Origin of the sequence: Curtobacterium sp. ER1/6, from assembly GCF_001742745.1 — a bacterium.
Taxonomy (GTDB): domain Bacteria; phylum Actinomycetota; class Actinomycetes; order Actinomycetales; family Microbacteriaceae; genus Curtobacterium; species Curtobacterium citri.
On the sequence record NZ_MJAK01000002.1, the window covers coordinates 342831 to 400501 of the forward strand.

A 57671-nucleotide genomic window follows, 5' to 3' on the forward strand; every position below is an offset into this window, starting at 1 on the left:
ACCGACCGCCGGCCGATCAACCGCGCCTCGTCGAGGACGGCGCAGTCCGGGACCACGGCGTCGAGCTCGACGAAGAGCACGCCCCACGGTCGACGCACCCGCGTGACGGTGGCGACGGTCACGCAGACGTCCGCGGGCACCCAGTCGCGCGGGCGGTACCGCGGCGGCGCCTGCTCGGCCGTGTGCACGCACGGCGTCCCGGCGACGGCGGCCAGGCGCTGCATCGACACGGCGCGGACGCGGACGTCGTCGATCGTGGCCTCGGTGCGCGCGGGCCAGAGCGTCGGGTCGAGGGGGTCGGGCAGCGAGGCGCGGAGTGACGGCAGGATCGACGTGAGGGTCATGACGGGAGCATCACGCGCCTCCCGGCCGGCGACACCGCCGCGAACGGAACCCTGACGGTCGGACGCGCGCTCCGTGCGGACCGCTGACGGGACGGCCGTGCCGTCAGTGCTCGAGCAGCTCCGGGCGGAAGCCGACCTCGTGCAGGCGCTGGATGACCTCCTGCGCGTGCTCCGGGCCGCGGGCCTCGATCGACAGGTCGAGGGCGACCTCGTTGATGACGAGCCCCTGCCCGTGCCGGGTGTGGAGCACCTCGACGACGTTCGCACCGGCGTCCGAGATCACCTGGGCGACGCGGGCGAGCTGCCCCGGGCGGTCCGGCAGCATGATGCGGATGCCGATGTAGCGCGAGGCGGCGACGAGACCGCGGGTGATGACGCGCTCCATCATGAGCGGGTCGATGTTGCCCCCGCTCAGCAGGACGACGGTGCGCCCGGTGTCGCGCACGGCACCCGACATGATCGCCGCGACACCGACGGCGCCGGCCGCCTCGACGACGAGCTTCGCGCGCTCGAGGAGCACCAGGAGCGCCCGTGCGGTGTCGTCGTCGGACACGGTCACGATCTCGTCGACGTGGTCGCGGATGATCGGGAAGTTCAGCTCGCCGGGGCGGGCGACCGCGATGCCGTCCGAGATCGTCGGCTTCGTCGTGATCGTGACGGGCTGGCCGGCACGGATGGACGACGGGTAGGCGGCGGCGTTCTCGGCCTGGACGCCGACGACCCGGATCTGGCGGCCCTGGCGCTCGGCGATGCCCTTGACCGCGAGCGCGATGCCCGCGATGACGCCGCCGCCGCCGATCGGCACGACGACCGTGTCGACGTCGGGGACCTGGTCGACGATCTCGAGACCGAGCGTGCCCTGGCCGGCGATCACCGCGGGGTGGTCGAACGGCGGGATGAACACCGCACCCGTGCGGGCGGCGAAGTCCTTCGCGGCGCTCAGGGCCTCCTCCACGGAGTGCCCGCGGAGCACGACGTCGGCGCCGTAGTGCCGCGTCGCCTGCAGCTTCGGCAGGGCGACGCCCACCGGCGTGAAGATCGTGGCGGGGATGCCGAGCTCCCGGGCGGCGAGTGCGACGCCCTGCGCGTGGTTGCCCGCGCTCGCGGCGACGACGCCGGCGGCGCGCTGCTCCGGGCTCAGCGCCGCCAGGCGGTTGTAGGCCCCGCGGACCTTGTAGGCGCCGGTGCGCTGCAGGTTCTCGCACTTCAGGTGCACCGGTGAGCCGAGCAGCTCGCCGAGGAACTGCGACGTCTCCATCGGCGTGACCCGCGCCACCCCCGCGATCGTCTCCCGCGCCGCCTCGATGTCCGCGAACGTCGGGAACGCCACGGTCTGCTGCTGGGGCACGGAGGTGTCGGTCACGCCACCCATCATCGTCGCTCGCGGCCGTCACGGCGAACCCGTGACGTCAGTTCGTGCTGGCGGTTCCCTCAGCAGCCGTCGGCTGCCGGTCCGCCCCGGGCGGCGGCACGTCGTCGCCGACCTGGTGCCGACGTCGGCGCATGAGCTGGATGCGGCCGTGCTGCCCGCGCTTCGGCGTCGCCTCGAGCACGTGGTCGGAGTCGAGCCCGCGCCACCGCCCGCTCGAGATCGTGGTGACCATCGCGTTCAGCGTCGCGATGAGCGGCACGGCGAAGAACGCGCCGGCGATCCCCGCCAGGCCCGACGCCGCGGTCACGCCGAGCACCACCGCGAGCGGGTGCACCTTGACCGCGTTGCCCATCACGAGCGGCTGCAGGATGTGCCCCTCGATCTGCTGCACGAGCAGGACGACGCCGAGGACGAGCACCGCGGCGAGCGGACCGTTGAAGATGAGGGCGACGAACACCGCGAGGAACCCGGTGACGATGGCGCCGACGACCGGGATGAACGCACCGAGGAAGACGAACGCGGCGATCGGGATCACGAGCGGCATCCCGCCGAAGAACAGGCCGACGATGTACGCGCCGAGGCCGATGCCGACGGCGTCGACGAACGCCACGAAGATCTGCACGCGGATGAAGCTCGTGAGCGTGATCCAGCCCGCGACCCCGGCGCCGTCGACCGCGGCCCGGGCCTTGCGCGGGAACAGCCGGACCGTCCAGCGCCAGACGTTCTTGCCGTCGACGAGCAGGAAGATCGTGGTGAACAGGATGATGAAGAGCGCCTCGAAGACGTGCGTCGCACTCGAGCCGGCACTCGCGACGCCGGAGAGGATCTGCCCGGAGTTCTCCTGCACCCACCTCGTGCCGTCGTTCAACCACCCGTTGACGTCGCCCTGGGTGATCCCGAGGCCGGAGTTGAGCACGAGGTCGCGGATGTTCGCGTACTGCTCGACCGTCCGGTCACGCAGTGACGGGTAGGACGCGATGATCTGGTCGATGACGAGCCAGATCAGGCCGCCGAGCGCCGCGAGCCCGCCGAGCAGGCTCATGACGACCGCCAACCACTTCGGCACGTGGTGCCGCTGCAGCCAGTTCGAGATGGGGACCAGCAGCGCGGACACGACGATGCCGAGGAGGAACGGGATGAGGATCTGGCTGAACACCGTCATCAGCCAGATGAAGACCGCGATGACGCCGACCACGACGAGCACGCGCCACGACCACGCCCCCGCGATCCGCATGCCCGTGGGGACCGAGTCCTCGACCACCGGATCGGGATGCGTCGGCGGCTGCGTCGGTGTCTGCGCCTGCGCCTGCTTCTTGCCCCATGCCATCCCGCCACTGTAGCGACGGGGTCCTGGCCGCGCTCCGGGCCGCGCACACGCCCGCGAGCACCGTGTCGGCAGGCATGGGTAGCGTCGGTCCCATGGTCAGGTCCACGCTCTCCGCCGCCGAGGCCCGCCGTGTCACGCTGGCCGCGCAGGGGTTCGGGGCCGCGCCCGCCGACGCCGTCGCCACCAGGACGCTGACGAGCACGATCGGACGCCTCGGCCTGCTGCAGATCGACTCCGTCAACGTGTTCGAGCGGAGCCACTACCTGCCCCCTGTTCGCGCGGCTCGGCGGCTACGACCGCGCCGTCCTCGACCGGTTGACCCTGGCCCGCCGCGGCCCGTACGCCGAGTACTGGGCGCACGAGGCCGCGTTCGTCGCGCGGACCGACCTGCCGCTCTTCCGCTGGCGCATGGACGCGTACCGCGAGCGGGACGCACGGCCGAACCGGGTCGCCGGGGTCGAGCGCACGGCCGGCGTCCGGCGCGAGCTCCGGGCCCTGCTCGCCGCCGAGGGACCGATGCCCGCAAGCGCCGTCGAGCACGAGGCGAACGTCCGACGCGGTCCCTGGTGGGGGTGGAGCGACGTCAAGACCGGGCTGGAGCAGATGTTCCGCTGGGGCGAGGTCGTCAGCGCCGGCCGCTCGGGCTTCGAGCGCGTGTACGCCCTGCCCGACCAGGTGCTGCCGGTCGGTGCGCTCGAGACCGCTCCCGATCGCCACACCGCGATCACCGAACTCGTGCGCCGCGCGGCGCGGGCGATCGGCGTGGGCACCCGCGCCGACCTCGCCGACCACTTCCGGCTCCGGTCGGACGACACCGCCGCAGCGATCACCGAGCTCGTCGACCGCGGCGAGCTGCTGCCGGTCCGCGTCGAGGGCTGGCGCGAGCAGGCGTGGCTGCACGCCGGTGCGCGGGTCCCCCGCCACGTCACCGTCGACGCGGTGCTCAGCCCGTTCGACCCCGTCGTCTGGTTCCGTCGTCGCGCGGAACGCATGTTCGGCTTCCACTACCGGATCGAGATCTACACGCCGGCCCCGAAGCGCGTCTTCGGCTACTACGTGCTGCCCGTGCTGCAGGACGACCGGCTGACCGGACGCGTCGACCTGAAGAGTGACCGGCAGCGTGGCGTGCTCCGGGTCCGGACGGCCTGGCAGGAGCCCGGCGAGCACCTGGACGCCGAGCGGCTCGCCGTCACGCTGCGTCGGGCGGCCGCGTGGCAGGGTCTCGACGGGATCGAGGTCACCGATCAGGGCACCGCCGCCGCCGCGGTCGCGGGAGCGCTCGGGGTCGCGCTGGTCCCGCACGAGGCCGCCGACGATCCAGCGGCAGCCGACGCGGACGCCGACGACGTCGCCACCTGACGTCGGCCTGGAGGCCCGTGCCGGCCCCGTCAGACGCCCTCCGGTCCGCCGGACGCCCTCCGCCCACCGACACGCCGCGGCATCCGACGGCGGCTCGCGGCCACCTGGGCGTCTCGCTGGGACGAGGGCGTTCCGGGCCGCGGTCAGAAGCGGTCGAGGCTGTTCCGCAGGCGCGTGATCCGGTCCGGCAGCGGCGGGTGCGTCGAGAAGAGCCGGTCCATCACGCCCGGGCGCATCGGGTCGGCGATCCACAGGTGCGCCATCGAGGAGTTCTGCGTCCGGGTCGGCCGTCCGTACGCGCCGAGCTTCTCGAGCGCGCTCGCCAGGCCCTCCGGGTACCGCGTCGTCATCGCACCCGTCGCGTCGGCGAGGTACTCGCGCTGGCGTGAGACCGCGGCCTGGACCGCCGCGGCCGCGACCGGGGCCACGAGCACGGCGACGAGTCCGGCGACGATGAGCACCGGGTTGTTGCTGCCCGAGTCGTTGTTCCGGCCACGTCCGGCCAGCCCGCCGAACACCGAGATCCGCAGCAGCACGTCCGCGATGAACCCGACGGCGACCACCAGCCCGAACACCATGGTCGAGACCCGGATGTCGTGGTTCCGGACGTGCCCGAGCTCGTGCGCCATGACGCCCTCGAGCTCCCGGTCGTCCATCAGTGCCAGGAGTCCGGTGGTCGCCGCGACGATGGCGTGCTCCGGGTCGCGCCCGGTCGCGAACGCGTTCGGAGCCGGGTCGTCGACCACGAAGACCCGCGGCATCGGCGTCCCGGTCGTGATGGCCAGGTTCTCGACGGTCCGCCAGAGTCGTGGTTCGGTGGTCCGGTCGACCTCGACGCCGCCCGCGATCGCGGTCGCCTGTCGCGCCGCCGTGAAGTACTGCAGCGCCGCGTAGCCGATCGCCACGACGAGCACGACGACGCCGATCGAGACGTTGCCCGCGAGGTACCCGCCCAGGAACCCGAGGGCCCCGATCACGAGCAGGAACACCAGGACGATGAGGACGGTGTTGCGCTTGTTCCGCGCGATGGCGCTGTACACGGGTCAGCCCGACGCCGCTGGGGTCAGAACTGCACGCGTGGCGGTTCGGCGATCGCCGCCGGTTCGGCGGACTCGAAGAACGTCGCCTCGGTGAACCCCTTGCTCTTGGCGAAGGTCGAGTTCGGGAAGACGCGGATCTTCGTGTTCAGCTCGCGCACCCCACCGTTGTAGAAGCGTCGGGCCGCCTGGATCTTGTCCTCGGTGTCGACGAGCTCTGACTGCAGCTGCAGGAAGTTCTGGCTGGACTGCAGCTGCGGGTAGCCCTCGGCCACCGCGAACACGCTCTTCAACGCCTTCTGCATGTGCCCCTCGGCGGCGGACGCGCTGCCGGCGTCGCCCGCGGTCAGGGTCTCGGACCGGGCCTTCGTCACGTCGTCGAAGACGGACTTCTCGTGCGTCGCGTAGCCCTTCACGGTGTCGACGATCGTCGGGATGAGGTCGGCACGGCGCTTGAGCTGCACCGAGATGTCGCTCCAGGCCTCGTCCACGCGCACCTTCAGCGTGACGAGCGAGTTGTAGGTCACCCAGAGGTAGATCCCGACCACGACGAGCAGGACCACCACCACTCCGACGACGATCAGCGTCGTGACGAGTCCGGTGTCCATCGGGGCGTTCTCCTTCGCGCGTCGGGTCCGACGCGGGAGGACCGCAGCCGGTGCGTGGCCGTCGGACGGCCGGGCACGATCCTACCGAGGCCGACCGGGTCGTCCCTGCCGTGGGCGGGGGTTCACGGGTGATTCCCGAGTGATGCCCACCGCTCGTCCGGTCGCCGCCCGGCCACGTCGGTCTGCGGACACATCATCCGTGTGGTGGATTGACCATCGCGGCGAGATCGCGTGGGATGGAGCCGGTGAACACGCTCGGGGACAACGTGGACGAGGGGGCCGTCGCGGACGGTCCCGTCCGGCGACCCTGGACGTCGACGCGTCGGTCGGTCCGCGGTGCCGGTGCCCAGGCCGTTGCCCTGGCCGCCGTGCTGCCCGTGGTCCTCACCGTCCTGCTCGGCGCACCGAGCGCATCCGCTGCCGACGCGACGCCGACGCCGGTCCCGTCGCCGACGACGTTCCCGCAGTTCGGCACCCTGCCGCCCGGCACGGGGACCCCGACGCCGCTGCCCTCCGACCGTCCCGCCGTCCGACCAACCATCGCTGACCCCGGCGACGTCACGACCGCGACGGTGCGCCTGCACGGTCGCGGAACCCCCGGCCACCGCGTCCGCGTCGCCGGGCCGGCGGCGACCGGATCGACCGGGTGCACCGCGACCGTGCCGGCCTCCGGCGCGTGGTCGTGCATCGCGACCGTCCGCTCCGGTCCGCAGCAGGTCTTCACCGTGACGGACGGCACCGACCCGGCACTCGGCTCGTCGAGCGCTCCCGCCTCGGACGTCGTCGTGCCACCGTCGGTCACGACGGACCGTCCGACGATCGGGCCGGTCACCGGCACCGGCTTCCCGGGCGCCTCGGTCTCCGTGTCGGTGGCGGGGAGCGCCGGCGACCGCACGACGACGGTCGGCCCGGACGGTCGGTGGACGGTCGCGATCACGGGCCGCGACGGTCGGCACACGGTCTCCGCGGTGCAGACCGCCAGCACGGCCGACGGGTTCCGCTCGGACCTCCGCAGTGCGGCGTCGGCACCCCGGACCGTGCTCCTCGACCGCACGGCCCCGGCTGCTCCGGTCGTCACCGCACCGGGAAGGGGCGAACGGGTGCCGTCGCAGCCCTTCGTGGTGCGGGGCACCGGCGAGCCGGGCGCGGTGCTCACCGCCTCCCTCGACCGGGCACCGGTGTGCCGGAGCGACGTCGGCCCGGACGGCCGCTGGGCCTGCACGACCACCGGGTCGACCGTGGCCGCGGGCACCCACACCGTGACCGCCGTCCAGCAGGACGCTGCAGGCAACGCCTCCCGGTCCTCGACGGGTGTCCGCGTCCTGCTGCCGGGGCGGAGCGCCCAGCCGACGGACGGACCGTCCGCGACGCCCGGCGGCAGCGGCGGCAGCGGCGTCCCGACCCCGTCGGCCCCCGGGACGACCCCGGGCGTCGGCCCCGGCGACACCGACGGCAGCGCGGGCGCCACCCCGGGCGACGGCGCGAGCGGCACCGGCGGCGGCACCGCGCACGGCGGCGGCACCACGGGCGGCGGCACCACCGGCGGCGCCACGGGCGACGGGCAGCGCGGTACTCCCGACTGGTCCGGACCCGCGGGCGACTGGACGGCCTCGACGGCGTACGACCGCGGCGTCCCCACGATCCAGGCGTCCTTCTCGTGGGGCACGGTCCTCCTCGCCACCGGCGTCGCCGCGGCCTTCCTCCTCCTCGTCGCCGCACCGCTCGCCCTCGTCGGGGCGTCCGTGCGCGGTCGGCTCCGCAACCCGCTCGCCGGGCTCCTCGGGCGCAACCGGTCCCGCGCCGAGCGACGGCTCGGCGACGACGTGCTGCCCACCTGGGCCGCCGTCGCGATCGGGGTCGGCGTCGTCGGGGTGACGACGCTCCTCGCGGTCGGCGCCTCGTTCGAGGCCCGGTACGTCCGCCTGGCGGTCGCCGTGCTCCTCGGCGCGGCGGTCACGACCGCGGTCGTCGTGCTCGCCACGCGGTGGGCGGCGGGTACCGACCGCGCGTCGGTCGGCTTCCGGGTCTCGCCGTGGCTCGTCGTCGCGGCCCTGGTCGCGTGCGGCGTGACCCGGCTCGGTGACCTCTCCCCCGCCCTCGTGGTCGGGGCGGTCCTCGTCCCCGTCGGCCGACCGGGAGCGGACACGGGCGCGCTCCGCCTCGGGTCGACCCTCGCGTCCGGCGTCCGGACCGCCACGGCCCGGTCGGTCGGCCTGCTCGTGGTCGCGGCGCTCGGCTGGGTGCTGCACTCGGTGCCGTCCGGCTCGGGGTTCTGGTCGGCCCTCGTCGCGGAGTTCGCGACCACCCTCTGCGTCGGCGCCGTCGGCGCGCTCGTCGCCACCCTGCTCCCGGTACCGCGTTCGGCGGGCGCCGTCCTCGCCGCGGGCGCCCGCGCCCGCTACGTCGGCCTGACCGTGGCCGCGGTCGCACTCGCCGCGGTCGTCGCCGGTCCCGCCCCCGTCGCGCCCTCGCCGACGGAGGTCGCCGTGGCCGCCGCGCTCTGCGCGGCAGGGGGCGCCCTCTGCTGGGCCTGGCTCCGCCGGGGCCGGCCGACGACCTCCCGCCACTGACCACACGGACGGGAGGCGCGTGTCGGGGTCGCCACGCGCCTCCCGTCCGTCAGGTGGTCACCCGGCGGCGTGCGCCTGCGTCCGGTGCGGCACGCCCCGTCGGAACAGGCCCGGCAGCAGCCCGCCGATCTTCGTGCCGATGCACAGGCTGACGAAGGTCGCGAGCGGTGTCCCGAGCGCGACCGGGTCGAAGGTGGCCACCGCGACCAGCCCGACGGTGCCGGGCACGAGCAGCAGGAACGCGGGGAAGAACGACACCGTCGCGGGGACCACCGGCACGAGCCGTTCGAGGAGCCGGGTCGCGACGAAGAGCAGGGCCGCCGCCGCGCCGGTCGCCACGACGCTGCCCCAGAGCGGCGTCGTCCCGCTCACGACCGCGTAGGCGCTGACCATCACCGCGACGGACACGAGCGTGAGCCGCCAGCCGGAGCGGAAGACCAGGCCGAGACCCACCGCCAGGCCGACCACGGCCACCCACGACACCCAGTAGGACGGCACGGCCTCCCACCCGCCGCGCAGCGTGCCGACACCGGCGACCTCGCCGACGAGCGCCGCCGAGGACGGGTCGACCCGGAGACCGGTCAGCGCGCTCCCGGCGGCGATGCCCGCGGCCATGAAGCCGAGCATGATGAGGCCCTGCACGAGACGGGACGCCCCGGTGACGATGTCGGCGGCGGTGAGCTCGAGCAGGGCGTTCGTGATGAGCGCACCCGGCACGAACACCGCCACGGGAGCGCAGACGGCGAAGAGCGGGACGTGGTCGAACCCGGTGCCGGCGGCGACCAGACCGACGACCGTCGTCGACATGAAGGCCGCGAGGAACGGGATGATGGCGACGGCCTCGCGGAAGCGGCGGAGCAGCAGGCTGAGCACGCCGACGAGCGCGCCGACGACGAGCGCGAGGACGATCGCCCACCAGGGGCAGCGGAAGACGACGGCGAGTCCGACCGAGGTCAGGGCGTTCCCGGTGATCCACGGCAGGGCCGGCGGGGGCACGGTGCCGGCGCGGATCGCCCGGACGCGCGCGGGGATCTCGGCGAGGGCGATCGACCCGCGTTCCAGGCCGAGCACCAGGCGGTTCGCGCGGGCCGCCTGGCGCGACGAGAGCTCGACGCCCTCGGCGTTCACGATCGTCGCGGCCCCGGTCGCGACCTCGCTCACCATGACGAGCGCGGGGAGCACGCCCACGGCGAGCGTGGGGCCGACCCCGGCGGCGTCGCGGGCCTTCTCGAGCGCGGACCGCACGTCGGTGACGGAGCTGCCGGCGTCGAGCAGCAGGGCGCCGAGGGTGCCGAGCAGCATGCCGACGGGGACCGTCTCGCCGTCGACGACCTCGACGTGCGCCTCGGGACGGTTGAGCGCGTTGCGCAGGTTCGCGAGGGCGCTACCGAGTCCGACCACGAGAGTCGATGGTACGCAGCCGGACACGCCGCCCCGGCGGGCTGGTCCCGAGACTCGGGCTGCGCGACAGGACTTGCGGGTTGCGGCCCGAGGACGGTCGCTCAGGCCGAGTCTCGCGGCCGCGGACCTGAGACTCGCGGTACCCCCGGTGGGACTCGAACCCACAACTCGGCGATTTTAAGTCGCATGCCTCTACCGGTTGGGCCACGGGGGCGGGCCGCAACAGCCTACCGACGCGACGACGGCCGCCGACCCACGCGGGGGCGACGGCCGTCGTGTCGGCTGTGTGGTGCTGCCGGGTCCTACTCGGCGTTCGCCGGGGCCGCGACCGGTGCGGCGTCCTTCGAGACGTCCTCGGCCGGGGTGGCGTAGGCGGGGCCGGCGGCGTCGGCCGGCTGGCCCTCGGCCGGAGCCTGGGCAGCGGCGGGCGCCGGCGCCTCGACGGCGGCCTTCGGACGCGACGCGAACGTCTCGAACGCGGCACGGGGGGTCTCGCGGTCGTCGAGCGACGCGATGTCGCGGCCGAGGAAGAACCCGCCCACCCAGTCGCCGATGACGCGCCACTTGCGCTCCCACGACGGCATGGCCAGGCCGTGGTAGCCGCGGTGGGCGCCCCAGGCGAGGAAGCCCTTCATCGCGAACTTGCCGGACTGGAACACACCGGTGCCGAGGCCGAGGCCCGCGACGGCGCCGAGGTTCTCGTGCTTGTAGTCGTTCGTCGCCTCGCCGCGGATCACCGCGGTGAGGTTCTTCGCGAGCTGCTTCGCCTGGCGCACCGCGTGCTGGGCGTTCGGCACGCAGAAGCCGCCGACCCCGCCGCCGGTCAGGTCCGGCACGGCTGCGACGTCGCCGCAGGCCCACGCGTCGGCGACCACGCCGTTGTCGTCGACCACGCGGAGGTCCGGCTGCACGCGGATGCGGCCACGCTGCTCGAGCGGGAGGTCCGTGCCCTTGACCATCGGGTTCGCCATGACCCCGGCGGTCCAGATGATGAGGTCGGACTCGATGGTCTCGATCGAGTCGTCCTTGGCCTTGAGCTGGCAGACGCCGCCCTCGGCCGAGGCGAGCTGCGTGTCGAGGTGCACGACGGCACCGCGCGACGCGAGGTTCTCGAGCACCCAGTGCGAGGTCTCGAGCGACACCTCGGGCATGATGCGCCCCATCGCCTCGACCAGGTGGAAGTGCGTGTCGTCGAAGGACAGCTCGGGGTAGCTCTTCAGCAGGTCCGAGGCGAACGAGCGGAGCTCGGCGAACACCTCGATGCCGGCGAAGCCGCCGCCGACCACGACGACGGTGAGCAGGCGGTCACGCTCGGGACCGGCCGGCAGGTTCGCCGCCTTGTGGAAGTTCGTGAGGATCTTGTCGCGGATCGCCGCGGCCTCCTCGATGGTCTTCAGGCCGATGGCCTCGTCCGCGACGCCCGGGATCGGGAAGGTGCGCGAGACGGCGCCGGCGGTCATGACGATCTGGTCGTAGGACTCCTCCCACGCCTCGCCCTCGGCCGGGGTGATCGTCGCGGTCTTCGTGGCGTGGTCGACCTTCGTGACCTTGGCCGTGACGACACGCGTCTTCTTGAGGTGACGACGGTGCGAGACGACCGCGTGCCGGGGCTCGATCGACCCCGCGGCCACCTCGGGCAGGAACGGCTGGTACGTCATGTAGGGCAGCGGGTCGACCATGGTGACCTCGGCTTCGCCCTCACGGAGGTGCTTCTCGAGCTTCCAGGCGGTGTAGAAACCGGCGTAACCGCCGCCGACGACGAGGATCTTGGGCACGGGGGATGATCTCCTTGGAGTGGGGTGGTTGCCGGGAGGCTGGTCAGAGTTCGCCGCCACCCGCCCCGACTCCGGCGTCTGCGATGCCATCATACGCCCGGCACTCACACCGGGAGGGCGACCAGGACGCGCGCTCGAGCGCGAGGTCGCCGATGGGGTTGACGCCGGGGCCGGCTGCGAGGGCGTGGCCGACGAGGGCGTGCAGGCACTTCACGCGGGTGGGCATGCCACCGGCGCTGATGCCGTCGATCTCGTCGACGTGCTCGATCGACTCGCGGTCCGCCAGGTAGGACTCGTGTGCCGCGCGGTACTGCGCCGCGACGGTCTCGTCCTCGAGCAGTGCCGCGAGTTCGGGCATGACGTGGTTCGCCTCGAGGGTGCTCACGGCCGCGGTGGCGGCGGGGTGGCACAGGTAGTAGAACGTCGGGAACGGGGTGCCGCTCTCGAGTCGGGGCTTCGTGGAGACGACGGTGGGGTTGCCACAGACGCACCGTGCCGCGATCCCGACGACGTCGCGTGCCGGTCGACCGAGCTGGGCCGACACGACCTGGACGTCACGGTCGGACGGCGGGTCGAAGGGAGGGGTGGTCACGGGCACGTGAGCCTACCGGAGACCCGGGCGCGGGCCTACTTCGTGTCGCTGGTGGCCGCGCCGGTGGGATCGCCCGTGCCGGAGACGTCCGGCGCGACGAGCTCCTCGGTGGTCTTGTCGGTCAGCCCGGACTGCAGGACGCTCGAGAGCATCGCCTGCACCCAGTCGACCTCGGGCGTCTGCACGGTCGAGCTCACCGGGCTGCCCGAGTCGGTCCGGGCACGGTCGGACCCCTTCGCCTCCTCGGCACCCATCACGAGGTAGCTCTCCTCGCCCGGGTACACGTAGAGCAGTCGGTCGCGTGCCTGCGCCTCGATGTAGGCGGGGTCGTCCCAGCGGGCGACGTCCTGCTTCTTCTGCGTGACGTCGGCCTTCTGCGCCGCGACCTCGCGCTGCTGCTGTGCGATCTGCTCCTGCTGCTGCACGAGCGTCCGCAGCGACGGGGCGAGCACGACCACGAAGAGCACGATGATCGCCAGCATGAGCAGGCTGAAGCCCGAGAACCGGATGGACCGGTACCAGGGCTGCTCGTGCGCGCCGGTCTCCGGCACGGCCACGGGGACGCGGCGGACACGGGGCTTCTGGCTGGGCACGGTCCAACGGTAACCCGGCCCGGGTGCGACGCGGGGCCCGGCACGCGGACCGTCGCACGTCGTTCGGCACCCTCCCAGCGGCCGGGAGGCGCGGCACGCGCCCGCCCCGTCGGTCCCGCCCGCAGTCGGGTCACCACCGCGGACGCTGGCCGAGCGTGCAGGACGTGCCGCTCACGTCCGCCGGGCGGGCAGGAACCGTCGCTGCAGGGCGACGAGTGTGACGGATCGGGCCCGCTCGCCACCGTCGAGCGGGCCCGACATCGACGAGACGCCGCCCTCCCGAGGGAGGACGGCGTCTCGTGCGGTGCGTGTCCTAGAGCGCGGCGGCGCGGGGGAACGCGGTGCGGCCGGCGTAGACGGCGGCGTCACCGAGCTCCTCCTCGATGCGGAGCAGCTGGTTGTACTTCGCGACGCGGTCCGAGCGGGCCGGGGCGCCGGTCTTGATCTGGCCACCGTCGACGGCCACCGCGATGTCCGCGATGGTGGTGTCCTCGGTCTCGCCCGAGCGGTGCGACAGGATCGCGGTCATGCCGTGGCGCTGCGCCAGGGAGACGGCGTCGAGCGTCTCGGTCAGCGTGCCGATCTGGTTCACCTTGACCAGGATCGAGTTGCCGGCCTGCTCGTCGATGCCCCGCTGCAGACGCTTCGGGTTCGTGACGTACAGGTCGTCGCCGACGAGCTGCAGCTTGGAGCCGAGCTCGGAGGTCAGGTGCTTCCAGCCCTCCCAGTCGTCCTCGGCCAGGGCGTCCTCGATGGTGACGAGGGGGTAGTTCGCGACGAGGTCGGTGAAGTACCCCGTGAACTCCTCGCTCGAGAGCTGCTTGCCCTCGAACGCGTACTTGCCGTCGTGGAAGAACTCGGTCGCGGCGACGTCGAGGCCGAGCGCGATGTCCTTGCCCGGGGTGAAGCCGGCCTTCTCGATCGCGGCGAGCAGGAAGTCGAGCGCGGCGCGGTTCGACGCGAGCTCCGGCGCGAAGCCGCCCTCGTCGCCGAGGCCGGTCGCCAGGCCCTGCTTCTTCAGCTCGCCCTTGAGGGCGTGGTAGGTCTCGACGCCCCAGCGGAGCGCCTCCGAGAAGCTCTCGGCACCGTAGGGCACGAGGAAGAACTCCTGGATGTCGACGTTGGTGTCGGCGTGCGCGCCACCGTTGACGACGTTCATGAGCGGCACGGGCAGGGTGTGCGCGTTCGGGCCACCGAGGTAGCGGAAGAGCGGGAGGTCGGCCGAGTCGGCGGCGGCGCGGGCCACGGCGAGCGAGGCACCGAGGATCGCGTTCGCACCGAGGCGCGACTTGTTCTCGGTGCCGTCGAGCTCGATGAGCGCGGCGTCGACGAGGCGCTGGTCGGTGGCGTCGAAGCCCTCGAGCGCCGGGCCGATCTCGTCGAGCACGGCGTCGACGGCCTTGAGGACGCCCTTGCCGCCGTAGCGGTTCGCGTCGCCGTCACGGAGCTCGTACGCCTCGAACGCACCGGTGGAGGCACCGGACGGGACGAGCGCCCGCGAGACGACGCCGTCGTCGAGGAGGACCTCGACCTCGACCGTCGGGTTGCCTCGGGAATCGAGGACTTCGCGTGCGCCTACGGCATCGATCTGGGCCACGGGGTACTCCCTACGAGTTCGGTTGTGGTGATTGCGGGTCCGATCCTACCGACGCGCGGTGGAGCGGAGGTGTCGTGCGTCAGGACAGTGGACGGAACTCGACGCCCTCGAGCGTCTCCGTGTCCGCCCGGACGGACGCGAATGCGTCGAACCCCTGCTCGACGAGTCCGGCGAGCTGGTTCTTGGTGTTCTTCACCCGGCGTTCGAGCCGGACCCGACGGTGCGACCGGAGCGCCTCGTCCTTGAGCGCGGCGAGTCGGACGGGGTCGACGTCCTTGTCGTAGACGAGCACGACGGCGTCGGACTCGGCCGACTCCGGCAGCGTGACGAGGTCGACGAGCCGCTCGAACCCGAGCGAGAACCCGACTGCCGGGACGTCCTGGCCGAGGAAGCGCCCGATCATGCCGTCGTAGCGACCGCCGCCGCCGAGGCTGTACCCGAAGTCCGGGTGCGCCACCTCGAAGATCGTGCCCGTGTAGTAGCCCATGCCGCGGACCAGGGTGGGGTCGAAGCGCAGGTCGGCCCCGGGCAGCGCGTCGCGGAGGCGCAGGAGGTCGGCGAACGCCTCGGCGTCGAGCCACTCGGCGTCGGCGACGGAGGACCAGTCGGCGGCCTCGAGCGACCGGATCGTGTCCTCGAGCCCGGGCAGCTCGGCGCCGGTGGTCTCGCGCAGTTCGGCGGCGACCCCGTCCGGCCCGATCTTGTCGAGCTTGTCGACCGTGATGAGGGCACGCTCCGCGGCGGCGGGGTCGACGATGCCCCACGACCCGAGCAGCGCCGTCAGGATCCGCCGGTCGTTGATCCGGATGGTCGTGCCCGCGATGCCGAGGGCGTCGAGGGCCGCGGTCGTCGCGCTGATCAGCTCGATCTCGGCGAGCTGCCCGGGCTCGCCGAGCACGTCGATGTCGCACTGCACGAACTGGCGGTAGCGCCCCTTCTGCGGACGCTCGGCGCGCCACACGGGTGCGATCTGCACCGCCCGGAACACCGACGGGAGCTCGGCACGGTGCGAGGCGTAGAAGCGGGCGAGCGGGACGGTGAGGTCGAACCGGAGCCCGAGGTCTGCGAGGTCGAGCGGAGCCTCGGCACGGCGCACGTCGTCCGTCGTGAGCCCGCGCTTCATCACGGCGAACGCGAGCTTCTCGTTGTCGCCGCCGAGGCCGGAGTGCAGGCGGGCGGCCTCCTCGACGACCGGCGTCTCGATCTCGTCGAACCCGTGCTGCGCGTACACGCCGCGGATGACTCCGAGGACGTGCTCCCGTCGTGCCTTGTCCGCGGGGAGGTGGTCTCGCATGCCACGGGGGGCCGTCACGGTGGTCGCCATGCGCCAATCCTGCCAGAACGCACCGGACCGCTTGCACGCGTGCCGGCACGCTGATACATTGGATGCAGAACCTCGGTTCGGTGGTCTCCTGATCCGATCACCGGGCCGTTCGCGGGGCCGGTGTGCTGCAACGGGGTCCCGCGGTTCGGGCGGGTATCCCTGCCGACGTGACTTCCCTGGCACGTCGTCACCCGCTCGCGGGCACCCTCCTTTTTCGGGTTGGGAGGGTGCCCGCTCTCCTGACCTCGATCACCCGGGATCCCCCGCACGCCCGACCTCCTCGAGCCGCGCCACCGCCGCACGCAGGCCGCGCACGGGATCGATCCCCGCCGCCCGCGCCGCCGCGACCTGCTCCAGCATCGCGCTCCCCCACGCCTCGTCTCGGCCCTCCTGCTCGCGGCCCGCCCCGACCGCAGCGCCGACGACCGCCTCCGCGTCACCCCGCTCCTCGAGCCGCTCGAGCAGCTTGACAGCCCGCTCCAACGGCGGCATCGCGCGGGGCACACCGTCGAACACGCTCGTCCGCGCGGCCTTCTCCGCCGCCTTCGCCGCTCGCCAGACCCGGACGACCTCCTCCTCGGTGTCGGCGTGCTCGTCGCCGAACACGTGCGGGTGCCGGCGGACCATCTTGTCCCGGACCTCGGCGGCGACGTCCTCGAGGTCGAAGCGCCCGGCCGCCGCGGCGATCCCGGCGTGCAGGACCACCTGGTAGAGCACGTCGCCGAGCTCCTCGCGGATCTCGGCGTCGTCCCCCGAGTCGATCGCGTCGACGAGCTCGTACGACTCCTCCACCGCGTACCGCGCGAGCGACGCGTGCGTCTGGGCTCGGTTCCACACGCACCCGCCCTCGGGAGCGAGCAGGCGGTCGACGACTTCGACGAGGTCCGGTACGGCGGTCATCCCGTCATGCTGGCACGCAGCCCGCTCCGGTACCCTGGACGGGGTGTGTCGGGAAGTCTGGTCGACGGTCCGTCGTCCGTACCCGGAACCTGGAGAACCGTGCAGGCGCTCGTCCGCTCGCCCCGCTTCAGCGCCATCGCGCTGCTCACCGCCGCCGTCCTCGGCCTGATCGTCGCGAACTCCGCGCTCGGGCCCGGCCTCGAACGGCTCCTCGACGCCCATTCGCCGTGGGACGCCGTCGGTCTCGACCTCTCCGTCTCGCACTGGATCAGTGACGGTCTGCTCGCCGTCTTCTTCCTCCTGGTCGCCATCGAGCTGAAGCAGGAGGTCGTCGACGGTGAGCTGTCGAACCCGAAGAGCGCCGTCATCCCGGCGATCGCGGCGGTCGGCGGGGTGATCGTCCCGGCGGTGGTGTTCCTGGTGGTCACGACGGGCACCCCGTACCAGCACGGCTGGCCGATCCCGACCGCCACGGACATCGCCTTCGCCCTCGGGGTCCTCGCGGTGTTCGGCCGCGGACTGCCGTCGACCGTGCGGGTGTTCCTGCTCGCCCTCGCGGTGCTCGACGACCTCATCGCCATCGTCATCATCGCCGTGGTCTTCGCGCACGGCACGGACCTCACCGCCCTCGGCGGCGCGGCGGTCGCCCTGCTCGTCTTCGCCGTCCTCGGTCGGCTGCTCCGCCCCGGCCGCGCCGGTCAGGGGTGGGTCATCGCCGCGATGGTGCTCGTCGGCCTCGTCACGTGGTGGCTCGTGTACCACTCGGGCGTGCACGCGACGATCGCCGGTGTCGCCCTCGGTCTGGTGCTCCCCCGACGCCCCGGGCACACGCTGCACGAGCGGGTCGAGCCGTGGTCGAACGCGGTCGTGCTGCCGGTCTTCGCGTTCGCCTCGGCCGCCGTGGTGGTCCCGAGCGTGGGGCTCGGCGAGCTGTCCCCGACGTTCTGGGCGGTCGTGCTCGCGCTGCCGGTCGGCAAGGTGATCGGCATCACGCTCTTCGGCTCGGTCGCGACGCGCATCTTCCGGGCACCGGGCCGCTCGACGCTGTCGTTCGGGTCGATCGTCACCGTCGGTGTCCTCGGCGGGATCGGGTTCACGGTGTCGCTGCTCATGAACGAACTGGCCTTCGCCCGGAACGAGGAGGTCCTCGACGAGGGCGTCCTCGCCGTGCTGGTCGGATCCGGCATCGCGATGATCGCGTCGGCGGTCGTCGTCAGCCTTCGCGCGCGGCGGTACCGGGCGCGTCGCGAGCTCTCCGAGGCGGAGGCGACCGAGTAGGTCGGGGCGCAACGACACGACGGTCGGGAGGCGCGGTGCCGGCTGACACCGCGCCTCCCGTCCGTCGGGTGGTCGCCGCTCAGGCGGCGGGCGTCTCCGCCGGGGCCTTCGAGGCCCCGTAGACCGCCGTCAGGATGCTCTCCACCCACTCGATGAGCCCGGCGTCGGGCAGGGACTCGCCGTGCGGCTTCGGCAGCGGGATGCTCGCGGCGTCCTGCTGCGGGAACCAGCGTGCGCCCGGGTACATCCGCTTGAGCCGGACCTGCGCCGAGTCGGCGAGCTCCTTGCCCGCCACGCGGAGGTTCGACCCCATCACGACCACGTCGGACAGGCCGACCTGCTGCGCCATGCGGCGGAGCCGGGAGACCTCGACGAGGGTGAGGACGGCCTGCGGCGGCTGCCCGTAGCGGTCGGTGAGCTCGTCGAGCACCATGTCGATCGCCTCGGGCTGTGCAGCCGGGGCCGATGCGGCCGACAGCTTCTGGTACGCCTCGAGCCGGAGCCGCTCGGACTCGACGTAGTCCTCGGGGATGTGCGCGTCGACCGGGATCTCGAGCCGGAGCTCGGTCTGGCCCTCGGCGACGTCGCCGCGGAACTGCGACACCGCCTCGCCGATCATGCGGAGGTACAGGTCGAAACCGACCCCGGCGATGTGCCCGGACTGCTCGCCGCCGAGCAGGTTGCCCGCGCCGCGGATCTCGAGGTCCTTCATGGCGACCTGCATGCCCGCGCCGAGCTCGTTGTTCGCGGCGATGGTCTCGAGCCGGTCCTGTGCGGTCTCGGACAGCGGCTTGTCGGCGTCGTAGAGGAAGTACGCGTACCCGCGCTCACGACCACGCCCGACGCGACCGCGCAGCTGGTGCAGCTGCGACAGGCCGTACTTGTCGGCCTTGTCGATGATGAGCGTGTTGGCGTTCGCGATGTCCAGTCCGGTCTCGACGATCGTGGTCGACACGAGGACGTCGAACTTCCGCTCCCAGAAGTCGACCATGACCTGCTCGAGGGTGCCCTCGGACATCTGCCCGTGCGCGACCTGGATGCGGGCGTCCGGCACGATCTCGGCGAGGTGCGACGCGACCGACTGGATGTCCTTCACGCGGTTGTGCACGTAGAAGACCTGCCCCTCGCGGAGGAGCTCGCGGCGGATCGCGGCGGCGACCTGCAGGTCCGACTGCGGGCCGACGAAGGTCAGGATCGGGTGGCGGTCCTCCGGCGGGGTCGCCAGCGTCGACATCTCGCGGATGCCGGTGACCGCCATCTCGAGCGACCGCGGGATCGGCGTCGCGGACATGGCCAGGACGTCGACGTTGGTCTTGAGCTTCTTGAGCTGGTCCTTGTGCTCGACACCGAAGCGCTGCTCCTCGTCGATGATCACGAGGCCGACGTCCTTGAACGCGATGTTCTGCGACAGGATCCGGTGCGTGCCGATGACGATGTCGACGGTGCCGTCGGCGAGCCCGGCGATCGTCTCCTTCGACTCCTTCTCGCTCTGGAAGCGGCTCAGCGCGCGCAGGTGCACGGGAAACCCGGCGAAGCGCTCCTGGAACGTCTCCATGTGCTGGCGCACGAGCAGGGTCGTCGGCACGAGGACCGCGACCTGCTTGCCGTCCTGCACCGCCTTGAACGCCGCGCGGATCGCGACCTCGGTCTTGCCGTAGCCGACGTCGCCGGAGAGCAGGCGGTCCATCGGGATGGGGCTCTCCATGTCGCGCTTGATCTCGTCGATCGTGGTGAGCTGGTCGGCGGTCTCGGCGAACGGGAACGCCTCCTCGAGCTCGCGCTGCCACGGAGTGTCGGGCCCGAACGCGTGGCCCTTCGACGCCATGCGCGCGGAGTAGAGCTTCACGAGGTCGACGGCGATGTCGCGGACTGCCTTGCGCGCCTTCGACTTCGCCGCGGACCAGTCCGACCCGCCCATCTTCGACAGGTTCGGGTTCTCGCCACCGACGTACCGCGAGAGCTGGTCGAGCTGGTCGGTCGGCACGAAGAGCTTGTCGCCCGGGTAGTTCCGCTTCGACGGCGCGTACTCGAGCACGAGGTACTCCCGCTGCGTCTTCACGGCGTTGCGGCCGCCGGAGCTGACCTCGCGGGAGACCAGCTCGACGAACTTGCCGATGCCGTGGGTGTTGTGCACGACGACGTCGCCCGGCTTCAGCTGCAGCGGGTCGACGACGTTCTTGCGGCGACCGGCGAGCTTCTTGACCGTGCGGGCGCCCTGCTGGACGCTGCGGCCGTAGAACTCGGCCTCGCTGAGCAGCGCGATCCGCGGGTCGGGGGTGGCGAAGCCGGCCTCGACGGAGGCCGTCGTGACGATCACGACGCCCGGCTCCGGCGGTGCCGTGAGGTCCTCGGCACGCGCGGCGACACCGGCGTCGGCGAGTACCTGGACCGCGCGCTCGACGAGTCCCTTGCCCTGCGCCGTCACGACGACGCCCCACCCGTCGTCGACGAGGTGCTTGACGTGCTCGACGGCGCCGTCCGCGCTGCCCGCGAAGCTCGGGATGGCCTCGGCGCGAACGCGGATGTACTCACCGGCCTCCGCGGCGGCCTCGGCGTCGCTGAGCACGCGGTCCCGGTCGCCCTCGTCGAGTCCGGAGTCGAACGGCGTCACCGTCCACCAGGTGCGCTGGCCGCGGGTGTTCTTGAGCTGCTGCACGGACAGGAAGTTGCCCGCGTCGAGGTCGATGGGCGCCTGTGCCCCCGCGACCGCAGCGCTCCAGGCGGCCTGCAGGAACTCGGTGTTCGTCTCGGCGAGGCTGTGCGCGCGCCCGGCGACACGCTCGGGCGAGAGGACCGCGATCGTCGCGGCGTCGGGCAGGTACGTGGTGATCGGCACGAGGTCCTGCACGAGCGCCGGCGCGAGGGACTCCATGCCCTCGACCGGGATGCCCTCGGCGATCTTCGCCAGCATCTGGGACAGGTTCGGGAACTCGTGGAGCATCTCGCGGGCCCGCTGCTGGACGTCGTCGCTGAGCAGGAGCTCGCGGGACGCGGTGAGCTCGACCGACCCGAGGTCGTCGTCGGTGGTGCGCTGGTCGGCCACCGAGAACGCCTTGATCGCCTCGATCTCGTCGCCGAAGAAGTCGACGCGCACGGGGTGGTCGGCACCCGGGGGGAAGACGTCGAGGATGCCGCCGCGGACCGCGAACTCACCGCGACGGGTGACGAGGTCGACGCGGGCGTACGCGAGGTCGACGAGCTGCGACGCGATCTGCGCGAGGTCGTTGCCGCGCGAGTCGGTCCGGAGGGCCACCGGCGCGAGCGACGTCAGGTTGCCGGCGATCGGCTGCAGCGCGGCCCGCACGCTCGCGACGACGACGGTCGTGCGACGGTCGGCCGGGTCGGCGTCCTGCCACGCCGCGAGCTTCCGGAGCGTCGCGATGCGGGTGCCGACGGTCTGCGCGCTCGGGCTGAGGCGCTCGTGCGGCAGGGTCTCCCACGCGGGGAACTCGAGGACCTCGGCATCGGGCACGGTGCACGTCAGCGCGCCGCGGACCGCCTCGGCCTCGCGCCCGGTGGCCGTGACGACGAACAGGCACTGGGGACCGCCGCGCTCGGCGAGCAGGGCGCCGAGCAGCGGGACGCGCAGGCCGTCGACGACGGAGAAGTCGGCGTCACGCGCGGCGGCGCGGAGGACACGATCGAACGCGGAGGCGCGCGAGAGCGCAGGGATGATGCCCGAGATCGTCACTCAGACGATGGTACCGGCGGCGTCCGACACGCGGTTCGGCGTGCGCGGCCGGCGAACACGGGCCGCGCACGTCGGTCAGCTGCGGCGGCGACGCCGCAGCAGGAGGCCGGCCGCGACGAGGACCGCGGCGGCGAGCAGCGCAGGGGCGAGCGGGGTCGCACCGGTCCACGCGAGGGAGCCACGGTCGGGTCCGGCGGCCGTGTCGCTGCCGGTGGCCGCGGGGTCGGCTGCCGGTCGGCGGGGAGGCGCGGTGCCGGTGTCCGCGCCGCCCGCGGTCTCCGAGGGGGTCGCCCCGGGGCCGGGGGCCGCCGTGGGGGCGCCGGTCGGGTCCGGTCGCGGGGCGCTCGTGGGGCCGGTGGTCGCCGTCGGCGACGGTGCGACGGTGGCCGTCGGCGTCGCGGTCGCCTGCGCCGTCGGGGTCAGGGTCAGGGCCGGCTCCGGGGTCAGGGTCGGCGTCGGGGTCGGGGTCGGGGTGGTCGGCGGATCGGTGGGACCCGACGTCGGAGCCGGGGTCAGGATCGGCTCCGACGTCGGGAGTGGGGTCGGATCGGGGGTCGGCGCGACCGTCGCGGTCGAGTCGGCCGTCGGGTCGGGGACCGGCGTGCCCGTGGCGGTGGGCTCGGTCGTCGCGGTCGGGCTCGGGACGGCGACCTCGCGACCGGAGGACGCGGCCGTCACGATCCGCTGCCGGTTGTAGTCCGCGACGACGAGCGTCCGGTCCGGTCCGACCGTCACGGCGGTCGGGTTTGCCAGCGTCGATCCGTCCGGAGCCGTCGAGAACGCCGCGGTCCACGCACCGGCTGTCCGTGCCCAGACCACACCGTGTCCGTTGTCCACCGCGAAGACGTCGGCCCCGTCGACGGCGACACCGCGGAGCCTCGACTGCGCGTCCCCCGGGAAGCCGAGTGCCGTGGCGGTCCCCGTCGCACGGTCGACCTGCCAGACCTCGTCGGTCCCGGCGTCCGTCACGGTGAGCGTCCGGCCGTCGGACGACACCGCGACGCCGCTCGGGTCGGTCCACGGCCCGGCCACCGTCGTCCACGCGTCGGAGCCGATTCCGGCGGTGAAGAGCGAGCCGCTCCCCGGGACCGCTGCGAACACGGTCGTGTCCGACACCGCGAGCTCGGACACCGCTCGGCGGACGGGCGGCGCCGTGCGGGAGAGGACGCGACCGTCGGCGTCGAGCACGGCGAGTGCGGGACGACCGGCTTCGGCCACGACGATCCGACCGTCCGCGGTGGTCGTGACCGCCGAGGGGTTCCACAGGTCACCACGGCCGGTCCCGAAGGGCGCGACCACGCTCCAGGTGCCGTCGACCGCGCGGCGCAGCAGCCCGTTCGCCGAGAAGTCCGCGAGGAGCAGCGACCCGTCGGCGGCCCGGTGCACGTCGTTCGGTGCACCGAATCGCGTTGCGACCGGGGGCGCGGCGGTCTCCGCGCTCGTCGGGGTCCAGGTCTCGGTGGCGGCGACCGCGCCGTCCTGCGTGAGGATCGAGGCCAGTCCGACCGCGATGACCGCGATCGCCGCGGGCACCACGCCCACGGCTGCCCGGAGTCGCGGTGTCGGTCGTTCCCGGTGCGGTGCTGGTCCCACGGTCGTCCCCCTCGTCGGGGACGGTCTCCCCGCGGCGAACCTACCGACCGACGGGGTACGGGGTGGTCCCCCACTTCGGGGACCACGCGCCGACCGGACAGCGGCCCGGCGACGGGGCCGTCACGCGCCGGGCGGTGCGCCGCGTGGCGGAGGTGGGGCGTGCCTCCCGGCCGGGAACCGTCAGGAGGGGGCGTGCACGCGCTGCTGCGCGGCGAGGAGGCCGAGCTCCGCGATCGCCTCGACGGCGTCGGCGCCGTCGGCGAGCAGGTTCGGCAGCGTCTTCTTCTCGGTCGGCGAGAAGTCGCGCAGGACGAAGTCGGCGGGGTCCTGACGGCCCGGCGGACGGCCGATCCCCATGCGCACCCGGCTGAACTCGTTCGTGCCGGTCGCCTTGATGATGTCGCGGAGGCCGTTGTGGCCACCGTGCCCGCCGTTGCCCTTGAGGCGCACGGTGTCGAACGGCAGGTCGAGCTCGTCGTGCACGACGACGAGGTCGGCCGGGGTGACGCTGTAGAACCCGAGGACGCTCGAGACGGGGCCGCCCGAGGTGTTCATGAACGAGCCGGGCTTGGCGAGGACGAGCTTCGGTCCGCCCGGCACCAGACGCCCCTCGGCGACCTGGTTCGGCGTCTTGTGCTTCTTGAACGTCGCGCCCATGCGGGCCGCGAGTTCGTCGAGGACCATCTGGCCGACGTTGTGACGGTTGCCCGCGTAGTCGGGCCCGGGGTTCCCGAGCCCGACCACGACGAGGGTCGTTCCTGTCATCAGCGTCGGCCAGACGTTCCGCGGAGTGCCATCTCTCCGGAGGGTCCTACTCGGAGTCGGCGTCGACCGGGGCGGAGCCGCCCTCGGCACCGGCCTCGGCGCCCGCCTCGGCAGCGGCCTCGTCGGCGGCGTCGTCGTCGGCGGTGCCACGCGGGGTGACGATCTGGACGACGAGCGCCTCGGCGTCGGTCTCGAGCTCGGCGCCCGACGGGAGCTCGAGCTGCGAGGCGAGGACCTGCGTGCCGTCCTCGAGGCCCTCGACGTCCACGGTCACGTGCTCCGGGATGTCGGTCGCCTCGACGAGCAGCGAGACCGAGGAGAGGTCCTGCACGTGGATGGTGCCGGAGAAGGACTCACCGGTGACGACGACGGGGACGTCGACGGTGACCTTCTCGCCACGACGCACGACGACGAGGTCGATGTGCTCGATGATCTGGCGCACCGGGTCACGCTGGACGTCCTTGACGAGGGCGAGCTGCGCCGAGCCCTCGATGTCGAGGTCGACGACGGCGTTCGCGGTACGGACGAGCAGCATCGTCTCGTGGCCCGGCAGGCTGATGTGCTGCGGCTCGGTGCCGTGGCCGTAGACGACCGCGGGGATCTTGTCGGCGGCACGGAGCTTGCGCGCTGCGCCCTTGCCGAACTTGGTGCGGTTCTCCGCTGAGAGCTTGGTGTAGTCGGCCATGGTGGCGCCTCCTGGTGTCGTGGTCGACGCCGGGGTGCCGGCATCGGGGGGTCTGTGGTGTTGCAACTCGAACGCGTGCACGCGTGAGGAACGCTCCCAGGGCTGGGCCGGGTCTCCCTACCGCGTCGATCACGGCCGCGCATGCGCGGCCCTCGCCGAAGTCGGTTCACGAGTCTAGCAGGGGCTGCCGGGCGTGTCGTCCGGATGCTGCGCCGCGGACGGATCTCCCGGCACCACGGACGGACGGGAGGCGCGTGGCGGCGCCGCCACGCGCCTCCCGTCCGGCGTCCCCTGCGGCCGCGGGCCGGTCCCCCCAGGACCACCTGCCCGCGACCGCGGCTCAGTCGACGCCCTCCGGCGCCGGCGGCGCGAGCCGCTCGATCGTCGCCGCGACGCGCTCGGCCACCGCGACCTGGTCCGGTCGGACGGCGTCGAGGACCGCGGCGTCGGACGCGGTGACGTGCAGGAGACGAGACCACTGCGCGTCGTACAGGGCACGTCGGTAGCCGGAGGACTCCTGACAGGCCACGTCGTGCTCGGCGAGGGCGGTCTCGGCGGCCGTGATCCTGCCCTCGCGGAAGTTCAGACCGTAGTCCATGAGCATCGACTGCGACGGCAGGTCGCTCGGTGTCCCGGGCAGGTCGACCAGACCGGCCGTGCTCATGCAGCGGTGCCACGCACCCGTGGTCGCGGCGACGGACGGATCTCGCCGGGCGTCGTCGGCGGCGAGGGCCGTGAGCCGCTCGGCCACTGCAGTGCTCTGCTCGACGCCGCTCTCGTTCGTCCCGAGCGCCCGACGGGCGTGACGCCAGCAGGCCTCGACCGCTCCCTCCGGCGCTGCCGCGATCGCCGCCGTCCGATCGGGAGAGCCGGCCCATGCCCGCCTGGCTTCGACGTTGGCGCCGATGGTCGAGATCGCGTGGTACCCGCGGCGCTCGGCCAGGGCGGGCAGCAGTGGCTTCGTCGTCGCGAGCGCCGGGGTCGTGTTGCCGCGAACCGCTGGGTCGTCCGCTTCGCTCAGCGCCTGGAGCCCCGAGACCGTCGCCCACGGTGGTGCCCCGTCGATCCCGAGCCGCTCGAGACAGGGCTCCGCGACCAGTTCCTCGGCGTAGGACGTCGCGTCGACCGCCGGCTGCGCGTAGCCGTCGAGCGGCATCGACCACGTGTCGAGGTCCCGTTCGACGGTGGGGCGGACGGCGTGGTCGGCGGGCTCCGGCAGGCTGTGCAGGACCGCTCCCCCGAGACCGGCGACGACGAGGACGAGGGTGCCGGTCTTCGCGGCACGCTGGGTGATGCGCATGGTTCCCCCTAGGCGCGGACGAGGCCGCGTTCGTGTGCGGTGATGACGACCTGGATCCGGTTCCGGAGTCCGAGCTTCGTCAGCACCGCGCGGACGTGGGTCTTGACGGTGGCCTCGCTGAGGAACACCGACGACGCGATCTCCTGGTTGCTCAGGCCCTTCGCGACGAGCAGGAACACCTCGCGCTCCCGAGCGGTCAGGACGTCGAGCACCTCGTCCGCACGCGGGGTCTCGACGAGGGTGCCGTCGGCGCGGAGCAGGTCGAGTGCCTCGGTCTCGGTCGGTGCCGGGCGCCCCTCGTGCACGTCGCGGATCGTGGTGAGCACGACCTCGGGCAGCGCGTCCTTCGTCAGGAAGGCCGCGGCCCCGGCGCGGAGGGCCGCGAGCACGGCCTCGTCCCGACGGATGGTCGTGAGCACGACGACCTTCGGGCGGTCGCCTCCGCGTGCGGCAAGTCGTGCCGTCGTCTCGATGCCGTTCAGCACCGGCATCCGGAGGTCGAGGAGCAGGACGTCCGGCTCCGCCTCCGCACAGAGGGCCAGTGCAGCGGTGCCGTCCGCCGCGGTGCCGACGCAGGTCATGTTGTCCTGGGCGTCGACGAGCATCCGCATCCCGGAGGCGAACAGGGGCTGGTCGTCGACGACGGCGACGCGGACCTCGCTCACCGGGTGCCCTCGGTGGACAGCCACCCGGTGACGACGAACTCGTCCGGTTCGTCGCCGACGCCCGCGCGGAGCCACCCGCCCGCGAGACGGGCACGCTCCCGCATGCCGTCGACGCCGGACCCCACGCCGTCGAGCCGGACGAGCGGTGCATCGCCGCGCGAGGTCACGACGATCCCGAGGCCGGCTCCGCGCCAGTCGAGCACGACCCGCGCTGTCGCGGTCCGGCCCTGGTGCTTGAGCACGTTCGTGAGGCTCTCCTGCACGATGCGGTGCACGGCACCGCCGACGGCGGTCCCGAGCGACACCGGGTCGCCGTGCTGCTCGAAGGACGCCCGCATCCCGAGCTCGCGCATGTCCTCGACCAGGTCGGGGACGTCCGCCAGCCCGTGCACGGCGTCCGGCCCGGAGCCCTGGATCCGTTCGACGAGCGACCGCACGTCGCCGAGGGCGTTCCTGCTCACGTCGGCGATGTCGCGGAGGGCGGTCGCCGTCGGACCGTCCGGACCCGCGACGGCCGCGGCGCCCTGGGCCTGCGACACGACCACGGCGAGCGAGTGCGCGAGCGAGTCGTGCACGTCGCGGGCGATGCGCGCTCGGTCCTGCTCCGCACGGAGTTCGGCCGTGGTGACCTCGGTCTCCCGCTCGGCCTCGACGACGCGGACGCGGGCGAGGCCGATCCGCCACGCGGCACCGACCGCGACGCCGACCGCCCACGCGATCCCGCTCGCGCCGGCGAGCGCCAGGGTCAGCAGGACGACGTCGTTCCGGGTGCCCGAGCGCGAGGCCGTCCAGTTCCCCCACACGTCGGGGTCGGCCACGGTCGGCACCGCCATGGCCCACGCCGCGGCGGCGCTGGCGACCCCGAGGACGGGCACCGCGAGCCAGCGCAGCAGCCCCGATCGGCCGGCACCGACGAGACCGACGACGATCGCGACGGCCAGGTAGGTCGGCCACGTCGTGTCCCGCGGTCCGGGCAGCAGGTGCAGCGCCTGGAGCAGCGGCACGACCACGACGAGCCCGAGCGCCGTGGCGGGCATCCAGTTCGCCAGACCGATCGCGACCGCGAAGGCGCTGACGACGAGCACGTGGCCGGTCAGGTCGCTGCGGCCGGCCTCCGCGACGATCCACAGCACCAGGTACACGGCGCCCGCGGCGGGAGCCAGGAGGTGCCGTGCCCGGCGGCGGAGGAAGGAGGTCATGTCGGCGAGCGTAGGGCGGGCGTCGCGGCCGGAGCGACCGGGCGGCGACGCTTTCATCCGAGGGGATGAGGCCCGACCTGCGTCAGCGACCGACGTCGCGACGGTGCCGCTGCGCGGCCCGCAGCAGCTCCCGGGCGCGGTCGCTCGCGGCCTCCGCCTCGTCGCGGGTCCGCTCGGCACGTCCGACCGCAGCCGTCGCCTCGGCGAGCTGCCGTTCGAGGTCCGAGCGGTGGTCCTCGGCCGCCTCGAGCTCGGACTCCGCGGCATCGAGCGCGGCGTCGGCATCGCGGGACTCGCTCCGCGCCACCGACTCGGCCTCGCGGGCGGCGCGGCGTTCCGCCGTCGGATCGGCCGTCGGCGTCGGCTGTTCCTCCGGCTCCGGCTCCGGTTCCGCTCGCGGTCCGGAGTCCGGCCTGGAGGCGCGGCTCGCCTTCCGCGTCCGCCTCGCGCTGGTGATCGGGATGGGTTCGGCGTCGGTGCCGGACCACGCGTCGGGGACGGCGTCCGGGTCGGCGAGCGCGCCGTCGAGGTCGACCGCCTCGAACCCGGCGCTCTCGAGGGGTCGGACGAGCAGTCCCGAGCGGACCGCGGCGCCGGCGTGCGGATCCGTCATCGCTGCCTCGATCGTGGCGCGGACCTGGTCGAGCACCGCCGACGTCGCCGGGTGTCCGGCGTCCGAGGCCAGGTCGGCGCCGGCCTGCGCGAGTGCCGTCACGACCGCGGCGCGCTGCTGCCGGAGCTGCCGGATCGCCGCGGGGTCCGCGTCGGCCTGTGCCTGCCGGATCGCCGGGCCCAGGTCCACGGCCTCGTCGAGGGCGCCCTCGTGCGCGAGCAGGTCGACCACCCAGGCAGCGGGCGCGGGCTTCCGCAGGCCACCGATCCTGGTGGCGAGCGCCCGGTCGTCCTTCCGCGCCGCACGCTGTCGCGCAGTGCGCTCGCGCACGAAGTCCGCGGGCGCGACGAGCAGCAGTCCCCTCGCCACCTCCGCGAACTCCACGCACCCAGCATGCCCGGCGCTCCGGGAGCCGCTACCAGTCGTGGACGGTCCCGTCGGCCAGGCGGTTGAACGGCAGGTACGCCTGCTCGTAGGGGTACTTCCCGGCCTCGTCGACGTCGAGCGTCACGCCGAGACCCGGCTCGTCGCCGGGGTGCAGGAAGCCGTCCCTGAACGTGAAGGTCTGCCGGAACACCTGGTTCGTCCGCGGCCCGTGCTGCATGTACTCCTGGATGCCGAAGTTGTGGATCGCGAGGCCGAGGTGCATCTGCGCCGCCAGGCCGACGGGCGAGATGTCGGTCGGTCCGTGGAAGCCGGACCTGACCTGGTAGAGCGCGGCGTAGTCCATGGTCTTCCGCAGCGGGGTGATGCCGCCCATGTGGGTGACGGCCCCGCGGACGTAGTCGATGAGCTGGTCGCGGATGATGTCCTTGAAGTCCCAGATCGTGTTGAAGACCTCGCCGATCGCGAGCGGCGTCGTGGTGTGCTGGCGGACGAGCTTCAGCGCCTCCTGGTTCTCGGCGGGGGTGCAGTCCTCGAGCCAGAACAGGTCGTACGGCTCGAGCGACTTGCCGAGCTTGGCGGCCTGCAGCGGGGTCATCCGGTGGTGTCCGTCGTGCAGGAGCGGCAGCTCGGGGCCGAACTCGTTCCGCACCGCCTCGAACACCGTCGGCACGTGCCGGAGGTACGCGCGGGTGTCCCAGTCCTCCATCGCCGGGAACGCCCCGCGCTGTGCCGGCTCGAAGTCGTAGCGGACGCCCGCGTTCCCCGCGGTCGTCCTGTTGGAGGCGATGCCGTAGATGCTCTCGAGCCCGGGGACGCCGGTCTGGACCCGGATGGAGCGGTAGCCCTCCTCCTGGTGCTCGCGGATCGAGTCGAACAGCTCGGGCAGCTCCTTGCCGGAGGCGTGCCCGTACGCCATGAGCCCGGTCCGGGAGGCGCCGCCGAGCAGCTGGTAGAGCGGCATGCCGGCGACCCTGGCCTTGATGTCCCACAGCGCCATGTCGACCGCGGCGATCGCGGCCATCGTGACCGGACCCCGTCGCCAGTACGACGAGCGGTACAGGAACTGCCAGGCGTCCTCGATGCGCCCGGCGTCGCGACCCGCGAGCAGCGGGACGACGTGCTCGGTCAGGTACGCCGCGACGGCGAGCTCCCGACCGTTGAGCGTGGCGTCGCCGAGCCCGGTGACGCCGTCGACGGTCGTGATCCGCAGCGTGACGAAGTTCCGGTCCGGGCTCGTCACGACGACCTCGGCCCGGTCGATCAGCTGGCCGCGGTCGGTCGAGGCCCAGGTGTCCGGCCGCCCCGTCCCCGCGCCGCTCGCCGATCCCCCGTCTCCCGCGCCGGGGAGCGGTGCGGCCGGGTCCGTGGTGCTCGCGTGGCTGGCGTCGGTCATGCGGGGAACTCCTTCGTCGGCGGACCGCGGAGCGTACCGCGGCGGTGCGGGTGCGGTCACGGCGAGCGCGACGTGCACGTCGAGTCTGCCCCGGGGGCGCCGGGATCGCCACGGAGTGGAGCGTCGTACGCAAGGCAGGAGCGGCGGGCATCGGACTGTCCGACGTGGATCCGTGGTGACCGGCAGCGGTCCGGGCGCGGCCGCGCGGTAACGTCGCGGGTGTGCACGAGGACCCCGCGGACCCGCTCCCCGTCGACCGTGGGGACCGCGCTCGCCGAGCCGGACGCCCGGTCGTCGAGGCCTACAGCGACCGAGCCGACGAGTACGCGCAGGTGCTCGGCTCGATGCACGCCGTGCACCCGGCGGACCGGTCGCTCGTCGAGTCGTGGGCGGACGGGGTCACCGGCACGGTCCTGGACGCCGGGTGCGGCCCGGGGCACTGGACGGCGCACCTCGCCGGACGGGGGCACCCGGTCGTCGGTCTCGACAGCGTGCCGCGCTTCGTCGAGCTCGCCCGCGCGGCGGCACCGGACGTCGACTTCCGGGTGGGCTCCTTCGAAACCACCGGGCTGCCGGGCGACTCGATCGGCGGAGTGCTCTCCTGGTACTCGCTCGTGCACCACGCCCCCGACCGTGTCCCGGGAGCGCTGGCCGAGTTCCGCCGGGTCCTCGTGCCCGGAGGCGGCTTGCTGGTCGGGTTCTTCACGGGCGAGGCGCTCGAGCCGTTCGACCACGCCGTGACGACCGCCCACCGCTGGCCCGTGGCGCAGATGGTCGACGTCCTCGACGGCGCCGGGTTCACGGTCGTCGACGTGCAGCAGCGGACCGACCCCGGCGTGCGTCCGCACGCGGCCGTGTCCGCCGTCCGCAGGTGATCAGGGCTGCCATCCGGGCGTGACGAGTCCGGTCTCGTAGGCGAAGACCACGAGCTGCGCACGGTCGCGCGCCCCGAGCTTGATCATCGCGCGGGAGACGTGGGTCTTCGTGGTCGTCGGGCTGACGAAGAGGCGCTCGGCGATCTCCGTGTTGGTCAGTCCCAGCGCGACGAGCTGCATGACCTGGCGCTCCCGTTCGGTGAGGGCGTCGAGCGCCGGCGCCAGCGAGGACGGCTTCGCGTGGGTGGCGTACGCGGCGACGAGGGAACGGGTGGCACCGGGTGAGAGCAGCGACTCCCCCGCGTGCACGGTGCGGACGGCCCGGAGCAGCTCGGCCGGCTCGGTGTCCTTCACGAGGAACCCCGCTGCGCCGCCGCGGATCGCCTCGAAGACGTAGGAGTCCTCCTCGAACGTGGTGAGGATCACGACGTGCACGGCGTCGAGATCGGGGTCGGCGGAGATGCGCTGCGTCGCGGCGAGCCCGTCGGTGCCCGGCATCCGGATGTCCATGAGGACGACGTCGGGACGTTCCCGGCGGACGGCCTCGACGGCGGCGTCCCCGTCGCCCGCCTCACCGACGACCGTCATGCCGGGCTCGGCCTCGACGAGCGCCCGGAGGCCCGCCCGGACGAGCACCTGGTCGTCGACCAGCACGACCCGGATCGGGTCCTCCGCCGAGCTCGTCGTCGGACTCGTCGTCGGGCTCATCGTCGGGCCGCCGCATCGGTCGTGGCCGGGGTGCCCGGGGCGACGGTGACGGGCAACCGTGCCGCGATCCGCCAGCCGGACGCCGTCGGTCCCGCGGCGAGGGTGCCCCCGACGGCGTTCGCACGCTCGCGCATTCCGATGATCCCGTTGCCGGACGGGCCGAGCAGCGGAGCGACGGACGGTGCGCCGGTCGTGCGATCGGGTGCGGCGGTGTCCTCGACGACGAGTTCGACGACCTCCGGGCCGATCCGGACCCCGATGACGGCGTGGTGGTCGTGCGCGTGCTTCATGACGTTGGTCACCGACTCCTGGACGATGCGGAAGGCCGTGCGGTCGGTGGTGCGGTCCAGCGTCGCGGGGTCGCCGTCCACCTCGGCCCGGAGGTCGACCCCCGCCGCACGTGCCCGTTCGACGAGGTCGGGCAGGCGGTCGAGACCCGGCACGGGGTTCCGCTCGGGCTCGGCACCCTCGGACGCCGACGCAGACGCCGACGCGGTGCCCGGATCGCCCTGGCCGTCCACCGAGCGCAGGACGCCGAGGATCGTGCGGAGCTCCACCAGGGCGTCGCGGCTGGTGTCCCGGATGTCGGCGAGCGACTGCCGGGTCCGGTCGGGCAGGTCGGCACCGAGGTGGAGCGCCACTCCCGCCTGCAGGTTGATGAGGGACATGCTGTGAGCGACCGAGTCGTGGAGCTCGCGGGCGATCCGCACCCGCTCGTCCCGTGCTCGTCCCTGCTCCGCCGCGGCTCGGCGCCGACGACGCTCGGCGGCTCGGTCGAGTCGGACCCGGACGAGCTCGGAGACGGACAGCGTCACCGCCACCCAGGCGACCGCGAGGAAGACGCTGTCGAGTCCGCGCCCGGACCCCCGTCCCAGCAGGTCGTCGGCGGTCGGGAGCACCGCGGCGGCGATCGCCATGACGACGACGACCGTCTTCCGGCGTCCCCGGAGCCAGGCGTTGGCCGCCGCCATCGTCAGGGCCGCGACGAAGGGGCCGCGCGGGCTGACGAGCACGGCGTAGCCGACGGTGGTGACCAGGGTGACGAGCAGCACCGCGCTGGGCCACCGCCACCGCCACGGCAGGACGACGACCCCGGCGACGAGCAGCGCGATCGCGACCGGACCGGGCTGTGCCGCATCGGACACCGCCGCGCCGAGCCCGTGCGGCATCCAGGGCGGTCCGCCCCCGGCACCCGCGGGCGCACCCGCCGGGAACCGGGCGGCGAGGAGCGTGCCGCCGACCTGCACGACGGCGACCGGCAGCACCCGCCCGACCCGGGCGAACCGGCGGACGCCGCGCGCACGGTCGTCGGAGACCGCGAGGGGGTCGGCCGGTTCGGATCGCATGCCCCGAGCCTAGGGTCGTCCCGCCGCGGTGCCGTCGGACGAGGGCAGGAGCTGTGGACTACTCCCCGGGGAGTACACGGCGGCGGTGGGGCGGCCTCCGTACGACCGCGGGAGGAGCGGGAAGTGGGCCTCGACGGCGGACGCGGGACGGGCCTCCCGGCCGTCAGGCTGACACCGTCACCGATCCCGGTGACGCACCACGACCGGAGGCCACCATGCACACCGCACTCTCGACCATCGCCGCCGTCGGCCCGTACGGGCACGGCGGCGGGTTCCCCTTCCCCGTCTTCCCGCTGTTCTTCCTGCTCGTGTTCCTGGCAGCGGTCGTCGCGTTCGGCGTCCTGCGCCGCGGCAGCTGGCGCGCCCGCTCCGACGCCCGCGCGGTGCTCGCCGACCGCTTCGCACGCGGCGACATCGACGCGGAGGAGTACCGCTCGCGGCTGTCGGAGCTCGGCCGGAAGTGAGGTCCGGCCGGAGCCGACGCTCAGCCGGAGGTGACCGACAGCGCCGACGTGATCGTCGCCACGGTGTCGTCGACCGACCCCTCGATCGACACCGCGACGGCGGCCTCGTCGGGCTCCGGCCGCTCGAGCGTCGCGAACTGCGAGTCGAGCAACGAGGACGGCATGTACTCGTGGTGGCGGTGGGACTGCCGGTCGGCGATCAGTTCGTGCGAGCCGTCGAGGAACGCGATCACCAGGTCCGGCGCGGCCGTCCGCAACCGGTCGCGGTAGACGCGCCGGAGCGCGGAGTTCGCCATCACGCACCGGTGCCCGGAGGCCTGGACCTCGGCGATGCGTGCGGCGCACGCGTCGAGCCACGGCCACCGGTCCTCGTCGGTGAGGGGCGTGCCCTGCCGCATCTTCTCCTTGTTGGCCGCGGGGTGCAGGTCGTCGGCGTCGACGAAGGTGCTCGGCTGGCCTTGCTCGGCGAGGGCGTCGGCCAGCGCCTGACCGATCGTCGACTTGCCGGAGCCGGAGACCCCCATCACGAGCACGGGCGGGAGGACGTCGCGGTCGGTCATCCCTCCACAGTACGGGCCGTCCGGTTCCCGTCCACAGTTGCTGCGACACCCGTGCCGTCCCAGGGCTGCGGTCGTACGGTGGCGGGAGGACCGCAGGCCCTCGAGACCCAGGACGAAGGAGACGACGTGGCAGAGAACGAGCAGCCCGGAGACGGCGGCAAGGCGAACATCGGCGTGGTCGGCCTGGCCGTCATGGGGTCGAACCTGGCCCGCAACCTCGCGTCGCGCGAGGGCAACACGGTCGCGGTCTACAACCGCACCTACGCCCGCACCCAGGAGCTCGTCGACGAGCACGGGGACATGGGCTTCATCGCGTCCGAGGACATCGACGGCTTCGTGGCCTCGCTGGCGAAGCCGCGCACCGCGATCATCATGGTGCAGGCCGGCAAGGGCACCGACGCCGTCATCGGGCAGCTCGCCGAGCGGTTCGAGGAGGGCGACATCATCGTCGACGGCGGCAACGCCAACTTCCACGACACCATCCGCCGCGAGCACGACCTGCGCGACAAGGGCCTCAACTTCGTCGGCACCGGCATCTCCGGTGGTGAGGAGGGCGCGCTGAAGGGCCCGTCGATCATGCCGGGCGGCTCAGACGAGGCCTGGGAGACCCTGGGGCCGATCCTGAAGTCGATCGCCGCGGTCGCCGAGGGCGAGCCGTGCGTCACCCACGTCGGCACCGACGGCGCCGGGCACTTCGTGAAGATGGTCCACAACGGCATCGAGTACGCCGACATGCAGCTCATCGCCGAGTCGTACGACCTGCTGCGCCGCGTCGGTCGGCACTCCACGGACGACCTGGTGAAGGTGTTCGAGCAGTGGAACGAGGGCGACCTCGAGTCGTACCTGATCGAGATCACCGGCGAGGTCCTCAAGCAGCAGGACCCCGAGTCCGGCAAGGCCCTGGTCGACGTCATCCGCGACGAGGCGGGGTCGAAGGGCACCGGCGTCTGGACGGTGCAGAACGCCGTCGGGCTCGGCGTCCCCGTGTCCGGCATCGGCGAGGCGGTCTTCGCCCGCGCGGTGTCCTCGAAGCCGAGCCAGCGCGCCGCCGTGCAGCAGGCGTTCCCCGACCGCCCCGACGTGGTCGACGTGCCGGACGGCTTCGAGGACGACGTCCGCGCGGCGCTCTACGCGTCGAAGGTGGTCGCGTACGCGCAGGGCTTCGACCTCATCATCGCCGGGGCGAAGGAGTACGACTGGGACATCTCGCTCGGTGACATGGCGAAGATCTGGCGCGGCGGGTGCATCATCCGCGCGCAGTTCCTCAACCGCATCGTCGAGGCGTACGACAAGGACCCCGAGCTCGAGTCGCTGCTGGTGGACCCGTACTTCGCCGACGCGGTCAAGGAGGGCGAGGCCGCCTGGCGTCGCATCGTCGGGATCGCTGCCGCCTCGGGCGTCCCGGCACCGGGCTTCTCGTCCGCGCTCGCGTACTTCGACTCGCTCGCGTCCGACCGACTCCCCGCGTCGCTGATCCAGGGGCTGCGCGACTTCTTCGGCGCGCACACCTACCAGCGCATCGACAAGGACGGCACGTTCCACACGCTGTGGTCGGACGACGACCGCCGCGAGGTCGAGCAGGAGCCGTCCACGCACTGAGCCGGTCTCCTTGCACGCACGGCACAGGCCCCCGTCGGACGACGGGGGCCTGTGCTGCCGACGGCCCGGCTCGGACGCCCGTCCGGCTCAGGCGACGATGCGCTCCCGGGCCAGGTCGGCGACCAGCCGGGTGAGCCGCGGCCCCCGGCCGAGCAGCCGCCGCGAACCGGGAGCCGCCCGGACGAAGAAGGTCGCCACCGCGGCGGTGTCGTCCGGCCGCACGTAGTGCATCGCGACGGCGCTCGCGTTCCGCTGGCCGGTCACGTCCTCGATCCCGACGTGCACCATCCGGCTCCACCGGATCACGAGCAGCCGCGTGGCCCGACGCTCCTCGAGCTCCCACAGACTGGCCTCGGTCGCACCGAACGCCCACGTCACCCGGTCGCCGAGCGTCGCCTCGGGACGGGCGTCGTGCACGTCGGCACGGAGTTCGGGTGTGGGGGCGGCCGGGACGAGCCAGACGGTCGGGTCGATCCGCCGGATCGCGAGGGCGAGGGCCTCGTCGGCGCGACGACGACGCACCGACCGGGCGCGGACGACCGCGACCACGACCGCTGCGACCCCCACGGTCACGGCGACGGCCTCGGCGATGCCGAAGAAGGTGAGTCCGGTGTGCGGGGCGGACGCGACGACGACGATGCGGCTGACGACGAGTGCGGTCCAGATCCCGAGGAGGACCCAGCGCAGCACCGCGAGGCGTCGCGCGACCGGGCTCGTCGGGCGTGACGGACGCCGAGGACCGCGACGGGCTCGGCGGTCTGGTCGGTCCAACACGCTCCCGATCCTCGCACGGCCGTCGCCGGTGCCGCTGGCCCGCCGCCGTGAACGCTCGACGAACCCGTCTGCCGCGCCGACTGTCAGCCCGTCCGCGGCCCGGTCGACCTACGCTGCACGGGTGAGCACGACAGCGTCCCCGAGCACGGCACCGGCCCCGCCAGCAGCACCGACGCCGCTCCGTCGGCCGCGCCTGCTCGCCGCCGCGTGCGGGGTCGTCGCGATCGTGGCCTTCCTCGCCGTGGCCGAGCTCGGCGCCCTGCTGCTCGGCGGTGCCGGCAGTCCGCTCGTCGCGGTCGGCTCCGCGGTCATCGACCTCGCTCCCCCGGCTGCCAAGAACGTGATGGTCGGACTCTTCGGGACCGGTGACAAGGTCGCGCTGTTCGTGCTGATGGCCGTCATCACCGTCGCCGTGAGCGCGGGAGCGGGGGTCCTCGAGCGCGCCCGTCCGCCGTTCGGTGCCCTCGTCTTCGCCGTCGGTGGCGCGCTCGCGCTGTTCGGCGTGACGACCCGGTCGGGCAGCGGCACGTGGGACGGCGCGCCGACCGTGCTCGGTGTCGCGGCGGCCGTGGTCGTGCTCCGGGTCCTGCTGCAGAAGCTCCGACGGTGGGAGGCGGCGGCAGCGGTGCCGTCCGCGTCGCCGCGACCGGCAGCGACCGAACGGCGGGCCTTCCTCGTGTGGGGCGTCGCGACAGCCGCCGCCGCTGTGGTGATGGGCGGGGCCTCCCGCATCGGCACCGCCTCGCTGCAGGCGGCGGCGGCCGCCCGCCGAGCGATCCGCCTGCCGGCCGCGGCGTCACGCGAGACCGCCGTCCCCGCGGGCGCGTCCCTCGACGTCGACGGCGTCACCCCGTACGTCACGCCGAACGCCGACTTCTACCGCATCGACACCGCGCTCCGGGTGCCGTCGATCGACCCGGCCGACTGGCGGCTCCGCATCCACGGCGCCGTGGACCGGGAGGTCGAGCTCACGTGGGACGAGTTGCTCGCCCTGCCGCTCGAGGAGCACATGGCGACCCTCAGCTGCGTGTCGAACGAGGTCGGCGGGGACCTCATCGGCAACGCACTCTGGCTCGGCTACCCGATCCGGTCGCTCCTGGCACGGGCAGGGGTGCACGACGACGCGGACATGGTGCTCTCACGGAGCATCGACGGGTTCTCCGCCGGTACTCCGCTCGACGTGCTGCAGGACGAGGACACGGCAGCGCTGCTGGCGGTGGGCATGAACGGCGACCCCCTGCCGCCCGAGCACGGCTTCCCGGTGCGGATGGTCGTGCCCGGGCTCTTCGGCTACGTCTCCGCGACGAAGTGGGTCACGGAGCTCGAGGTCACCCGCTTCGCGGACGCCCAGGGCTACTGGACGCCCCGCGGCTGGTCGGAGCGCGGACCCGTCAAGCTCGAGTCCCGGATCGACACGCCCCGCGGCGGTGCCTCGCTGCCCGCAGGCGAGCCGGTCGCGATCGCCGGCGTGGCCTGGCACCCGCACACCGGGGTGAAGGGCGTGCAGGTCCGCATCGACGACGGGGCGTGGCAGGACGCCGAGCTCGCGGACTCCGTGTCGGCGGACACCTGGCGGCAGTGGGTCCACCGCTGGACCCCGTCGGCGGGCTCGCACCGCATCGAGGTCCGGGCGACGAGCGCGGACGGCCAGGTGCAGACGAGCGTCCAGCGCCCGCCCGCACCGAACGGCGCGACCGGCTGGCACACCGTGCAGGTCAGCGTCAGCTGACCCGACGACCACGGTCGGCGCCGGACCTGCCGACCGCGGCACCGCGCGTCAGGACGGACGGACCGCCACGACGCACGTGCCGTCGACCTCGTCGTCGGTCTCGACCGCGATCGCGAAGCCCGCGGCTGCGAAGGCCGCGGCGGACGCGGCGGCCTGCTCCGCGGACACCTCGATGACGACCGCACCACCGGGACGCAGCCACTCCCCCGCTCCGGCCGCGATGCGCCGGTGCACGTCGAGACCGTCCGCGCCGCCGTCGAGCGCGACCCGCCGTTCGTGGTCGCGTGCCTCGGTCGGCATCGTCGCCACCGCGCCCGTCGGCACGTAGGGCGCGTTCACGGCGAGGACGTCGACGGCGCCGCGGAAGCGCTCCGGCAGGGGGTCGAAGAGGTCGCCGAGCACGACGATCCCGCGGTCGCCGATGTTCTCGGCCGCGACGTCGACCGCGTCCGGGTCGATGTCCGCGGCGACCAGGTCGAGCGCTCCGACGCGTCCGAGCAGCGCCACCGAGACCGCACCGACGCCGCAGCACAGGTCGACCACCCGGTCGTAGCGCTGCAGCCGCCGCGCAGCGTGCTCGACGACGACCGTCGTGCGGGTCCGGGGCACGAACACCCCGGGCACGACGCGGACACGGTGCCCGTCGAACGCCGCCCACCCGAGCACGACCTCGAGCGGCTCACCCGCGAGCCGCCGCTGGACCAGTCCGCGCAGCCGCACGGGGTCGCCGTCACCGGCGTCGAGGAGCAGGTCGGCCTCGTCCTCGGCGAAGACGCTGCCGGCGGCACGGAGACGCGCCGCGAGCGCGGCGCGGGCGGGATGGACGGGAGGCACGACGTCAGCCCGCCGCCCGGCTCACGGACGGCGCGTGGCCGGCTCGGTCAGGCAGCACCGTCGAACATCGAGGTCACGGAGCCGTCGTCGAACACCTCGTGGATGGCGCGGGCGATCAGCGGGGCGATCGGCAGGACCTCGAGGCGGTCCCAGCGCTTGTCCTCCGGCAGCGGCAGCGTGTCGGTCACGACCACGCGGTCGATGAACTCGCTCTGCAGGAGCTCGGTGGCCGGGTCGGAGAACACCGCGTGGGTGGCGGCGACGACCACGCCGGTCGCGCCGGCGTTCTTCAGCGCCTCGGCCGCCTTCGCGATGGTCCGGCCGGTGTCGATGAGGTCGTCGACGAGCAGGCAGACCCGTCCGGAGACGTCACCGACGATCTCGTGCACCGAGACCTGGTTCGGCACGAGCGGGTCGCGGCGCTTGTGGATGATCGCGAGCGGGGCACCGAGCTTCTCGGACCAGATGTCGGCGACGCGGACGCGCCCCATGTCCGGCGAGACGACGGTCAGCGTCTTCGGGTCGAGGATCTGCTGGAAGCGCTCGAGGAGCACGGGCATCGCGAAGAGGTGGTCGACGGGGCCGTCGAAGAAGCCCTGGATCTGCGCCGCGTGCAGGTCGACGCTCATGATCCGGTGCGCGCCCGCGGCCTTGAACAGGTCCGCGACGAGCCGGGCCGAGATCGGCTCACGCCCGCGGCCCTTCTTGTCCTGGCGCGCGTAGGGGTAGAACGGCGCGACGACGGTGATCCGCTTGGCCGAGGCACGCTTCAGGGCGTCGACCATGATGAGCTGCTCCATGAGCCACTCGTTGATCGGCGCGGTGTGCGACTGGATGACGAACGCGTCGCACCCGCGGACCGACTCGTCGAAGCGCGCGTAGAGCTCGCCGTTCGCGAAGGTCCGTGCATCGGTCGGCACCAGCTCGACACCGAGCTCTTCGGCGATCTGCTCCGAGAGTTCCGGGTGGGCCCGACCCGACACGAGGACGAGTCGTTTCTGGCCCGTGGTCTTGATTCCGGACAAGTGCGGTGCTCACTCCCTGACCCGCTCGGGGTCGTCTCGATCGACCCGACCGCCGTCAGATCTGTTCGCCGTGCGCGTGCCGAGCCGCCTCGGCCGCCGGCGAACCGGGTCGGTGTTCCTCGACCCATCCGTCGGTGTTGCGCTGCGGGGCGTAGCTGATCGCCAGCGACCCGGCCGGTACGTCCTTGCGGACGGTCGTACCCGCGCCGGTGTACGCCCCGTCCCCAATCCTAACCGGGGCGACGAACACGTTGTGCGAGCCGGTGCGGACGTGCGACCCGACCTCGGTCCGGTGCTTGTGCACGCCGTCGTAGTTCGCGGTGATCGTGTTCGCGCCGATGTTGGACTCCTCGCCGACCTCGGCGTCGCCGATGTACGACAGGTGCGGGACCTTGCTGCCGCGTCCGATGACCGCGTTCTTCGTCTCGACGAAGGTGCCGATCTTGCCCCGCTCGCCGAGGACCGTGCCCGGACGCAGGTAGGCGAAGGGGCCGACGGAGGCGCCGTCGCCGATGACCGCGAGGGTCGCGTCGACCCGGTTCACCACCGCGCCGGCACCGACCTCGGTGTCGCGGAGCGTGGTGTCCGGCCCGACCACCGCGCCGGCGGCGATCGCCGTCGCGCCCACGAGCTGCGTCCCGGGCAGGATCTCGGCGTCGGCCTCGATCGTGACGTCGAGGTCGATCCAGGTCGTGGCCGGGTCCTGCACGGTGACCCCGGCGACCTGGTGCCGGCGGACGATGCGGGCGTTGAGCTCGCGGGCGGCGTCGGACAGCTGCGCGCGGTCGTTGATGCCGGCCACGAGCCACGGGTCGGTCAGGGTGACGACGTCGACGGCACCGCCGCGCTCGATGACGAGGGCGGGCACGTCGGTGACGTACTGCTCGCCCTGGGCGTTCGCGGTGGTGAGCGACGGCAGCACGGCGCGCAGGTGCGTCACGTCGAAGGCGTAGATGCCGGCGTTGTACTCGGTGATGGTGCGCTGGGCGTCCGTCGCGTCCTTGTGCTCGACGATGCCGACGAAGGCGCCGGCGGCGTCGCGGACGATGCGGCCGAGACCGGTGGCGTCGTCGGCGATCGCGCTCACGAGCGTGACGGCGTTGCCGGCGTGGGCGTTCAGGAGCGCGCGGAGCGACACCGCGTCGAGCAGCGGGACGTCGCCGGAGAGCACCACGACGGTGCCGTCGAAGTCGTCGGGCAGCGCCTGGACCGCGACCTGGACCGCTCGTCCGGTGCCGGGGACCTCGTCCTGGTCGACGACGATCGCGTCGGGCGCGCGCTCGGCGACCTCGTCCGCGACGCGCTCCCGCTCGTGCCGGACGACGACGGCGAGGTGCTCGGGCTCGAGCGAGGCGGCCGTCCGCAGCACGTGCGCGAGGAGGGGCAGGCCGGCGAGCCGGTGCAGCACCTTCGGGGTGGACGACTTCATGCGCGTGCCCTGCCCGGCGGCGAGGACGACGACGGCGATGCGCTGGTCGGTCATGCACCCATCCTGGCGCAAGCACTCCCGTCGGGCGCACGGCCTGCACGGACGCGACGCACCCACTCGGCGGTCTCGGGCTCCCGAACCCCCTAGGCGGTCGCGGGCTCCCGCCGGACGAACGCCATGAGCACGAGCCCCGCGACGAGCACCACCACGACACCGATGATCCCGAAGCGCGTGGAGCCGCCGATGGTGACCGCGATCCCGAACAGCGCCGGCGCGAGGAACGACGCCGCCCGCCCGGTCGTGGCGTAGAGGCCGAACAGCTCGCCCTCGCGTCCGGGCGTCGCGAGCCGCGACAGGTACGCCCGCGAGGACGACTGCACCGGGCCGACGAACAGCGCGAGGGTCAGCCCGAGCACCCAGAAGCCGGCGGTCGCGTCGCCCACGAGGAACACGCCGACCCCGGTCAGCGCGAGTCCGGCGAGCGAGACCGTGATGACCGCGCGCGACCCGAAGCGGTCGTCGAGCCGACCGGACGCGAACGTCGCGATCCCCGCGACGACGTTGGCGGCGATCGCGAAGAGGATCACCTGCGACGGCGTGAAGCCGAACACCTGCGCGGCCACGATCCCGCCGAAGGTGAACACCGCGCCGACCCCGTCGCGGAACACGGCGCTCGCGACGAGGAACGCCAGGACGTTCCGGCGCTCCCGCCACAGCCGTGCGACGTGCCGCCCGAGGTCGCGGTAGGCGCCGAGCAGGCCGCCCGTGCGCGTCCGGTCCGGTGCCGCCTCGGGCACGGTGAGGAAGAGCGGGACCGAGCTCACGGCGAGCCACACCGCGGCGATGCCGATGGCGACGCGCACGTCCCACGACCCGGACGCCACCGTCGACGGCAGGTGCAGGAGTCCGGCGACCCCCTCGTCGCCGAAGTCCTGGATGCAGAGCACGAGCAGGACGACGAGCAGCACGATGCCGCCGAAGTACCCGGCCGCCCACCCGATCGCCGACACCCGGCCGGTCTGTGGGCCCGGCGCCACCTGGCCGAGCATCGCGTTGTACCCGACCGTCGCGATCTCGTACGCGACCGTCCCGATGCCGAGCAGGGCCGCGCCGAGCACCAGGTACGGCTGCTGCGGGGCGACGAACACCATGGCACCGATGGACAGCGCGACGCCGACCGTGCCGATGAGCACCGACCGGCGCCGGTGCCCGGACGAGTCGGCGAGCCGCCCCACCGCGGGGGCGACGAGCGCCACCACGATCCCGGCGAGGGTGAGCGCGGTCGAGACGGTCGCCGCGTTGTGCGCGAGTTCGCGCTCGACGGCGCGCGCGGCGTCCGCCGAGGACCCCTCGGCGGCGACGAGCCCCGGGTCGACGAACGCACGACTGGCGAGGTACGTGCTGAAGACGAAGGTCGTGACGACGGCGTTGAAGGCCGCGGACCCCCAGTCCCAGAGCGCCCAGGACACGAGAGCCCGTCGGTCGGTGCGCTGCGGCACTGCCGCCGCCGGTGTCGCGGTCATGGCCGAACCGTAGCGCGTCGCGGTGTCGCGGCGGTGCCCCCGGTCCGGGTGCGTCGGCAGGCGCGGTCGCCGGACCGGACCGCAGGCCGGACGGGAGGCGCGGTGCCAGCTGGCATCGCGCCTCCCGTCCGTCGACCGGTCACGTCGTCACGACGTGGTCAGTCCGTCGCGGGCACGCCGTTCGGGTACACGACCGACTTCAGCGACGCCGGGTCGGTGTCGCTCTCCAGCGCCTCGCGGACCTCGTCGAGCCCGAAGCGCCCGGTGACGAGTGCGTCGAGGTCGACCTGGCCCGAGGCGACCAACCCGATCGCCACCGGCCAGGTGTTCGTGTACCGGAAGATGCCCGTGACGGTCACCTCGAGGTTCTGGATGTGCTCGACGGGCAGGACCATCTCGGAGTTGCCGAGGCCGACGAGCACGGCCGCGCCGGCCGGTCCCACGGCCTTGATGCCGTCCGACACCGCTCGGGGCGCACCGCTGGCGTCGATGAACGCGTCGACGGGCACGATGTCCGACGTGACGTCCACCGCGACCGGGTCCACGACCTCGGTGGCGCCGAAGGACAGCGCACGCTCGCGACGCTCGGGAACGAGGTCGCTCACGACGACGCGGGTCGCGCCGAAGGCCCGGGCGACCTGCGCGCAGATCACGCCGATCGGACCGGCGCCCGCGACGAGCACGCTCGACCCGGGGACGATGCCGGCCTTGCGGGCGGCCGCGATGCCGACCGACAGCGGTTCGAGCAGTGCACCGGCCTCGAAGGACACGCTGTCCGGCAGGGTGTGCGCGAACTCGGCCTCGATGGTGACGTACTCGGCGAAGGCGCCGTCGACCGGCGGGGTCGCGTAGAAGCGCATGTGCGGGCAGAGGTTGTACCGGCCGGCCAGGCACTGCGCGCAGCGGTGGCAGGGGCGCTGCGGTTCGACGGCGACGCGCTCGCCGACGCGGGACGGGTCGATGCCCTCGCCGACGGCGGCGATCGTGCCGGACAGCTCGTGGCCGAGGACGAGCGGCTCCTCGACGACGAAGTCCCCGATGCGGCCGTGGCGGTAGTAGTGGACGTCGGAGCCGCACACGCCGACGGCGGCGACCCGGACGAGCACGTCGCCGGGTGCGACCTCGGGGACGGCGCGGTCCTCGACCGTCAGGTCCTCGGTGCCGAGCAGGACGCTCGCGCGCTGGGTGTCGGGGGTGGTGCTCATGCGGATCTCGCTTCCTCGACCGCGTCGTCGCGGTCGGCTGTGGTCTCGTGGGTGTCGGTGGTGGTGGTCACGGGGGCGCCCGCGCTGGTGGGCTCGCCCACGCTCGCGGGCACGCCCGCGTCCGTGGGCACGCCCGTGCTGCGGAGGGTGCCGTCGCGGAGGAGGTCGGCGAACCCGAGCTCGGCCGCGCCCCGCACGAGGACGTCGCGCCCGAGGGCGGCGGGCACGATGCGGAGTCGGTCGGTCATCGCCGCCATGGTCTGGGCCCGGACGTCGTCCTCCACGCGGTCGCCGACGTGCCCGAGCAGGACGGCGAGGAACCCGCCGAGCACGACGACCTCGGGGTCGACCGTGTGGATGGCGTTCCGGATCGCGGTGGCGAGCGCAGCGACCTGGCGGTCGACGACCCGTTCGACGGTGTCCCGCCCGTCGGCGAGCGCGGTCGCGAGCGCGTCGAGGTCGTCCGGTGCGGTCCCGGTCACGGCGGTCAGGGCACCGCGCGAGGCCTCGGTCTCGAGGCACCCGACCGCACCGCAGTGGCATCGGATGCCGTTCGCGGCGACGAAGGTGTGCCCGAGCTCGCCCGCGTACCCGTCGGCACCGCTGAACGGCCGGCCGGCGCTCACGATCCCGCCGCCGATGCCGCTGGCGCCGCCGTTGAGGTACACGAGGTCGTCGACACCGCGCGCGCTGCCGTACAGCCGCTCGGCCCAGGCGCCGAGGTTCGCGTCGTTCGCCGCGCGGACCGGCAGCCCGAGGCGCTCGGCGAGGGGGCCGGCGAAGGGCTCGTCGCGCCACCCGAGGTGCGGGGCGTCGCGGACGACCCCGTCCTCGACCCGCACGATGCCCGGGACCGCGACGCCGACCCCGACGACCCGGAGCGACGGCGCCCGGTCGGTGAGCGTCCGCAGCACGCGGGCGACGGCGTCGACGGCGTCCGCCGCTCCGGGCACGGTGGTCTGCGGTTCGACGAGGCGGTCACGGACGGTGCCGTCGAGCGCGACGAGGGCGACCCCGACGGCGTCGATCTCCACCGTCACCGCCGCGGCCACGACGTCCGGCGCCGCTCGGACGATCGCGCTCGGGCGGCCCACGCCGGCCGGGCGCTCGGAGCCGGCGCCACCACCGGCCGTCGGCAGTTCCTCGTGCACGAGGCCCTGCTCGACGAGCTCCCCGACCAGTGCGAGCACCGTCGACCGGTTGAGCCCCGTCCGACGGGTGAGCTCGGCGCGGCTGACGGGTCCGCCCTCGTGCACGATGCGGAGGACGCGCGCGGCGTTGCCGGGCGTGGTCGTGGCCGTCCGGGCCATGGGTCCTCCTGTGGTGTGCGGGGTGGGGGGGCGGAGCGAGCCTCGGCTCTGCGGACAGTTTCGCGGGCGCAAGTCCGCGAACTTGTCCGCCGGGCCGAGCCTCGTGCGGGCAGGCAGCCCGGCGCCGGCTAGCGCGACCGCGAGAACGCGGCGTCGAACGACGCGTCGGGCGGGGCGATCGTCCCGAGTCGCCGCACGAACGCGAGCGCCTCGGGGCCGCCGACGAGCCGGTCCATACCCGCGTCCTCCCACTCGACACTGGTCGGTCCCGCGTACCCGATGTGGTTGAGCACGCGGAACACCCGCTCCCACGGCACGTCCCCGTGCCCGGCGGTGACGAAGTCCCACCCGCGCCGGGGGTCGCCCCACGGCAGGTGCGACGACAGCCGTCCGTTCCGGCCGTCGAGCTGCTTGACCGACTCCTTGCAGTGCACGTGGTACACCCGGTCGGCGAAGTCGAGCAGGAACGCGGCGGGGTCGAGGTCCTGCCAGACGAAGTGCGACGGGTCGAAGTTGAACCCGAACGCCGGCCGATCTGCGAAGACGTCCAACGCCCGACGAGCCGTCCAGTAGTCGTAGGCGATCTCGGACGGGTGCACCTCGAGCGCGAAGCGGACGCCGACCTCCTCGAACACGTCGAGGATCGGCGACCAGCGGTCGTGGAAGTCCTGGTACCCGGCCTCGATCATCGCCGGCGGCACAGGCGGGAACCCCGCGACGGTCTTCCAGATCGACGAACCCGAGAACCCGGTGACGGTGTCGACGCCGAGCGCGGCCGCCGCGCGTGCGGTCCACTGCAACTCCTCGGCCGCCCGCTGCCGCACGCCCTCGGGATCGCCGTCGCCCCACACGTGCGGCGCGAGGATGTCCTCGTGCCGCTGGTCGATCGGGTCGTCGCACACGGCCTGCCCGGTCAGGTGGTTCGCGATCGTCCAGACCTGCAGCCCGTTGCGCTCGAGGATCTCCTTGCGGCCCGCCACGTACTCGGGTTCCGTCGCGGCCCGGCGGACGTCGAGGTGGTCGCCCCAGCAGGCGATCTCCAGCCCGTCGTAGCCCCACTCCCCGGCCAGGCGTGCGACCTCCTCGAAGGGCAGGTCGGCCCACTGTCCGGTGAACAGCGTCACCGGCCGGGAGGCACGGGTCGGGTCCGTCATGCTGCTTCCTGCTTCCTGCTGCTCGTTCACCAGGTGCCCGGCTCTGCCCCGACGGGCACGGTGTCCGGGCGGTCGACGCGCGACCGCACCTCGACCACGGTGTGCTCGCGGGCGGCGGTGGAGACCGCCTCCATGATCTCGAGCACGTGGAACGCGAGGTCGCCGGACGCCCGGTGCGGGCGGTCCGTCGCGATCGCGTGCGCCATGTCGGCGAGACCGTACCCACGTCCGGCGTCGGCGTACCCGGCGCTCGTCGGCAGGTCGGACCACTCGCGCGTGGCGGCGTCGGCGACCGACACGGTGTCCGAGAAGCGGTTCGGGTCGGGCACGCCGAGGGTGCCCGCGGTGCCGTACACCTCGAACAGCGGTGCCCGGGTCGCCCAGACCTCGAACGAGACGGTGACCGTCGAGACGACACCGTTCGCGTGCTCCAGGACCGCGACGACGTGCGTGTCGATGTCGACCCGCAGCGGGGTGCCCGCGGCCGGTCCGCTGGCGATGGTGCGCTCGCGGTCGGAGCGGGTCGAGGCCCCGCTCACGCGGACGACCGGGCCGAAGAACGACACGAGGCTCGTCAGGTAGTACGGCCCCATGTCGAGCAGCGGACCGCCGCCGGGCTGGTAGTAGAACCCCGGTGCCGGGTGCCAGAGCTCGTGGCCGGGCGCCGACCACGACACCGCCGCCCCCACGGGCGTGCCGATCGCGCCGCTGTCGAGTGCCTGGCGGGCGGTCTGGATGCCGGTGCCGAGCACGGTGTCCGGCGCGCTGCCGACCCGCAGGCCCGAGCGGCGGGCGAGGTCGAGCACGGGCTGCGCCTCGGCCGTCGACATCGCCAGCGGCTTCTCGCCGTAGACGTGCTTGCCGGCCTCGAGCGCCCGGGTGGCGATCTCGGCGTGCGCGGCGGGGATCGTCAGGTTGAGGACGACGTCGACGTCGTCGGCCGCGATGAGCTCGTCGACCGAGGAGCCGCGCACGCCCTGGGCCTCGCCCACCGCCTGCGCCCGCGCCACGTCGATGTCCGCCACGGCGGTGAGCTCGAGCCCGGGCAGGGCCGGGAAGTGCTCGAAGTACTGCTGGCTGATGACGCCGACCCCGACGACACCGACCTTCAACGGGCTGCCCACAGGAGTCCCCTCTCGATGATCGTGCGGAGCGGCTGCGACTCGACCACCTCGAGCCGGTGCCCGGGTGCCGAGACGAACACGCGTCCCTCGCCCCACTGCCGGGTCCAGATCGCCGGCGCCGTGACCGGACGGTTCCAGGCGTCGAAGTCCCGGGCCTCCTGCGTCGTGGTCGCCAGCACGTCGTTGTACTCGTCGGAGAGCACCCAGTACTGCTCGGTCACGAGGTCGAAGTCCTCGATGCCCTGCGTGATCGGGTGCTCGTGCCCGGCCTCGGTGACGTGCACCGTGTACGGGATGTAGTTGTCGGACTGCTCGCCGGTGCGCTCCGAGGGGTGCTTGCCCGCGTGGTGCGCGAACTGGCCGCCGATCATGTGCAGGTAGTCGGCGGTGTTCCGGAAGGCGTCCGCGATGCCGCCGTGCCACCCGGCGAGCCCGGCGCCACCGAGGACCGCCTTCTGGAGTCCGGCGAACTCGTCGTCCGCGATGGTCGACATCGTCACGACCTGCACGATCAGGTCGACCTCGGCCATCACGGACTCGTCGGCGTACACCGCCGTCGAGTCCGACACGCGGACGTCGAAGCCGTTGTCCCGCAGGAACGGGACGAACAGGTCGGTGGTCTCGACGGGCATGTGTCCGTCCCACCCGCCGCGGACGACCAGTGCCCGGCGCTGCGGGGTCTCGGCGGCGCTCATCGGATCGCCGTCCAGGCGCTGCCGTCGGCCGCGCTGCGCTCGACCGCGTCGAGGACCTGCTGCACGTGCAGCCCCTCCTCGAAGGACGGGGACGGGTCCTCGCCGGCGACGATCGCCTGCACGAAGTCCTTCACCTCGTGACTGAAGGTGTGCTCGTACCCGATGAGGTGTCCGGTCGGCCACCACGCCGCCATGTACGGGTGCTCGGGCTCGGTGACGAGGATCCGCCGGAAGCCCTGCTCCCCCGCGGGTGCCGACGCCTCGTACAGCCGCAGCTCGTTCATGGACTCGAGGTCGAACTGGATCGCACCCTCGGAGCCGCTGATCTCGAGGGTCAGGCCGTTCTTCCGGCCGGTCGCGTACCGCGTCGCCTCGAAGGTGCCGATCGCACCGTCCGCGGCGCCACCGGCCAGACGACCGAGGAAGAACGCCGCGTCGTCGACGGTGACCTGCCCGCGCTCCTCGGACGCCGTGCCGGAGAGCCCGACGCCCTCGGCCATCAGCGGGCGCTCGTGCACGAAGGTCTCGAGCGTGCCGGACACGGTGGACAGCTGTGCGCCGGTGACGTGCTCGACGAGGTCGATCGCGTGCGCACCGATGTCGCCGAGCGAGCCGGAGCCGGCGAGCGCCTTGTCGAGGCGCCACGTCATCGGGCCCTCGGGGTCGGCCAACCAGTCCTGCAGGTAGAGCGCGCGGACCTGACGAACGGTCCCGAGCCTCCCGGCCTGCACCAGCTGGCGGGCCAGCGCGATCGCGGGGACCCGGCGGTAGCTGAAGCCGACCATCGACCGGACGCCGTCCGCCCGGGCCGCCGCGGCGGCCTCGGTCATCGCCTCGGCCTCGGCGACGGAGTTGGCGAGCGGCTTCTCGCAGAGCACGTGCTTGCCGGCGCGGAGCGCGGCGATCGCGACCTCGACGTGCGACGAGCCGGGCGAGCAGATGTCGACCACGTCGATGTCCGGGTCGGTGACCGCTGCCTGCCAGTCGGTCGAGGCCGTCTGCCAGCCGTACTGGCGACGCGCTGCCTCCGTCCGCTCCGGGTCGCGCCCCACGACCACCGCCATCTCGGTCTCGACCCCGAGGTCGAAGAACCTCGGGGCGGTCCGCCACCCCTGCGAGTGGGCGGCCCCCATGAAGCCGTGTCCCACCATCGCCACACGCAGTCGTCCCTGCGCAGGTCGGTCCGATGCCATTCGTTCGCTCCTTTGCGATCACGTCTTGCCAGAGTCAACACTACCGCTTATGTTGGGCGCGGCAACATTTTGTTTCGACGACGAACGGTGATCCACCATGGCAACGACGCCCACCCGCGACGACAAGTTCTCCTTCGGTCTCTGGACCATCGGCTACAACGGCTCCGACCCGTTCGGCGGCCCGACCCGTCCCGCGCTGGACGTGGTCGAGGCGGTCGAGAAGCTCGACGAGCTCGGCGCCTACGGCCTGACCTTCCACGACGACGACCTGTTCGCGTTCGGCTCGACCGACGCCGAGCGCCAGGCGCAGATCGACCGCCTGAAGGGCGCGCTCGACTCGACCGGGATCATCGTGCCGATGGTCACGACGAACCTGTTCTCGGCGCCGGTCTTCAAGGACGGCGGCTTCACCTCGAACGACCGCGACGTCCGCCGCTTCGCGCTCCGCAAGGTGCTCCGCAACGTCGACCTCGCCGCCGAGCTCGGCGCGAAGACGTTCGTCATGTGGGGTGGCCGCGAGGGCTCGGAGTACGACTCCGCCAAGGACGTGCAGGCCGCCCTCGAGCGCTACCGCGAGGCCGTCAACCTGCTCGCCCAGTACGTCACCGACAAGGGCTACGACATCCGCTTCGCCATCGAGCCGAAGCCGAACGAGCCCCGCGGCGACATCCTCCTGCCGACCCTCGGCCACGCGATCGCCTTCACCGAGACGCTCGAGCGACCGGAGCTGTTCGGCATCAACCCCGAGGTCGGCCACGAGCAGATGGCGGGCCTGAACTTCACGGCCGGCATCGCCCAGGCGCTCTACCAGGGCAAGCTCTTCCACATCGACCTCAACGGCCAGCGCGGCATCAAGTACGACCAGGACCTCGTCTTCGGTCACGGCGACCTGCAGAACGCGTTCTCGCTCGTCGACCTGCTCGAGCACGGTGCCCCGCAGGGCGGCCAGGCGTACGACGGCCCCCGCCACTTCGACTACAAGCCGAGCCGCACCGAGGACATCACCGGCGTCTGGGACTCGGCGCAGGCGAACATGCGCATGTACCTGCTCCTCAAGGAGCGCGCGCAGGCGTTCCGCGCCGACCCCGAGGTGCAGGAGGCCCTGTCCGCCGCGAAGGTCGACGAGCTGAGCACCCCGACGCTGAACAGCGGCGAATCGTACGACGACCTCCTCGCCGACCGCTCGGCCTACGAGGACTTCGACGCCGACGCGTACTTCGGCGGCAAGGGCTTCGGCTTCGTGCGCCTGCAGCAGCTCGCGATCGAGCACCTCATGGGCGCTCGTGGCTGACCTCGTCGCAGGGGTCGACTCGTCGACCCAGTCCTGCAAGGTCACCATCCGCGATGCGGCGACCGGTGCGGTCGTCCGGGAGGGTCGTGCGACCCACCCGGACGGCACGTCCGTCGACCCCCGCCACTGGTGGGACGCGCTCGGCACGGCGATCGCGGACGCCGGCGGGTTCGACGACGTCGCCGCCGTCGCGATCGCCGGGCAGCAGCACGGCATGGTGGCGCTCGACGCCGACGGTCGCGTGGTGCGCGACGCACTCCTGTGGAACGACGTGCGCAGTGCGGACGCGGCCGCGCGGATGGTCGAGGAGCTCGGCCGGGAGGCATGGGTCGCCCGGACGGGTCTGGTCCCGGTGGCCTCGTTCACCGGCACCAAGCTGCGGTGGCTCCGCGACGCGGAGCCGGACAACGCGGCGCGCGTCGCTGCCGTCGCGCTCCCCCACGACTGGCTGTCGTGGCGCCTGCGCGGGTACGGCCCGGCGGACGAGAGCCCGCTCGGACCGGACCTCGACGCCCTGGCGACCGACGGTTCGGACGCCAGCGGCACCGGCTACTGGGACCCGGTGCGCCGGGAGTACGACGCGGAGCTGTTCGAGCAGGCGCTCGGACGGTCCTCGCGGGTCGCCGGCGTCGGCACGCCGGACGCCGACCTGGTCGTGGTCCCGCGGGTCGTGGCTCCCGACGAGGCGATGGGCACGCTGGCATCCGACGTCGAGCTGCCGGGCGACGCGACCGCCCACGCCGGCCTCGTCGTCGGCCCGGGCCTCGGCGACAACGCCGGGGCAGCGCTCGGACTCGGCCTCGGCCCCGGCGACGTCGCGGTGTCCCTCGGCACGAGCGGCACGGTCTTCGGGGTCACCCACACCGAGGTGACGGACCCGAGCGGGACCGTGGCGGGCTTCGCCGACGGGACCGGGTCGCGCCTCCCGATCGTCACCACGCTCAACGCAGCCCGGGTGCTCGAGGTGATCGGCGGCCTCCTCGCCGTCGACCACGGTGAGCTCGGCGAGCTGGCGCTGCAGGCGCCGGCGGGGTCGGACGGACTCGTCCTGGTGCCGTACTTCGTCGGCGAGCGCACGCCGAACCGACCGGACGCGACCGCCTCACTGCTCGGCATGACCCCGCAGACGACCGACCGGGCGCACCTCGCCCGTGCCGCCGTCGAGGGCATGCTGTGCGCCCTCGCGGACGGGCTCGCCGCGGTCGAGGACACCGGCGTGACGGTGGACCGACTGCTGCTCATCGGTGGGGCCGCGCGGAACGAGGCCGTCCGGGCCGTCGCCGCGCAGGTGTTCGGTCGCGACGTGTCGATCCCCGAGCCCGGCGAGTACGTCGCCGCGGGGGCCGCACGCCAGGCCGCATGGGTGCTCGGCGGGAGCCTGCCGTCGTGGGAGGTCGCAGCGACCGTCGTGCCCGCGGACCCGCACCCCGAGGTGCTCGAGCAGTACCGCGCCGCCGCGCGCTGACACAGCGGGAACCACCCGCGCCCCCGCGTACCTGATGGAATCGGGCGTACCTGGACGGAACAACCGACCAGGTACGCCCGATCCGTCTCGATACGCCCGGAACGACCCACACCAGCGAGGACTCCCCATGCCCCTGACCGACCTGCCCCTCGACCAGCTCCTCGCCTACCGGCCCGAGGTGCGTCACCCCGACGACTTCGACGCGTTCTGGGCGCAGACCGTCGCCGACGCACGGACGGCCGGCGCGGGTACCGACGCGGTCCTGACGCCCGCCGAGACCCCGGTCACCGCGCTCGACGTGCAGGACCTGACGTTCCCCGGCTTCGCCGGCGACCCCGTCCGTGCCTGGGTGTCACGGCCGGCCGGCGCGACGGGCAACCTGCCCGCCGTGGTCGAGTTCCTCGGCTACAACGGCGGACGCTCCCGCCCGGGTGAGCGCGTCGCGTGGGCCCTCGCCGGGTACGTGCACGTCGTCATGGACACCCGCGGGCAGGGCAGCGGCTGGGGCGGCGGTGACACCCCCGACCCGCACGGCTCCGGGCCGCACATCGCCGGCTGGATGACGAGCGGCATCGACTCCCCCGCCGACCACCACTACCGCCGCGTGTTCACCGACGCCGTCCGACTGGTCGAGGCCGTCCGCGACCTGCCGGGCGTCGACGCCGAGCGCATCGCCCTGACCGGTGGGAGCCAGGGCGGCGGCATCGCGATCGCCGCGGCGGCCCTCGTCGAGGCACACGTCGGCCCGCTGGTCGCCGTCCTGCCCGACGTGGCCTTCCTCTGCGACTGGGAGCACGGCGCGGACGTCGCCGTCAGCGACCCGTACCAGGAGCTGGTGCGCTACCTCGCCGTCCACCGCGACGCCGCGGACACGGTGTGGAACACCGCTGCGTACTTCGACGGGGTCAACCACGCCGCGCGGATCACCGCCCCGGCGCTCTTCTCGGTCGCGCTCATGGACGACGTGGTCCCGCCCCGGACGACGTTCGCGGCGTACAACGCCCTCGGGTCGACCGACAAGCACATCGAGGTGTACCCATACAACGGCCACGAGGGTGGCGGGTACCGGCACTGGGAGCGACAGGCGGCGTTCCTGGCCGAGTGCCTGCGGTGAGGACCGGCGCGGCCCGGTGCTGTTAAGTTTATCAACGCGCTGTACTCGGTGATAAACTTAACAACATGCGCTCACCCGTCACGAACCCCTTCCAACCGGGCTCGGACATCGTCCCGGACGTGTGGGCCGGCCGGGTCGAGCAGCTCAGTGACTGGCGGGACGTCGTCCGGCCGAGGCGACACGCGGGGCTGTACGAGACAGGTCGCACCATCCTGGGTGAACCCGGAACGGGCAAGTCGAGCCTCGTCCGGCGGATCGCGCGCCTCGCCGCGGAGGCCGGGGACTGGGTGACGCCGCAGCTGCGGATGCCCGCCGGCGCCGACCCGATCCGCCTCGTCGCATCGGCGATCCTGCGACTCGCCGACACAGCGGGGCTGCGCAGCTCGGCTCGGCAGGGTGTCCTCGACCTCCTGGCGCGGGTCGAACAGCTCGCGGTCAGCGGCTTCTCCGTCACGCTCCGCGGACACGACGGACCGGAACCGTTCACCAGCCTCTTCGAACTCCTCGTCGAGATCGGGCAGGCGGCCGTCGAGCAGGACGCCGTCGTGCTCGTGCACATCGACGAGGTCCAGAACATCTCCGACGAAGCGGCGCTCTCCCAGTTGCTCATCGCCCTCGGCGATGCGCTCGCGCACCAGGTCGACGTCGTCGCACCCGGCGGCGTCGTCGTCGAACGGTACCTGCCGATCGCGGTCTACCTCACCGGCCTGCCCGACTTCGAGGACATGGCCGGGGCACGCAAGGGCGCCACCTTCGCCCGCCGCTTCCGGACGGTCACCCTGGCCGCGATCGACGAGGACGACCTCGCGCAGGCACTGCAGCCGTTCGTGATCGACGGGTGGGAGACACCGTCCACGACCGGCGCTGCCGAAGCCGTGCGCATGACCCCGGACGCCGTCCGCGCGCTGATCGCCCTCTGCTGCGGCGAGCCCTTCCTCTTCCAACTCGCCGGACAGCGGGCGTGGAACGCGGGCTCGTCGTCCGTGATCACCGAGGACGACGTCCGACGCGGCTGGCAGGGCGCCGAGGGCGAGGCATCAGCGCACGTCGAGCGCATCCTCAACCGCCTCCCCAGCCGCGAACGGGAGTTTGTCGAGGCGATGGCGGCGCTCCCGCTCCCCTCGCGCACCCTGACCGCCATCGCCGAACAGATGGGCCTGCCCTCGCCGACCCAGGTCGGCCCCTTCTCGCAGCGCCTGGACACCGTGCGCGGCATCATCGTGCGCGGCAAGCCGTACACGTTCCGGAACCGCGCGGTCGAGGCCTACCTGTCGACGGACTGGCCGCACGTCGGCTGACCCCGGATCGGGTCGCGAAGCGCCGCGACGCGCACTGCGCAGCCGCCTCCCCGGGTCGAGGGCGCAGACTGTTCGGCGCATGCGCACAGACGACCGGACGACGACCGCCACCCAGCACCACGGCACCGCGGTCGACGACGCCGTCGAGCTCTTCGAGGACGTCTACAGCAGCCACGACATCAACATCGGCGAAGCGGTCACCGACGGGTTCTCCTACCGGTACCGCGCCGTGGGCGACGACCGGGTGACGACCGCGACCTCGGCGGTCGCCGCGCACCGGTGGGGCACGATCAACCCCGGTCGCCAGTACGTCCTCGCGTGGGCGACCGGCCCGGGCATGGTGCTCGACGTCGACCGGCGCGAACCGATCGAGATGCTGCCGAACGTCCCGGTGATGTACCCGGCCGGGCGCCCCTTCTCGTTCGACGCCGCACCGGCAGTGCAGCACGTCATCCGGTTCGACGGCCCCTTCCTCGAGTCGATCGGTGCCGCGGTCCGCGCCGACCTCCCCGGGCCCCTCGAGCTCCGCCCGACGGCCGACGCCGAGGCCCTGGCGCCGCTGCGTCGCACGATCGCCGGCGCGGCGACGACGCTGTGGGACCCGTCGGCGGACGCCGGGACCCGCGCGGCGGGCCACCGCCGGATCGCGGAGGCCGTCCTCGAGGCGTTCGACACGACGCCGCCGTCCGGCATCGCGACCGCCGCTCGCGGCTCCGTCCGGGTGGCGCAGGAGTGGATCGCCGCGAACGCGCACCGGCCGCTGACCACCGCGGACGTGTGCCGTGCGACGGGACTCAGCGCCCGCGGGCTCCAGGCCGCGTTCCACCGTGCGGGTGCGGCGGCCCCCATGCAGTTCCTCCGCGACGTGCGACTGCACCGGGTGCGGGCGGTGCTCCTGGCGGCCGACCCCGGGTCGACGACGGTCGCCGAGGTCGCGCAGACCTGGGGCTTCGCCCACCTGGGCCGCTTCGCGGGCACCTACGCCGCCGCGTTCGGCGAGCGCCCCTCCGCCACGCTGCAGCGGCGCGGTCCGGCTCAGCCGAGCAGTGCGCCGACGGCGTCGACCACGACCTGACGGCGCCGCGGCGCGGTGACCGCCGCGACGGATGCGGCCGCCTCGGGGGCGAGTCCGCTCCAGAACACGGCCGTGTGCGCGACGAGTCCGAACAGCACCGCGGGCCGGAAGCGGCGCGGGAGCACGTCGGCCCGCTGGGCCCGCTCGACCTCGTCGACGGCGTCGGCGTACTGCTGCGCCAGGGTCTCGAGGGCGACGTCCGGTCGCTCGAGGCGGTGCCAGGTCGCGAGCCGCTGCACCCACGGGCGCTCGACCGTGACGTCGTGCAGGCGCCCGGCCCACTCCGCCAGGGCCGCGGTGTCGAGCGGAGCCGCGTCGAGCACGCCCGTGAGCTCGTGCACGAGCAGGGCGTCGAACAGGCCGTCCTTCCCGCCGAAGTAGTGGAAGACCTGCGCCTTGTTGCTGCCCGCGACGGCGGCGAGCCGCTCGATGCGCGCCCCGGCCAGCCCGTGGGCGGAGAACTCGTCGCGCGCGGCGGCGAGGAGGGTCGCGCGCATCGCGTCGGCAGCGGGGGGCGTGAAGCGGGCCATGCCGACACGGTACCGATCCGCGGGTCGGGACCGGTGACGACGCGGCGACCAGCGTGACGGACGGGAGGCCCGTGGCGGCGTCGCCACGGGCCTCCCGTCCGTCAGGTGGTCGGTCGCGTCACTCCGCCGGGTCGTCTTCCTCCGGGTTGAAGTGCGAGTCGTCGCCGGTGAAGCCGGCGGCGACGCCCTCGGGGTGGGCCGGGATCGTGCCGTCCTCGCCCAGGCCGTCGGGCTTCTCGGTGCCCTCGGGGTCGTTGGTGGTGTCGCGGGTGCCGTCGGCGTCGGACATGGTGTGCTCCTTCACGGTCTGTGAGGGGTCACGGTACTCACGCGACCGGAGCATCCGGTGGACACGTCGCCCGGGCGGGACGATCGGCGCCGCGCGCTCCGTGTGCGATCTCGAATGTGCGCAGATCGGCGGTCGGGTGTCCGCCGGACCGGATCCGGCGCTCTACTGGGCGCAGGACGTCGGACCAACCGCCCGACGAGTTCGAGAGGCACCCATGGACTGGCAGTACGACGGCATCCCCCTGCACCCGCTCCTCGTGCACCTGACCACGGTGTCGGTGCCGGTCGCGGCACTGAGCGCGATCGTGGTGGCCGCCTGGCCGGCCGCCCGACGTTGGCTCGCGGTCGGTGCACCCAACATCGGCCTCGTCGCGCTCGTCTCCGTGCCGCTCGCGACCTCGTCCGGCGAGTGGTTGGAGCACCGGGAGCGGGAGACCGCCCTGCTCGAGCGGCACACGCACCTCGCGGACGGCCTCCTGCCGTCTCCCTGACCGCTCCCGAGTGGACGGTGCTCACCGGCGGGCTCCGCGTCCTCGGTGCGAACTGGGACGGCTCGTCGACCGGCGTGCTGACGGACCGGGTCGGTGCCCTGACGACGGACTTCTTCGTGAACCTGACGGACACCGACCTGGTGTGGGTGAAGACCGACGACACCGAGTCGACCTTCACCGGCACCGTGCAGTCCACGGGCGAGC

51 protein-coding genes and 1 tRNA gene (2 of these 52 cut by a window edge) are annotated in these 57671 nt (G+C 73.3%); 14 read left to right on the forward strand and 38 right to left on the reverse strand.

Annotation, left to right across the window (positions count from 1 at the left end; all coding sequences use genetic code 11):
• The 3 genes from Cus16_RS05935 to Cus16_RS05945 form a co-directional block, all read right to left on the reverse strand.
• A protein-coding gene (locus tag Cus16_RS05935) for a hypothetical protein (RefSeq protein ID WP_069711700.1) crosses the window boundary here: on the reverse strand, positions 1-344 show its 5' portion. It extends 148 nt beyond the left edge of the window; the window shows 344 of its 492 coding nt (coding positions 1-344); the start codon lies at positions 342-344; its stop codon lies off the left edge, out of view.
• Between the two features lie 103 nt (positions 345-447).
• Positions 448-1707 (reverse strand): threonine ammonia-lyase, encoded by a 1260-nt coding sequence (gene ilvA / locus Cus16_RS05940; protein WP_223246538.1) that lies wholly within the window; start codon positions 1705-1707, stop codon positions 448-450.
• Between the two features lie 46 nt (positions 1708-1753).
• Entirely contained in the window at positions 1754-3043 is a 1290-nt protein-coding gene (locus Cus16_RS05945) for an AI-2E family transporter (protein ID WP_223246539.1), read from the reverse strand.
• A gap of 315 nt (positions 3044-3358) precedes the next feature.
• On the opposite strand from Cus16_RS05945, the gene Cus16_RS05950 reads away from it, so the two are divergent.
• On the forward strand, positions 3359-4402 hold the full coding sequence (locus tag Cus16_RS05950) for a winged helix-turn-helix domain-containing protein (RefSeq protein WP_317614858.1): 1044 nt from the start codon (positions 3359-3361) through the stop codon (positions 4400-4402).
• Positions 4403-4545: 143 nt separating this feature from the next.
• On the opposite strand, the gene Cus16_RS05955 is transcribed toward Cus16_RS05950, so the two are convergent.
• Both Cus16_RS05955 and Cus16_RS05960 read right to left on the reverse strand, forming a co-directional pair.
• Positions 4546-5442 (reverse strand): M48 family metallopeptidase, encoded by an 897-nt coding sequence (locus Cus16_RS05955; protein WP_069711702.1) that lies wholly within the window; start codon positions 5440-5442, stop codon positions 4546-4548.
• A gap of 23 nt (positions 5443-5465) precedes the next feature.
• On the reverse strand, positions 5466-6047 hold the full coding sequence (locus Cus16_RS05960; RefSeq protein WP_069711703.1) for a LemA family protein: 582 nt from the start codon (positions 6045-6047) through the stop codon (positions 5466-5468).
• A 245-nt stretch (positions 6048-6292) separates the two neighbouring features.
• Between Cus16_RS05960 and Cus16_RS05965 the strand changes: the two genes are divergently transcribed.
• Positions 6293-8617, forward strand: coding sequence for a hypothetical protein (locus Cus16_RS05965; protein ID WP_141718831.1), 2325 nt, complete (start codon positions 6293-6295; stop codon positions 8615-8617).
• A 57-nt stretch (positions 8618-8674) separates the two neighbouring features.
• On the opposite strand, the gene Cus16_RS05970 is transcribed toward Cus16_RS05965, so the two are convergent.
• From Cus16_RS05970 to Cus16_RS06005, 8 genes are all read right to left on the reverse strand, one after another.
• Positions 8675-10018: a threonine/serine exporter family protein gene (locus tag Cus16_RS05970; RefSeq protein WP_189319540.1), complete on the reverse strand. Its 1344-nt coding sequence runs from the start codon at positions 10016-10018 to the stop codon at positions 8675-8677.
• A gap of 140 nt (positions 10019-10158) precedes the next feature.
• Positions 10159-10232, reverse strand: a tRNA-Leu gene (locus Cus16_RS05975).
• Positions 10233-10320: 88 nt separating this feature from the next.
• On the reverse strand, positions 10321-11793 hold the full coding sequence (locus Cus16_RS05980; protein WP_069711705.1) for an NAD(P)/FAD-dependent oxidoreductase: 1473 nt from the start codon (positions 11791-11793) through the stop codon (positions 10321-10323).
• A 43-nt stretch (positions 11794-11836) separates the two neighbouring features.
• Positions 11837-12385, reverse strand: coding sequence for a DUF501 domain-containing protein (locus tag Cus16_RS05985; RefSeq protein WP_069711706.1), 549 nt, complete (start codon positions 12383-12385; stop codon positions 11837-11839).
• 35 nt (positions 12386-12420) lie between these two features.
• On the reverse strand, positions 12421-12978 hold the full coding sequence (locus Cus16_RS05990; RefSeq protein ID WP_069711707.1) for an FtsB family cell division protein: 558 nt from the start codon (positions 12976-12978) through the stop codon (positions 12421-12423).
• Between the two features lie 313 nt (positions 12979-13291).
• Positions 13292-14575, reverse strand: a complete 1284-nt coding sequence (gene eno, locus Cus16_RS05995; protein WP_069711708.1) for a phosphopyruvate hydratase — start codon at positions 14573-14575, stop codon at positions 13292-13294.
• 79 nt (positions 14576-14654) lie between these two features.
• Positions 14655-15899, reverse strand: a complete 1245-nt coding sequence (gene hisS / locus Cus16_RS06000) for a histidine--tRNA ligase (RefSeq protein ID WP_069711709.1) — start codon at positions 15897-15899, stop codon at positions 14655-14657.
• Between the two features lie 249 nt (positions 15900-16148).
• Positions 16149-16799 carry a MazG family protein gene (locus tag Cus16_RS06005; protein ID WP_069711710.1) on the reverse strand — a complete coding sequence of 217 codons (651 nt, stop codon included), beginning with the start codon at positions 16797-16799 and terminating at the stop codon, positions 16149-16151.
• A gap of 99 nt (positions 16800-16898) precedes the next feature.
• Here Cus16_RS06005 and nhaA point away from each other — a divergent pair, with 99 nt between their 5' ends.
• Positions 16899-18077 carry a Na+/H+ antiporter NhaA gene (nhaA, locus tag Cus16_RS06010; protein ID WP_069711711.1) on the forward strand — a complete coding sequence of 393 codons (1179 nt, stop codon included), beginning with the start codon at positions 16899-16901 and terminating at the stop codon, positions 18075-18077.
• Positions 18078-18156: 79 nt separating this feature from the next.
• Here nhaA and mfd read toward each other — a convergent pair whose 3' ends face one another.
• The 9 genes from mfd to manD form a co-directional block, all read right to left on the reverse strand.
• Positions 18157-21768: a transcription-repair coupling factor gene (gene mfd / locus Cus16_RS06015; RefSeq protein WP_069711712.1), complete on the reverse strand. Its 3612-nt coding sequence runs from the start codon at positions 21766-21768 to the stop codon at positions 18157-18159.
• Positions 21769-21843: 75 nt separating this feature from the next.
• Positions 21844-23361 (reverse strand): hypothetical protein, encoded by a 1518-nt coding sequence (locus Cus16_RS16590; RefSeq protein WP_189319541.1) that lies wholly within the window; start codon positions 23359-23361, stop codon positions 21844-21846.
• A gap of 180 nt (positions 23362-23541) precedes the next feature.
• Positions 23542-24126 (reverse strand): aminoacyl-tRNA hydrolase, encoded by a 585-nt coding sequence (gene pth, locus Cus16_RS06025; protein ID WP_069711714.1) that lies wholly within the window; start codon positions 24124-24126, stop codon positions 23542-23544.
• 46 nt (positions 24127-24172) lie between these two features.
• Positions 24173-24811 carry a 50S ribosomal protein L25/general stress protein Ctc gene (locus Cus16_RS06030; RefSeq protein WP_069711715.1) on the reverse strand — a complete coding sequence of 213 codons (639 nt, stop codon included), beginning with the start codon at positions 24809-24811 and terminating at the stop codon, positions 24173-24175.
• A gap of 340 nt (positions 24812-25151) precedes the next feature.
• Positions 25152-26111 carry a hypothetical protein gene (locus Cus16_RS06035; RefSeq protein WP_069711716.1) on the reverse strand — a complete coding sequence of 320 codons (960 nt, stop codon included), beginning with the start codon at positions 26109-26111 and terminating at the stop codon, positions 25152-25154.
• Positions 26112-26119: 8 nt separating this feature from the next.
• The gene (locus Cus16_RS06040) at positions 26120-26776 is read right to left on the reverse strand and encodes a response regulator transcription factor (RefSeq protein ID WP_141718833.1); all 657 of its coding nucleotides are present in this window, start codon (positions 26774-26776) and stop codon (positions 26120-26122) included.
• Positions 26773-27975 (reverse strand): sensor histidine kinase, encoded by a 1203-nt coding sequence (locus Cus16_RS06045; RefSeq protein WP_069711717.1) that lies wholly within the window; start codon positions 27973-27975, stop codon positions 26773-26775. The genes Cus16_RS06040 and Cus16_RS06045 overlap by 4 nt, the downstream gene beginning before the upstream one ends.
• An 82-nt stretch (positions 27976-28057) precedes the next feature.
• On the reverse strand, positions 28058-28972 hold the full coding sequence (locus Cus16_RS06050; RefSeq protein ID WP_069711718.1) for a hypothetical protein: 915 nt from the start codon (positions 28970-28972) through the stop codon (positions 28058-28060).
• A 31-nt stretch (positions 28973-29003) separates the two neighbouring features.
• Positions 29004-30368: a D-mannonate dehydratase ManD gene (gene manD / locus Cus16_RS06055; protein ID WP_223246540.1), complete on the reverse strand. Its 1365-nt coding sequence runs from the start codon at positions 30366-30368 to the stop codon at positions 29004-29006.
• A gap of 221 nt (positions 30369-30589) precedes the next feature.
• On the opposite strand from manD, the gene Cus16_RS06060 reads away from it, so the two are divergent.
• Positions 30590-31243 (forward strand): class I SAM-dependent methyltransferase, encoded by a 654-nt coding sequence (locus tag Cus16_RS06060; protein ID WP_223246541.1) that lies wholly within the window; start codon positions 30590-30592, stop codon positions 31241-31243.
• On the opposite strand, the gene Cus16_RS06065 is transcribed toward Cus16_RS06060, so the two are convergent.
• Complete coding sequence (locus Cus16_RS06065) at positions 31244-31951, reverse strand: response regulator transcription factor (protein ID WP_069711719.1); 708 nt, start codon at positions 31949-31951, stop codon at positions 31244-31246.
• Complete coding sequence (locus tag Cus16_RS06070) at positions 31948-33297, reverse strand: sensor histidine kinase (protein ID WP_069711720.1); 1350 nt, start codon at positions 33295-33297, stop codon at positions 31948-31950. The genes Cus16_RS06065 and Cus16_RS06070 overlap by 4 nt, the downstream gene beginning before the upstream one ends.
• A 215-nt stretch (positions 33298-33512) precedes the next feature.
• On the opposite strand from Cus16_RS06070, the gene Cus16_RS06075 reads away from it, so the two are divergent.
• Positions 33513-33761 carry a hypothetical protein gene (locus tag Cus16_RS06075; RefSeq protein WP_069711721.1) on the forward strand — a complete coding sequence of 83 codons (249 nt, stop codon included), beginning with the start codon at positions 33513-33515 and terminating at the stop codon, positions 33759-33761.
• 20 nt (positions 33762-33781) lie between these two features.
• On the opposite strand, the gene Cus16_RS06080 is transcribed toward Cus16_RS06075, so the two are convergent.
• Entirely contained in the window at positions 33782-34321 is a 540-nt protein-coding gene (locus tag Cus16_RS06080) for a gluconokinase (RefSeq protein ID WP_069711722.1), read from the reverse strand.
• Positions 34322-34447: 126 nt separating this feature from the next.
• Here Cus16_RS06080 and gndA point away from each other — a divergent pair, with 126 nt between their 5' ends.
• A complete protein-coding gene (gene gndA, locus Cus16_RS06085; RefSeq protein ID WP_083263749.1) occupies positions 34448-35920 on the forward strand; it encodes an NADP-dependent phosphogluconate dehydrogenase in 1473 nt (490 codons plus the stop codon).
• An 87-nt stretch (positions 35921-36007) separates the two neighbouring features.
• On the opposite strand, the gene Cus16_RS06090 is transcribed toward gndA, so the two are convergent.
• The gene (locus Cus16_RS06090; RefSeq protein WP_141718834.1) at positions 36008-36694 is read right to left on the reverse strand and encodes a hypothetical protein; all 687 of its coding nucleotides are present in this window, start codon (positions 36692-36694) and stop codon (positions 36008-36010) included.
• 121 nt (positions 36695-36815) lie between these two features.
• On the opposite strand from Cus16_RS06090, the gene Cus16_RS06095 reads away from it, so the two are divergent.
• Positions 36816-38423 (forward strand): molybdopterin-dependent oxidoreductase, encoded by a 1608-nt coding sequence (locus tag Cus16_RS06095; protein ID WP_083263750.1) that lies wholly within the window; start codon positions 36816-36818, stop codon positions 38421-38423.
• Between the two features lie 48 nt (positions 38424-38471).
• Here Cus16_RS06095 and Cus16_RS06100 read toward each other — a convergent pair whose 3' ends face one another.
• The 10 genes from Cus16_RS06100 to Cus16_RS06145 form a co-directional block, all read right to left on the reverse strand.
• Entirely contained in the window at positions 38472-39257 is a 786-nt protein-coding gene (locus tag Cus16_RS06100; RefSeq protein ID WP_069711724.1) for a putative protein N(5)-glutamine methyltransferase, read from the reverse strand.
• 47 nt (positions 39258-39304) lie between these two features.
• Positions 39305-40282 (reverse strand): ribose-phosphate diphosphokinase, encoded by a 978-nt coding sequence (locus Cus16_RS06105; RefSeq protein WP_069711725.1) that lies wholly within the window; start codon positions 40280-40282, stop codon positions 39305-39307.
• Between the two features lie 55 nt (positions 40283-40337).
• Positions 40338-41765, reverse strand: a complete 1428-nt coding sequence (glmU, locus tag Cus16_RS06110) for a bifunctional UDP-N-acetylglucosamine diphosphorylase/glucosamine-1-phosphate N-acetyltransferase GlmU (RefSeq protein WP_069711726.1) — start codon at positions 41763-41765, stop codon at positions 40338-40340.
• 89 nt (positions 41766-41854) lie between these two features.
• On the reverse strand, positions 41855-43234 hold the full coding sequence (locus Cus16_RS06115) for an MFS transporter (RefSeq protein ID WP_069711727.1): 1380 nt from the start codon (positions 43232-43234) through the stop codon (positions 41855-41857).
• Between the two features lie 158 nt (positions 43235-43392).
• Positions 43393-44439: an NAD(P)-dependent alcohol dehydrogenase gene (locus tag Cus16_RS06120; RefSeq protein WP_069711728.1), complete on the reverse strand. Its 1047-nt coding sequence runs from the start codon at positions 44437-44439 to the stop codon at positions 43393-43395.
• Positions 44436-45749: an ROK family transcriptional regulator gene (locus Cus16_RS06125; protein ID WP_069711729.1), complete on the reverse strand. Its 1314-nt coding sequence runs from the start codon at positions 45747-45749 to the stop codon at positions 44436-44438. Before Cus16_RS06125 ends, Cus16_RS06120 begins: the two co-directional genes overlap by 4 nt.
• Positions 45750-45877: 128 nt before the next feature.
• On the reverse strand, positions 45878-46903 hold the full coding sequence (locus tag Cus16_RS06130; RefSeq protein ID WP_069711730.1) for a sugar phosphate isomerase/epimerase family protein: 1026 nt from the start codon (positions 46901-46903) through the stop codon (positions 45878-45880).
• A 26-nt stretch (positions 46904-46929) separates the two neighbouring features.
• On the reverse strand, positions 46930-48027 hold the full coding sequence (locus tag Cus16_RS06135) for a Gfo/Idh/MocA family protein (protein WP_069711731.1): 1098 nt from the start codon (positions 48025-48027) through the stop codon (positions 46930-46932).
• Positions 48012-48722 carry a ThuA domain-containing protein gene (locus tag Cus16_RS06140; protein WP_069711732.1) on the reverse strand — a complete coding sequence of 237 codons (711 nt, stop codon included), beginning with the start codon at positions 48720-48722 and terminating at the stop codon, positions 48012-48014. The genes Cus16_RS06135 and Cus16_RS06140 overlap by 16 nt, the downstream gene beginning before the upstream one ends.
• Positions 48719-49915, reverse strand: a complete 1197-nt coding sequence (locus Cus16_RS06145; RefSeq protein WP_069711733.1) for a Gfo/Idh/MocA family protein — start codon at positions 49913-49915, stop codon at positions 48719-48721. The genes Cus16_RS06140 and Cus16_RS06145 overlap by 4 nt, the downstream gene beginning before the upstream one ends.
• A 97-nt stretch (positions 49916-50012) precedes the next feature.
• Here Cus16_RS06145 and xylA point away from each other — a divergent pair, with 97 nt between their 5' ends.
• From xylA to Cus16_RS06170, 5 genes are all read left to right on the forward strand, one after another.
• A complete protein-coding gene (xylA, locus tag Cus16_RS06150) occupies positions 50013-51206 on the forward strand; it encodes a xylose isomerase (protein WP_069711734.1) in 1194 nt (397 codons plus the stop codon).
• Positions 51199-52671 carry a xylulokinase gene (locus Cus16_RS06155; RefSeq protein WP_069711735.1) on the forward strand — a complete coding sequence of 491 codons (1473 nt, stop codon included), beginning with the start codon at positions 51199-51201 and terminating at the stop codon, positions 52669-52671. Before xylA ends, Cus16_RS06155 begins: the two co-directional genes overlap by 8 nt.
• Before the next feature lie 127 nt (positions 52672-52798).
• A complete protein-coding gene (locus tag Cus16_RS06160) occupies positions 52799-53785 on the forward strand; it encodes an acetylxylan esterase (RefSeq protein WP_069711736.1) in 987 nt (328 codons plus the stop codon).
• Positions 53786-53850: 65 nt separating this feature from the next.
• Positions 53851-55083, forward strand: coding sequence for an AAA family ATPase (locus tag Cus16_RS06165; protein WP_069711737.1), 1233 nt, complete (start codon positions 53851-53853; stop codon positions 55081-55083).
• A gap of 79 nt (positions 55084-55162) precedes the next feature.
• Complete coding sequence (locus tag Cus16_RS06170) at positions 55163-56158, forward strand: helix-turn-helix domain-containing protein (protein WP_069711738.1); 996 nt, start codon at positions 55163-55165, stop codon at positions 56156-56158.
• On the opposite strand, the gene Cus16_RS06175 is transcribed toward Cus16_RS06170, so the two are convergent.
• Both Cus16_RS06175 and Cus16_RS16595 read right to left on the reverse strand, forming a co-directional pair.
• Positions 56119-56688, reverse strand: a complete 570-nt coding sequence (locus Cus16_RS06175) for a TetR family transcriptional regulator (RefSeq protein WP_069711739.1) — start codon at positions 56686-56688, stop codon at positions 56119-56121. The genes Cus16_RS06170 and Cus16_RS06175 overlap by 40 nt on opposite strands.
• A gap of 118 nt (positions 56689-56806) precedes the next feature.
• The gene (locus tag Cus16_RS16595) at positions 56807-56977 is read right to left on the reverse strand and encodes a hypothetical protein (protein ID WP_182045492.1); all 171 of its coding nucleotides are present in this window, start codon (positions 56975-56977) and stop codon (positions 56807-56809) included.
• A gap of 214 nt (positions 56978-57191) precedes the next feature.
• Between Cus16_RS16595 and Cus16_RS16825 the strand changes: the two genes are divergently transcribed.
• Positions 57192-57467, forward strand: a complete 276-nt coding sequence (locus tag Cus16_RS16825) for a DUF2231 domain-containing protein (protein ID WP_069711741.1) — start codon at positions 57192-57194, stop codon at positions 57465-57467.
• Between the two features lie 17 nt (positions 57468-57484).
• Positions 57485-57671 carry the start of a peroxidase family protein gene (locus Cus16_RS16830; RefSeq protein WP_069711742.1) on the forward strand. It continues 194 nt past the right edge of the window, so 187 of the gene's 381 nt are visible here — the first part of the coding sequence; the start codon lies at positions 57485-57487; its stop codon lies off the right edge, out of view.

What these genes read in the sequence shown, in the direction of transcription:
- pth (WP_069711714.1), bottom strand. Translation starts at nt 24,126, where the DNA reads ATGACAGGAACGACCCTCGTCGTGGTCGGGCTCGGGAACCCCGGGCCC.
- Cus16_RS06175 (WP_069711739.1), bottom strand. Translation starts at nt 56,688, where the DNA reads ATGGCCCGCTTCACGCCCCCCGCTGCCGACGCGATGCGCGCGACCCTC.
- manD (WP_223246540.1), bottom strand. Translation starts at nt 30,368, where the DNA reads ATGACCGACGCCAGCCACGCGAGCACCACGGACCCGGCCGCACCGCTC.
- Cus16_RS06160 (WP_069711736.1), top strand. Translation starts at nt 52,799, where the DNA reads ATGCCCCTGACCGACCTGCCCCTCGACCAGCTCCTCGCCTACCGGCCC.
- Cus16_RS06080 (WP_069711722.1), bottom strand. Translation starts at nt 34,321, where the DNA reads ATGACCGACCGCGACGTCCTCCCGCCCGTGCTCGTGATGGGGGTCTCC.
- Cus16_RS06145 (WP_069711733.1), bottom strand. Translation starts at nt 49,915, where the DNA reads ATGGCATCGGACCGACCTGCGCAGGGACGACTGCGTGTGGCGATGGTG.
- Cus16_RS05945 (WP_223246539.1), bottom strand. Translation starts at nt 3,043, where the DNA reads ATGGCATGGGGCAAGAAGCAGGCGCAGGCGCAGACACCGACGCAGCCG.
- Cus16_RS06070 (WP_069711720.1), bottom strand. Translation starts at nt 33,297, where the DNA reads ATGCGATCCGAACCGGCCGACCCCCTCGCGGTCTCCGACGACCGTGCG.
- glmU (WP_069711726.1), bottom strand. Translation starts at nt 41,765, where the DNA reads ATGACCGACCAGCGCATCGCCGTCGTCGTCCTCGCCGCCGGGCAGGGC.
- Cus16_RS06035 (WP_069711716.1), bottom strand. Translation starts at nt 26,111, where the DNA reads ATGCGCATCACCCAGCGTGCCGCGAAGACCGGCACCCTCGTCCTCGTC.
- Cus16_RS06045 (WP_069711717.1), bottom strand. Translation starts at nt 27,975, where the DNA reads ATGACCTCCTTCCTCCGCCGCCGGGCACGGCACCTCCTGGCTCCCGCC.
- Cus16_RS06140 (WP_069711732.1), bottom strand. Translation starts at nt 48,722, where the DNA reads ATGAGCGCCGCCGAGACCCCGCAGCGCCGGGCACTGGTCGTCCGCGGC.
- Cus16_RS06030 (WP_069711715.1), bottom strand. Translation starts at nt 24,811, where the DNA reads ATGGCCGACTACACCAAGCTCTCAGCGGAGAACCGCACCAAGTTCGGC.
- Cus16_RS05960 (WP_069711703.1), bottom strand. Translation starts at nt 6,047, where the DNA reads ATGGACACCGGACTCGTCACGACGCTGATCGTCGTCGGAGTGGTGGTG.
- xylA (WP_069711734.1), top strand. Translation starts at nt 50,013, where the DNA reads ATGGCAACGACGCCCACCCGCGACGACAAGTTCTCCTTCGGTCTCTGG.
- Cus16_RS06075 (WP_069711721.1), top strand. Translation starts at nt 33,513, where the DNA reads ATGCACACCGCACTCTCGACCATCGCCGCCGTCGGCCCGTACGGGCAC.
- hisS (WP_069711709.1), bottom strand. Translation starts at nt 15,899, where the DNA reads ATGGCGACCACCGTGACGGCCCCCCGTGGCATGCGAGACCACCTCCCC.
- Cus16_RS06115 (WP_069711727.1), bottom strand. Translation starts at nt 43,234, where the DNA reads ATGACCGCGACACCGGCGGCGGCAGTGCCGCAGCGCACCGACCGACGG.
- Cus16_RS16595 (WP_182045492.1), bottom strand. Translation starts at nt 56,977, where the DNA reads ATGTCCGACGCCGACGGCACCCGCGACACCACCAACGACCCCGAGGGC.
- Cus16_RS06170 (WP_069711738.1), top strand. Translation starts at nt 55,163, where the DNA reads ATGCGCACAGACGACCGGACGACGACCGCCACCCAGCACCACGGCACC.
- Cus16_RS16825 (WP_069711741.1), top strand. Translation starts at nt 57,192, where the DNA reads ATGGACTGGCAGTACGACGGCATCCCCCTGCACCCGCTCCTCGTGCAC.
- Cus16_RS06065 (WP_069711719.1), bottom strand. Translation starts at nt 31,951, where the DNA reads ATGAGCCCGACGACGAGTCCGACGACGAGCTCGGCGGAGGACCCGATC.
- Cus16_RS06165 (WP_069711737.1), top strand. Translation starts at nt 53,851, where the DNA reads ATGCGCTCACCCGTCACGAACCCCTTCCAACCGGGCTCGGACATCGTC.
- Cus16_RS06125 (WP_069711729.1), bottom strand. Translation starts at nt 45,749, where the DNA reads ATGGCCCGGACGGCCACGACCACGCCCGGCAACGCCGCGCGCGTCCTC.
- Cus16_RS06005 (WP_069711710.1), bottom strand. Translation starts at nt 16,799, where the DNA reads ATGACCGCCGTACCGGACCTCGTCGAAGTCGTCGACCGCCTGCTCGCT.
- Cus16_RS06120 (WP_069711728.1), bottom strand. Translation starts at nt 44,439, where the DNA reads ATGAGCACCACCCCCGACACCCAGCGCGCGAGCGTCCTGCTCGGCACC.
- Cus16_RS06130 (WP_069711730.1), bottom strand. Translation starts at nt 46,903, where the DNA reads ATGACGGACCCGACCCGTGCCTCCCGGCCGGTGACGCTGTTCACCGGA.